Source organism: Bacillus sp. PK3-067 (genome assembly GCF_056738645.1).
Window position 1 is genome coordinate 2,353,483 of sequence record NZ_CP096490.1, and the last position, 57,671, is coordinate 2,411,153.

The following is a 57,671-nucleotide window of genomic DNA, read 5'->3' on the forward strand; positions in this document are numbered from 1 at the left end:
GAGTGTCATGGAGGATTCTATTGGAAGATTTACAGGTGGTATATAACCAGATGAAACAAGGTCAAGAAGTTCGCTTACCTGCGAAAAGTACATCTTTTAAAGAGTGGTCTGAACGACTCCAGACATACAGTGATTCGGGTATTTCAAAAGAAGTACAAAATTATTGGAATGAACAAGTAGAAAAAGAAACGATGAAAATTCCAATGGACTATCCAATACAAGAAACAACAGAAGAATCGATTGATCAAGTGACGAGGACTCTAGGAATAGAAGAAACACAAACATTGTTATACGAAGTTCTAGTCACTCATAAGACAAGGATTGATGAGGTACTATTAACGGCATTAGGACAAGCTATCGTTGATTGTATAAATCAGCAAACCGTTTCTATTCATCTAGAAGGACACGGAAGAGAAGAGATGATTGAAGGTATTGATTTATCAAGGACAGTGGGCTGGTTCACGAGTATTTATCCCGTTCATCTCAATTTTCAAGGAACTCAGACACCTATTGAAGGGTTAAAGGCTGTCAAAGAACAATTACGTCGAATTCCAAATCGCGGAGTTGACTATGGTATTTTACGTTACTTGAATAAAGGATTACTTCCGTTTTATCAGCAAAAGCCTTCAATAAGCTTTAACTATTTGGGCCAATTTGATCAGGTGTTTTCAAGGGACTCTTTGTTTATGCAAGAGACAGGATTTACATTTTTAGATCATGCTCCAGATTCCAAACCGTCTCATCTAATTGATGTTATCGGAATGGTGAAAGATGAAAAGTTACATTTTATTTGGATGTATAGTAGGGAACAGTTTTCTAAATTGAAAATTCAAGTGATAGCAGATGGTATGTTAAGGCATCTCCGTCAACTTATAAATAAACCAACAACAGAGTCTGCTTTTACGGTATCAGATTTTGCTGATGCAGAGGATCTTACGGAAGAAAGCTTAAGCAAAGTATTACTTAAATTAACAAAGAAGAGGGTGTAAAAATGGGAGACGTTATTGACATATATGGTTTATCACCTTTGCAAAAAGGAATACTGTTTCATACTTTATACGATCAAGATGATGAACATTCTTTTTCCTATATTGTACAAGTAGGTTTCTTGCTCGGGGGGCAATTGGATGTTGCCACTTTTGAAAAAGCTTGGGAATATGTTATTCAACGACATGAGGTTCTGCGCTCAGTATTTGTTTGGGAAGAAGTAGAAAAACCTCTACAAGCAGTTTACGAACGTCTTCCTTTTACTATTCATCAAGAGGATTGGAGTACCTATTCGCATGAGGAGAAGGAGAAGAAATTACAACAGTTTTTGACTGCAGATCGTAGGAAAGGATTTTTATTGGATGAAGCACCATTGATGAGAGTCACTGCGATTAAAGAAGCAAAAGAGGAAACGAGAATTATCTGGACACATCATCATATTTTGCTAGATGGATGGAGTGTGTCATTGGTCTTTAGTGAAGTGATGGAAGTTTATCTCAAGATGATAAAGGGAGAATTGTTGAATCTTCCTAAATCTCTTCCTTATAAAAAATATATTCAATGGATAAATAAACAAGATCAAAGTCAAGCAGAGGAATTTTGGAAAGAAGAATTAAAAGGGTTCTATGCACCTACTCCATTAGCAATGGAAAGAAAGGATCAAGGACAAGAGAAGGGTTATGGAGAGTTTGCTTATCAAGTATCTGAGGAACTTACTGAGAGTTTACAAAAGTGGGTACGAAATAGTCGATTAACGTTGAATACGTTAGTACAAGGTGCATGGGCTTATTTGCTGAGTAGGTATAGCGGTGACAGTGACGTCGTATTTGGCGTAACTAGTGCTGGACGTCCTACTGATTTAATAGGAGCAGAGAATATGGTGGGGCTATTTATTAACACATTACCTACCAGAATTCGATTAACGGATAATGCATCAGTAGTAGATTGGCTTCGTAAAATACAAATGAAAGAAATGGAACGAAGACAGTATGAGTATAATTCGTTGATAGATATTCAAGGCTGGAGTGAGGTTCCGCGAAATTGCTCCTTATTTCATACCTTGTATGTGTTTGAAAATTATCCAATTCAAGGTGAGAGAAATGATGATTTAAGATTACTAGATGTTAAAAGCACGGAACAAACAAATTATCCTTTAACACTCATTGTAATGCCCGGTAAGAAAATTACTTTAAAGTTGATGTATGATCGAAGCTATTTTAATGAAGAAACAATAAATCTGATTCAGAATCACTTATTGCAAATATTAATTCAGATGACGAAGAGCCTAGACTCAAAACTATTTGAAATTACCCATTTAACAGAAGAAGAACAGATACAGTTACTAGAGGAATGGAATCATACTCAAGTTAATTATTCGGCTGAAGGCATGATTCATACGATGTTTGAGGAGCAAGTTAAAAAAACACCGGAAGCAATCGCGGCTAGTTACGAAAATGAACAAATTACCTATAAAGGGTTGGAGAAGCGTGCAAATCAGCTAGCTCATTATTTACAAAAGCATGGTGTAGGCCCAGAGTCTCTAGTTGGGGTATATATGGAACGTTCATTACAAATGATGATAGCGTTATTAGGTATTCTAAAATCAGGAGCAGCGTATGTTCCACTTGACCCTACTTATCCAGAGAGTCGACTTCGATATATATTAGAGGATGCTGGAATCGAAGTACTAGTGACGGAAGAGAATTCTAAAAATTTGTTTGTATCTGAAAATATAGAAACGATTTGTATGAATAAAGATTACACTGCAATTGAAAAAGAAGAAACAACCCCATGTATAAGTGGTGTAACAGGAGAAAATTTAGCGTATGTTATGTATACTTCAGGATCTACAGGGAATCCAAAGGGAGTAATGATTGAGCATCATTCAGTAATTAATTATCTAGAATGGATGCAACATAAATATCCGCTTTCTGAAAAGGATGTGGTCTTGCAGAAAACGCCATTCTCATTTGATGTCTCTGTTTGGGAATTGTTTTGGGGCATTCACGTTGGTGCAAGTGTATCTTTCCTACCTTCAGGTGGAGAAAAAGATCCTTCTATTATAGCTGAAGTGATTAAACAACATCAGGTTACTATAGTTCAATTTGTACCTTCGATGTTATCTGTTTTCTTAGATTACTTCAATCATATTGAATTGAACATGAATTGTTCGTCCGTACGCCATGTATTTTCTGGTGGAGAAGAACTAAGTTCAGGGTTAGTTAGACGTTTTCAACAGAAATGGGATTATAGTGGACAAGTGAAATTAACCAACTTTTATGGGCCAACTGAAGCCACTATTTATGTGAATGCATTTGATATTCAGCCTAATCAAGAATTTGTTTCTATTGGGCAACCAATACAGAACACGCAATTATATGTATTAGACCAAAATCAACGCTTGCAATCAATAGGAATTGAGGGTGAGTTATATATTGGTGGTGCTGGTTTGGCACGTGGATACTTAAATCGTCCGAATCTTACTGCTGAAAAATTCGTTTCGCATCCATATCGATTTGGGGAACGACTATATCGAACAGGAGATTCAGTAAGATATCTAACTGATGGAAATTTAGAATTTATAGGTAGAATGGACCACCAAGTCAAAATGCGTGGTTTTAGGATTGAATTAGGAGAAATTGAAGCGACTTTAGAAAAATGTTCGTTTATTAAAGAGGCTGTCGTATTAGTTAGAGAAGATCGTCCAGGTGATCAACGATTGGTTGCATATGTAATAAGCGATGGAAATACCCAAGAGTGGAGAGAGTATTTACAAAAACAATTACCGACTCATATGATTCCAGCGCACTTTATAGAGTTAGAACACTTCCCGCTTACTCCAAATGGGAAAATTGACCGAAAGGCCTTGCCAGCACCTGATGAGCAAGTTATTGAAGATTTAAATGTGCTACCCCGGACGCCATCGGAAGAGCTTATTGCCTCGGTTTGGGGTCAAGTGTTAGGGATAGAAAATATTAGTATTCAGGATTCCTTCTTTGAACGTGGTGGGCACTCACTACTTGCTACTCAAATCGTCTCTAGATTGCAAGAACTGTTCCAAATTAAAATTCCATTACGTGAACTTTTCAAGCACGATACAGTGGAAGCATTGGCGAAACGAGTGGATCAGTTACGAAAAGAAGATAAAAAACGAGAGGTTGCTCCTCTTGTACCTATGAAACGAGAAGAAATTATCCCACTTTCCTATGCGCAGAAACGTCTATGGTTTATTGATCAATTAATGCCAAATAGTGCTATGTACAATATTCATGCAGCGTGTCGCTTAACAGGTAAATGGTCAATTGAAGCATTGGAGGTCGGATGGAATCAATTGTTGGAGCGTCATGAATCATTAAGGACGACAATTCTAGAACAAGAGGGTGAACCTTTTCAACAGGTTCAATCTCATGTGTTCAGACATATTCCTCAAACGAATCTAACAGATCTTTCTTTGGAAGATAGGGAAAAAGAAATGCAACGCCTTATTCAAAACGAGGCGGAGGAACCATTTCATTTTGGACAAGATCCTCTGATTCGAACACGAATATTGAAAGTGGACAGGGAAGAATGGGTTCTCATTTGTACGATGCATCATATTATTTCAGATGGATGGTCAATGGGAATCTTACTTGAAGAATGGATGGCTTTTTATGAAGGAGCACTAACCGGAAAACCAGTGGAATTGAAGGAGTTATCTATCCAATATGCAGATTTTGTCATGTGGCAGAAGGAATGGCAAAAAGAGGAGAATTTGAATCAGCATCTTCAATATTGGAAGGAAGAATTATCTGGGGAACTACCGGTTTTACAATTACCGATGGATCGTCCTCGACCTGCAGTTCAAACCCATCGTGGTGCAAGTCAGTCCTTAATAGTGGCGAATTCCCTACAGGAAAAGCTCAAAGATTTAAGTCTGCAAGAAGGATGCACTTTATTTATGACATTGATGGCAGCGTATCAAAGCTTCCTTTCTCGTTATACAGGACAGGACGACATTATAGTTGGAAGCCCAATCGCTAATCGAAATGTGAAAGAGATTGAGGGATTAATTGGATTCTTTGCAAATACGTTGGTTTATCGAGCTGATTTCAGTGAAAATCCGACGTTCCAAGAACTTTTGTCGCAGGTAAGAAAAAAAGCGCTAAAAGCATACGAGTATCAGGACATCCCATTTGAGAAAGTGGTAGAATCCGTAAAACCTGAACGGAATACAAGTCATTCACCAATATTCCAAACTATGTTTACTTTACAGAATACGAAACAAGAGTTTCTTCAGCTATCTGAAAGACAAATGGAACTCATGGAAAGCCATGCTTCTGTTGCCAAATTTGATTTGAGTTTATTTGCTTCTGAGACGGAAGAAGGATTATCACTAACCTTTGAATATAATACTGATTTGTTTAATGATACAACCATTGAGCGTATGGCAAGTCATTTTAAACATTGGTTAAATCAAATTGTCTCTCATCCAAAATGTGTACTATCAGAACTGAATATGTTATCGAAAGTAGAATATAAGCAACTACTAGAGGAATGGAATAAATCGCGTGTTATAGATATGGAAGAAAGTACGATTCATACAATGTTTGAAGAACAGGTGAAAAAAACACCAGAAGCAATTGCAGTAGTGTGCGAAGATGAAGAACTAACATATCGAGAGTTGGACGAACGCTCGAATCAGTTGGCACATTATTTACAGAAAAATGGTGTAGGTTGCGAATCATTGGTTGGGATTTGTGTTACACGTTCATCTGAGATGATTGTAGGCCTCTTAGGAATTATGAAGGCAGGAGGAGCATATGTCCCAATTGATCCAGCGTATCCGGAAAGTCGACTGCAATACATTTTAGAGGATACTCAAATAAAGGTACTGGTGACACAGGAAAAGTTACAACAAAAAATGGTTATACCTAAATTCGTTGACGTGATTTGTATTGATCGTAATCGAGCGGAAATAGAACAAGAAGTAACTACGGTATGTATGAGTGAAGTGACGGGCGATAACTTAGCCTATATTATCTATACTTCAGGTTCCACTGGAAATCCAAAGGGAGTAATGATTGAGCACAGGAATACAGTAACAATGATTCATTGGGCGCATCGTACGTATTCCCGAAAGGAATTAGCGGGAGTGTTAGCTTCAACTTCGCTATCTTTTGATTTATCCGTTTTTGAATTATTTGTTCCCTTAACGATGGGTGGTAAGGTGATTGTCACTGAAAATGCTCTACATCTAGAGAAGTTGTCTACCAAAGGTGTAACTTTGGTTAATACTGTGCCATCGGTAGCGAAGGAACTGGTTCGAGTAAAAACAATCCCTTCTTCGGTAAAGGTGATGAATTTGGCTGGAGAACCATTGCCATATTCGCTTGTTCAAGATTTATACGAGAGAAGTACAATCGAAAAGGTGTACAACCTATATGGACCGTCCGAAGATACTACGTATTCCACGTATATGGAATTAGAAAAGGGTGTCATGTATAGGGTACCACCAATTGGTAAACCAATATTCAATACAGAAGTATATGTACTAAGTGCCGAACAAAAAATGGTTCCAATTGGTGTAGTTGGTGAGCTATACATTGGTGGATCAGGGTTAGCACGTGGATATTTAAACCGCCCTGACTTAACGCAAAATCTTTTTATATCGCATCCGTTTAAAGAAGGAGAGCGAGTATACCGGACTGGAGATCTAGTAAGGTATTTACCAGATGGAAATTTGGAGTATGTTGGACGAATTGATCATCAAGTAAAAATTCGTGGGTTCCGGATTGAACTAGGAGAAATTGAAGCGGCATTACAAAGGCATATATTAGTTAACGAAGCTATTGTAATGGTGCGGGAAGATTATCCTGGCGATCCACGTTTGATCGCCTATGTTGTAGGAGACGGGGATGCTCAAAAGTGGCGTGATTATCTCAAGGATCAACTACCAAATTATATGATTCCATCCTATTTTGTTGGATTAAATGCATTTCCACTCACTCCTAATGGGAAAATTGATAGGAAGGCTTTACCAGCACCAGAGAAGCAGGAGATAGCGAGTTGTTATATTGCTCCTCGTACGTCTACGGAAAAAACAATTGTTTCGATATGGCATGAAGTTTTAGGTATGGAAAACATCGGAATTCAGGATTCGTTTTTTGAAATTGGTGGACATTCATTACTTGCTACGCAAGCTGTTTCCAATCTTAAAGAGGCTTTTGGAATCGAGATACCATTGCATGATTTATTTATGTTTCATACGGTGCAGCAATTGGCAGAACAGATTGATCAATTGCTCGATAACAAAAATCAAGAAATGCAGAATGATAGTAAGGAGAATGTAAGTCTTCAAGACTATGTTCAAAAAGAAGCAGAAGTGAGTAATGATGAAGAATTATTGGAACTACTTAAGCAATTAGAGGAGCTATCAGAGGAAGAAGCACAAGGGATATTCGAGAGTAATTTGATTGAGGAAGGGGTAAAAAAATGAGAAGTGATTTACTTGCAAAGCTGAGTTCACTTTCTCCTGAGAAGAGAGCATGGCTTCAGAAGCAAATGCAAAAAAAGGAGAATAAAGAAGCACTCCCGTTGTCTTATGCACAACAACGTTTGTGGTTTATGGACAGATTTAACCCAAACAGTTCTTTATATAATATTCCAACAGTATGGCATCTAAAAGGAAATTGGATACCTGAAGCATTAGAGAAGGGATTCAATCGACTCATTGAACGTCATGAATCATTACGAACTGTTTTTAAAGAAATAGGAGAACAGCCTGTGCAACAAATTGTCGAATTCCTTCCTAGCGCATTACCTGTAAGGGATTACTCTCAACTTCCTCTAGAAGTAAAAGAAAAAGAGGTAGATAGTTTAATTGCGAGAGAAGCGCAAGAACCATTTGATTTAATGAATGGTCCTTTAATTCGTAATCAGCTTGTTCAATTAGAGAAGGATGAATGGTTATTACTGTGTACGATGCATCATATTATTTCTGATGCTTGGTCCATTGGTATATTCATGAATGAATGCCTTGCTTTCTATGAAGAAGAAACAGGCGGAAATCCTGCTAAATTAAGTTCATTATCTATTCAATATGCAGACTTTGCGAAGTGGCAAAAGGAGTGGTTGCAAGGTGATGTGCTAAATCGTCAGCTTACGTATTGGCAGGAAGAATTGTCTGGTGAGCTTCCTATCTTACAACTGCCAGTGGATCGACCTCGACCGGTTAAGCAGACTTACTCTGGGGCTGCGCATCACGTGATTTTTCCTTATAAATTGCTCAGTCAATTGAAGGATATAAGTCGACAAGAAGGATCCACTTTATTTATGACTTTAATGGCCGCATACCAGAGCTTTCTCGCTCGTTATACGGGACAAAAAGATATTCTAGTTGGTAGCCCGATTGCAAATCGGAACCATAAGGGAGTAGAAGGATTAATTGGTTTCTTTGTTAATACATTGGTTTATCGATCAGATTTGAGTGGCACCCCTACTTTTCGGGAGATTTTGAACCAAACAAAGAAAAAGGCGTTAAAAGCTTACGAATATCAAGATATACCATTTGAAAAAATGGTAGAAGCTGTGCAACCTGAACGAAGCATGAGTCATTCCCCTATATTTCAGACCATGTTTACGCTACAGAATATAAAACAAGAACGACTAGATTTGCCTGATAGAAGTATTGAAATGGTAGAAAGTAATATGTCTATTGCTAAATTTGATTTGAGCTTAACTGCCTATGAAGTGGAAGAAGGTCTATTCGTCTCATTTGAATACAACACGGATTTATTTGATAGTAGTACCATTGCACGTATGGCAGGACATTTTGAGAACTGGCTAAATGAAATCACGTATCATCCAGATGAATCATATACAAAGCTGTCAATGTTATCGGATACTGAGCAAAAACAACTCTTAGAAGAATGGAATGATACGGACGTAGTTTATGGTCATGATTGTATGATTCATGAGCTATTTGAGCAACAAGTTGCACGGACACCTGATGCAGTGGCGGTAGTTTATGAGGGTGGAAAGCTAACGTATCAAGAACTAAATGAAAAATCGAATCAATTGGCACATTTTCTACAAAAACGAGGTATCGGACCTGAATCATTGGTTGGTATATGTATTGAACGTTCTCCTGATATGATTATCGGTCTCTTTGGGATTTTGAAGGCAGGTGGGGCTTATGTCCCACTGGACCCAAGTTATCCTGAAAACCGCCTGAGATATATTTTGGAGAATTCACAAATTCAAGTGCTGTTAACAAAAGAGGCACTACAGGACTGGTTACCTAAAGATATTCAAGCAATTTGTTTAGATCGGGATCAAGTGATGATTTCTAAAGAGAGTAATTTAGCTCCGGTAAGTGGAGTAACAGCAAATAACTTAGCCTATATTATATACACTTCGGGTTCGACGGGAAATCCAAAGGGGGTAATGATTGAACATCATTCCGTTATCAACCGCCTACAGTGGATGCAGAAAAAATACCCATTGTCCGGGGAGGATACAATCCTACAAAAGACACCGTTTTCATTTGATGTTTCTGTATGGGAATTATTTTGGTGGTCATTTGTAGGAGCACGTGTTTGTTTACTTCCACCAGGAGGAGAGAAAGATCCTGCGGTGATTGAAGAGTATATTGAACGATATCGCGTGTCCACCATGCACTTTGTTCCGTCGATGTTATCTACTTTCTTAGATTATATGGAACTATATAATTCGAAAAGGGATGTATCGTCTTTAATTCAAGTTTTTACTAGTGGAGAAGCGTTAAACACTGAGCAGGTTCGCCGGTTTAAGGGGATCTTTTACAATGTTCAGCAAACAAAGTTAATTAACTTGTATGGTCCTACTGAAGCAACTGTGGATGTGACTTATTACGATTGTGATTTAGAAAAAGAACCAATGCTTATTCCGATTGGTCGTCCGATTGATAATACAGAGTTGTATGTGTTAGATCAATATCAACAAGTCGTCCCGATTGGTGTGGCAGGGGAACTTTACCTTGGAGGAGTAGGATTAGCACGTGGCTACTTCAATCGACCGGATTTAACTACTGAACGTTTTATTCCGCATCCCTTTAAGGATGGGGAACGATTATATCGAACGGGTGACTTGGTGAGATATATGAATGATCGTAACTTAGAATATATTGGAAGAATAGATAACCAAGTTAAAATTAGAGGATTCCGAATTGAATTGGGAGAAATTGAAGCAGCTTTACATGATCACTCATCTGTAAAAGAGGCAGTCGTGTTGGTGAAGGAAGATCGACCAGGAGATAAGCAGTTAATAGCTTATGTAGTGGGTGAAGGCGATACTGGGGAGTGGCGTGAATATCTCAAGAAGCAACTGCCACATTATATGGTTCCGGCATACTTTTTCAAAATTGAAGGTATGCCACTCACTCCAAATGGTAAGGTGAATCGGAAAGCCTTACTGGAATTAGAAGAACAGTTCATAAGTGAAGATATTACTTCATCACGAACACCAGTGGAGGAGCTTATCGTTTCCGTTTGGAGCCAAGTGTTAGGAATAAAAAATATTAATGTTCAGGATTCCTTTTTTGAAATCGGTGGTCATTCACTACTAGCTACTCAAGTAGTTTCACGTTTACAGGGAATTTTTCAAATTGAATTACCAGTACGTGAACTATTTGAATATACAACGGTGGAGTCACTGGCAAAGCGATTAGATCAGTTACGTAAAGGAGATAAAAAACGAGAGATTCCGCCGCTGATACCAATGAAACGAGGAGAAGCTATCCCACTATCTTATGCCCAACAACGCTTATGGTTCATTGATCAATTTACACCTAATAGTGCCCTTTACAATATACCAATGGTATGCCGCCTTACAGGGAATTGGCTACTTGAAGCATTGGAAACGGGATGGAATCAACTAATAGAACGTCATGAATCACTGCGGACGGTCTTTCATGAAGTGAACGGTCAACCCGTACAGCAAATTGAACCGTATGCTTTTCAATCAATTCCGAAAACGGATTTAACTATGCTTTCTTCTGAAGATCAAGAAGAAGAAGTTAAACGTTTAATTCAACAAGAAACAGAAGTGCCATTTGATTTAACAGAGGGTCCATTAATCAGGGCAAGTATTTTGCACGTGGGAGAGGAAGAATGGATACTCCTTTGTACTCTACATCATATCATTTCAGATGGATGGTCAATGGGAATCCTACTTGAAGAATGGATGGCATTTTATGAGAAAGCAACGGATGGAAAGGTAGCGGAACTTGAACCATTGCCGGTTCAATATGCCGACTTTGCTCAGTGGCAAAAAGGATGGCTAAAGGAGGATGTGCTTGATCAACAACTCCAATATTGGAGGGAAGAATTGTCTGGGGAGCTTCCTGTACTCCAACTTCCTATGGATCGCCCGCGTCCCGCGATACAAACTCATCACGGGTCGATATACACTCTGGTTCTGCCAAGCACGCTACATGATAAATTGAATGAACTTAGTCGAAAAGAAGGGGCTACACTCTTCATGACGCTTTTAGCTGCATATCAAAGTTTTCTATCTCGTTATACGGGACAAGAAGATATTCTGGTCGGAAGCCCAATTGCGAATCGGAATTATAGAGAAATTGAAGGACTAATTGGTTTCTTCGTTAACACGCTGGTTTATCGAGCTAATTTGAGTGGTAGACCGACATTTCAAGATGTACTGTATCAGGTTCGTCAAAAGGCATTGAAGGCGTATGAATATCAAGATATTCCATTTGAAAAAATTGTAGAAGTTGTGCAACCGGAGCGAAGTACAAGTCATTCGCCAATCTTCCAGACTATGTTCATTTTGCAAAATATGAAACAAGAGTTTCCGGTGTTATCTAGTAGAAGTATTGAAATGATAGAAAGCCATAGTCCAATTGCAAAGTTTGATTTAAGTGTAATGGCAGCTGAGACGGAAGAGGGGTTACTTTTTACTTTTGAGTATAATAAGGATTTATTCAATGCTACTACTATTGAACGGATGGCAGGACACTTTGAGAAATGGCTACATGAAGTTTCTCATCGTCCACAAAATCCGTTGCATGACCTGAGTATGCTATCAGAACCGGAGCGTACTTTGTTATTAGAAACATGGAATGACACTGTAATGGAAATGTCTCATCAGGGTCTTGTTTGCGACAGATTTGAGGAGCAAGTAGCAAGGCGTCCTGATGCGATTGCGGTAGTTGACCAAACAAAACAGTGGACTTATGGTGAACTGGATACACAAGCAAATCAGTTGGCAAATGTTTTACAACGAAAGGGAGTAGCCCCAGAGTCAGTGGTAGGAGTTTATCTTCCGAGGTCAGCTGAGCTGATGGCAAGTTTACTGGGCATTTTAAAAGCTGGTGGAGCTTATGTCGTTTTAGATCCGTTGTATCCAAAATCAAGGTTAGAATACATGATTGAAGATGCAGGAATTCAATTTGTAGTGACGGCGGAAGGACAAGAAGGACATTTCGCACACGTCGAAATGGTGAGGTTAGAAGAATTAACGGTGGAAAGCGTAATCGCACCTACACGTCAAATAAATCCAGAGAACTTAGCCTATATTGTCTATACCTCTGGTTCTACAGGAAAACCGAAGGGTGTCATGGTTGAATATCGCTCATTAATGAATATGGTTTCTTGGCATCAGGAAGTTTATCATATTTCAGCAGAGGATCGTGCGACTCAGATTGCAGGGGTTGCTTTTGATTCGGCTGTCCAGGAGATTTGGCCGTATCTAACTGCTGGCGCAGCACTCTACTTGTCAACAGAGGAACTGAGAATTAATCCAGAAGCACTAAGGGACTGGCTCATTGATTCACGAATAACAGCTAGCTTTGCACCTACGCCTATTCTGGAAAGGCTCTTGAAATTATCTTGGCCAGATAAAACGGATCTTCGTTTTATCATTACTGGTGGGGATCAATTAACGCAGTATCCATCTAACGATATTCCTTTTGCGGTAATTAATCAGTATGGGCCATCGGAAAATACCGTTGTTACCACAGATTGTTATGTACCTGTAGGAGTGACAACAGGTACGCCATCGATTGGTCGACCGATTGCGAATACAGAAGTTTATGTGTTAGATTCTCATCTTCAGCTAGTACCAATTGGTGTAATTGGAGATCTCTATATTGGAGGGAAGAATCTTGCACGTGGATATGCTAATCGTCCGGATCTTACAAAGGAAAAATTTATTCCACATCCTTTCAAGTCAGGAGAACGTCTCTATTATACAGGAGACAAAGCAAGTTATCTTTCTGATGGTAATCTCCAGTTCCATGGCCGTATAGATGACCAAGTGAAAATTCGTGGTTTCCGGATTGAATTGGGAGAAATAGAAGCTGTTTTGCAGGCACATTCTTCTGTGAAAGAAGCAGTTGTATTGGTACGAGAGGATAATCAAGGTGACAAGAGATTAGTAGCTTATGTAGTTGGTGAAGGAAGTGTACATGAATGGCGAGAACATCTACAAACACATTTACCAAATTACATGGTTCCAACAAACTTTATTGAGATGGAAGTTTTACCACTTACACCGAATGGAAAACTTGATTTGAAGGCATTGCCTATACTTAGTGAACAATCCGCCGAAAATACTGTATACCCACGAACTCCGCTGGAAGAACTTATCGCTTCAGTGTGGAGGCAAGTGCTAGGAATAAAAGAAATTGGTGTTCAGGATTCTTTCTTTGAGCTTGGTGGTCACTCTCTACTTGCTACACAAGTGGTCTCACGTTTACAGGAAGTCTTTCAAATCAAATTGCCAGTACGTGAACTGTTCGAATATTCAACGGTCGAGGCATTATCAAAACGAATAGATCAGTTACGTAAGGGGAGCGAAAAACGAGAAATTCCACCATTGGTGCCGATGGAACGCGGAAATAATATTCCACTATCTTATGCCCAACAGCGCTTATGGTTTATTGATCAATTTGCACCTAATAGTGCACTTTATAATATGCCAATGGCATGCCGCCTTACAGGGAATTGGTTACCTGAGGGATTGGAGTTGGGATGGAATCAGTTAATAGAGCGTCATGAATCTTTGCGGACGGTATTTCATGAAGAAGAAGGTCATCCTGTGCAGCAGATTCAACCTTATATTTTCCGTCCTCTTCCGCAAATGGACCTAACTAAGCTTTCATTAGAGGAGAGAGAAAGAAAGTTGGAGCAATGGATTCAAACTGAAGTCGAATCTCCATTTGATTTAGAACAAGGGCCATTGTTCCGTGGGAAACTCATAAGAATTTCAGAAGAAGAATGGGTTCTTCTGTGTAATATGCATCATATTATCTCAGATGGATGGTCGATGGAAATCTTACTTCAAGAATGGATGGCATTTTATGAGAATGCGATTGGTGAAAAACAAGCAGAGCTGGAACCACTACCAGTTCAATATGCAGATTTTGCTCAGTGGCAAAGAGAATGGTTGAAAGATGAAGTACTAAATCAACAGCTTGCATATTGGAAGGAAGAATTATCTGGTGAGTTACCAGTCTTAATGTTGCCAATGGATCGTCCGCGTCCGCCAGTGCAAACCCACCATGGATTAACTCATAATGTGCTGTTGTCACGCTCATTACTGGATAAATTAAACGAACTAAGTCGTCAAGAAGGGGCAACGCTTTTCATGACCTTATTGGCATCGTATCAAAGTTTCCTTGCTCGTTATACGGGACAAATGGATATTATTGTTGGCAGCCCAATTGCAAATCGAAATTATCGAGAAATTGAAGGGCTGATTGGTTTCTTTGTCAATACATTGGTTTATCGAGCTGATTTAAGTAATGCACCGGCATTTCAAGAGTTGTTGTCTCAAGTGAGGATAAAAGCATTGAAGGCGTATGAGTATCAAGATGTTCCGTTTGAGAAAATTGTAGAGGTTATCCAACCTGAACGAAATACAAGCCATTCTCCGATTTTCCAAACCATGTTTACTTTGCAAAATACGGGACAGAAGCTACCAGAACTACATGGAAGAAATATAGAAGTAATAGAAAGTAATGCTCCTATCGCTAAGTTTGATTTAAGTTTAACTGCTGCAGAAGTGGAAGAGGGTTTATTACTTACTTTTGTTTATAGAACTGATTTATTTGACAGCTTAACTATTGAATCCATGGCTGAACATTTTGGGAACTGGTTGAATGTAATCGTGGAGAATCCTGATAAATCATTAGCTAAGTTGCCTATATTGTCAGGATTACAGCAAAAACAGTTGGAGGAGTGGAATAATGATGCTGTAGCATATCCACAGGAAAGTACGATTCATCAGCTGTTTAAAGAGCAAGTAAATCGTACACCTGATGCGGTAGCAGTGGTAGATGAAAAACAGAAGTTAACGTATCGAGAGCTGAATGAAAAAGCTAATCAATTGGCCCACTATCTTCAGCAATGCGGAATTGGGAATGAATCATTGGTTGGACTTTGCTTTGAGCGTTCAGTTGAGATGATTGTTAGTATTATGGGGATTTGGAAGGCTGGAGCAGCCTATGTTCCATTAGACCCATCATATCCAGAGAGTCGTCTACGATATATTTTGGAGGACACTGGAATTCAAGTATTAGTTACGAACGAGTCATTGGAAGACTGGATACCTAAAGAAATCAAGATAGTTTGTCTAGATAGGGATCAAGCAATGATTTCACAAGAAAGCATTCTTTCACCAAAATGTGAAGTAACAGGAGAAAACTTAGCGTATGTTATCTATACTTCAGGATCAACGGGGAATCCAAAGGGTGTCTTAATACAGCATCATTCTGTACTAAACTTGTCGCATGGTTTACAAAAAGAGGTTTTCGAACATGAGATACCATCTAACATGCATGTCGGTTTAAATGCGTCAATTGCCTTTGATGCATCTATCCAGCAATTACAAATGCTGCTTTATGGTTCAAGTTTGTATATTATTCCGAATGAAGTACGAAGTGATCCAGAGCAGTTTGTAGCTTATATTAGGGAGAACAAGTTAGAAATCTTTGATATAACACCTTCATTGCTTCAATTACTTATAGATGCCGGATTGTTAGAAACGTGCGATGGCGTTCATGCTCCAAGTAAGGTACTGGTTGGTGGTGAAGCAATTATGCCGTCATTATGGGAACAGCTAGTAGAGACTGATAAAATACAGTTTTATAATGTATATGGTCCTACAGAATGTACGGTTGATGCAACATGCTATCATATCAAAAAAGATAGTAAGAGAGTAACAATTGGACGTCCATTGCCTAACGTCCAAACTTATGTATTAGATAGTAATAGGTTGCTAGTTCCAGTTGGTGTGATGGGGGAACTTTATATCGGAGGAGTAGGTCTAGCAAAGGGGTACTTGAATCGTCCAGAGTTAACATCCGAACGATTTATTTCTCATCCATTCAAAGAAGGCGAGAGGTTATATAGAACAGGCGATCTTGTGAGATATCTTCCTGATGGTAATATAGACTACTTAGGAAGAATGGATAATCAAGTGAAGATTAGAGGATTTCGAATCGAACTTGGGGAGATTGAGTCGACTTTACAAGAGCATGACTTGGTAAAAGAGGTAGTTGTAATAGTTAGGGAAAATCAGTCGGGAGATAAGAGGTTAGTAGCTTATGTAGTGGGCGAAGGTAGTGTAGAAGAATGGCGAGAGTATCTTAAAACAAAACTGCCAATCCATATGATACCTTCCTACTTTGTCGAAATGAAAGAATTACCGCTAACCATAAATGGAAAGGTTGATCGGAAATCGTTACCTATACCAGATTATCAAGGAATACAAGAAGGCTACGCAGCCCCAAGAAATGAACGTGAACATAAGCTTTCTATCATTTGGGAACGTGTGCTAGGTTCAAAACGTATTGGTATTTATGATAACTTTTTTGAAATTGGTGGAGATTCAATTCTTAGCATTCAGATTGTCTCTCGCGCAAAGCAAGCTGGTTTACAGTTGACACCAAAACAACTATTTGAACACCAAACGATTGCTGAGTTAGCGCAAGTAGTCAAAGAAGAACAAGGTGTACAAGCTGAACAAGGAATTATAACTGGAGAGACGATACTTACACCTATTCAGCAAAGGTTTTTTGCACAAAATCATCCTAATCCACATCATTGGAATCAATCCATGTTCTTTAGAACGAAAGAAAAATTGGACATAGGATCACTGGAAAAGGCAGCGCGTAACCTTCTACTTCATCATGATGCCCTGCGTTTAAGATATGAACGTTTACCTAATGGGACTTGGGAACAGTGGAATGAAGGAATTGAAGAACAATTGATGCTGACTGTCATTTCATTAGACGAAGTGCCGGAAGCGGATTGGCATGAAGTTATTCAAAAAGAGATTAATGTTGCACAAGAAAGATTGAATTTACATGATGGTCCTTTAATGAGAATGGTGTATTTTGATGAAGGTGAGGAGAATGGCCGATTATTTTGGACAATTCATCACTTAGCCGTGGATGGTGTTTCTTGGCGGATTTTATTGGAAGATTTGCAAACAGCATATACGCAAGCGGTCCAAGGGCAAAAAATTCAATTACCTATGAAGAGTACATCTTTTAAAGAATGGTCGGAGAAATTACAACATTACGCTCAAACTGGAATATCAAAAGAAGTGCTACATTACTGGGAGGAGCAGGCTGAACAAGACGTAGTTAAATTGCCGGTAGATGGTACTATAAGTAATCCAGTAAGCGCAGTAACTGAGGAAATTACTGTGGTGTTAAATGAGAATGAGACCCGTATGTTATTGCAAGAGACTTTAAGCATTCACCGTGTCCAAATCAATGAAGTATTATTAGCAGCATTAGTACAAGCTACGGCAGCATGTACGGGGCAGCCGATATTGAGCGTAGATTTAGAGGGACATGGTCGAGAAGAGATTATTGAAGATGTTGATTTATCGAGAACTGTGGGATGGTTTACAAGTATTTACCCAGTTCATTTAAATATTACTAGTGCTAATACCCCAATTGCAGCATTAAAAGCAGTTAAAGAACAAGTTCGCAAAATTCCTAATAAGGGTGTTGATTATGGGGTGTTGCGTTACATGAACACAACAATGTGTGAGCCATTAAGCTCCCAATATACACCGTCTATTAGTTTTAACTATCTTGGACAATTTGACCAAATGTTTTCTAGCGATGCAATGTTTATTCCGGAGAACGAATTTAAGCGTTTAGATCATGCTGCCGGTTCCAAGCGATCGCATGTAATTGATGTAATTGGGGTTGTAACGGATGGAAAACTTCAGTTCACTTGGGTATACAATGTTGGACAATTTGCCAAATCAACGATTCAAAGTATTGCACAGAATATGCTATATCAACTGAGTACATTGATTCAATTTTCAGATAGAGAATCTGCACTGACCATTTCGGATTTTGCAATGGCTAATCTTAGCCAAGAAGGTTTGACAAATGTACTAAACAAAATGCATCGCGGAAAGAACAATCAGATTACTGATTTATATCCACTATCACCTTTGCAAGAAGGTATGATTTTCCACACATTGCATGACCAAGGGGATGAACATGTTGCACCGTATATAGTGCAATTGAGTTTTATGATTCGAGGAAAAATGAATATTTCTACATTTGAGCAGGCGTGGAAATCTGTAATTCAGCGGCATGAAATTTTTCGTACAGCATTTGTATGGGACGAAATTGAAGAACCTGTACAAGTGGTGTATGAAAATATCCCATTTAAAGTGAACAAAGAAGACTGGCGTACAATGACAAGTGAAGAGATAGAGGAAAAAAGAAAAGTCTTTTTGGCATTAGATCGAAAACAAGCCTTCCAATTTGATGAAGCACCATTGATGCGGGTAACAGTCATTCAAGAAGGTGAGGAAGAATATCGGATTGTTTGGACCCATCACCATATTTTACTGGATGGATGGAGTTTACCATTAGTATTTAATGAATTACTTACAGTCTATCAGAAGAGAATGAATGGAGAAGCTGTGAAGTTACCTAAGTCCTCACCATATAAGAAATATATCCAATGGCTAAGAGAGCAAGATAAGGAGCAGGCGGAACAATTTTGGAGAGAGAAGCTAAAAGGTTTTACTGCGCCAACTTTGCTGGGCTTAGAAAGTAAAGAGGAAGAAAAAGGTTACACAGAGAAGGTTACGTATTTATCAGAAGAGCAGACTCAAGCGTTACAAGGATGGGCGAAACGCAATAAACTTACTTTGAGTACAGTAATTCAAGGTGCATGGGCATATCTCATGAGCCGATATAGTGGAGAAAATGACATTGTTTTTGGTGTAACAAGCTCAGGGCGTTCTACGGAGATTATTGATGTTGAAAACATCGTAGGTCCTTTCATTACAACGTCACCGACGCGAATTCAATTGATGGATGATATAAAATTAATAGATTGGTTGCAGAAGATACAAGAGGAAGAGATAGAAAGAAGACAATATGAGTATGCTTCTTTGACAGAGATTCAGGGGTGGAGTGAAGTTCCTAGAGGAATACCGCTGTTCAATAGTTTATATGTGTTTGAAAATTATCCAGTGAAAGAGGAGTCTTCAGAAAATCTGGAAATTGGTGAATTGGAAGGGGTAGAACAAACCCACTACCCATTAGGGTTAGCTGTAGTTCCAGGAATCCAGTTATCGTTAAAGTTAATGTATGACCGTAGTAAGTTTAATAGAGTAACCATTGAACGAATGCTGGGTCATTTACACCAAGTGTTAATGCAAATGCTCAAAAACATTGATCAAAATCTATCGGAGCTAGTATATATTACGGAAGCTGAACAAAGAAAGCTATTGGAAGAATGGAATAATAATACTATATCCTATCCACGTGAGAATGCAATCCATCAACTATTCGAAGAGCAAGTACATCGTACGCCTGACGCGTTGGCAGTGGTAGATGAAAAACAGCAACTAACATATCGAGAGCTGAATGAAAGAGCTAATCAATTAGCTCATCATTTACAGAAATGTGGAATTGGGACAGAGTCATTAGTTGGCCTTTGCTTTGAGCGTTCAGTTGAGATGGTTGTTGGTCTCATGGGAATTTGGAAGGCTGGAGCAGCCTATGTTCCATTAGATCCATCGAATCCGGAAAGCCGCCTGCAATATATTTTAGAAGACACGGGAATTAGAGTGTTAGTTACAAATGAGGTATTACTAGGATGGATACCTAAAGACATCAAGACAGTTTGCCTAGATAGGGACCAAGCAATGCTTTCTCAAGAAAGCAAACTTTCACCAATATGTGAGGTAACAGGGGAAAACTTAGCGTATGTTATCTATACTTCTGGTTCGACAGGGAATCCAAAGGGGGCTTTAGTACAGCACCATTCTGTAATAAACCTATCCTATGGTTTACAAAAAGAAGTTTTCTCACATGAGATACCTAGTAATATGCGCGTCGGTTTGAATGCGTCAATTGCCTTTGATGTATCTATTCAGCAATTACAAATGCTGCTGTATGGTTCAAGTTTATATATTATCCCAAGTGAAGTTCGCACTAATCCGGAACGATTTGTGTCTTATATTAGGGAGAATAAATTGGAAATGTTTGATATGACACCTTCATTACTTCAATTACTTATAGATGGAGGATTACTAGAAACAAGTGCTGATGTTCATGTGCCAAGCAAGATATTGGTCGGTGGTGAAGCAATCATGCCGTCATTATGGAAACAGCTAGTAGAGACTGAAAAAATTGATTTTTATAACGTATACGGTCCTACAGAATGTACGGTTGATGCAACGTGTTATCATATCGAAACAGATAGTAAGAGAGTTACAATTGGACGTCCGTTGCCGAACGTTCAAACTTATGTATTAGATAAAAATTTGTTACCTGTTCCAGTTGGTGTAACAGGTGAGCTATATATTGGTGGTGCAGGTATAGCGCGAGGATACTTGAATCGTCCAGAATTAACAACAGAGCGATTCATCCGTCATCCATTTAATGAAGAAGAGCGTTTATATCGTACGGGAGATTTGGTTCGTTATTTACCTGATGGTAATTTAGATTACTTGAGAAGAATTGATAATCAAGTGAAAATTAGGGGCTTTCGTATTGAACTTGAAGAGATTGAAGCGAGTATAGAGAGGCATCCATTGGTAAAAGAAGCAGTAGTTTTGGTGACAGAGGATAAGCTAGGAGAGCAGAGATTGGTTGCTTATGTAGTTGGAGATGGAAGTATGCATGACTGGCGTGAATATCTCAAGACACAAGTACCGAATTATATGGTTCCCGCACACTTTATAAAGGTAGACAAGATTCCTCTTACACCGAATGGAAAAGTTGATCGAAAGGCATTGAACAGTTTAACAATTCAAAGAGAAAATAATTTGTCTACACCAATCATTCCAAGGGATGAAATTGAATATCAGTTGATTAAAATCTGGCAGGATGTGTTACAGATAGAAGATGTCTATGTAAATGATGATTTCTTTAATAGAGGGGGACATTCTCTCCTTGTAATTAAATTGATTTCAAAAATTAAGGAGAAGTTTGGAAAAGAGATTAAGGTGTCTACATTGATTAAGAATCCAACATTGGAAGGAATCGCATGCCTTATTCGTGATAAGCATGATATGACAAAATCTGTATCAGCGCTGGTTCCACTACAAGAATCAGAGAAAAGACCTTTCTTCTGTGTTCATCCGTTTATGGGGAATGTATTCTGTTACATTCAACTAGCAAGATTACTTAAGAACCATTGTTCATTTTATGGTTTACAGAATCCTCTTATAGAAAAGGGAGAAATTGATGAATTGACCTTGCCGGAAGTAATTCAACTTTACATTGAAGAAATCAAACGTGTTCAGCCAGAAGGTCCATATCGTCTTGGAGGATGGTCTTTAGGCGGTGCGATTGCTTATGAAATCGCAACTGTACTAAAGAATCAAGGTGAGGAAGTTGAGTTGTTGATACTAATGGATACTAAAGTACCTTCAGAGCAGGACTATAAAACAACGGAGGATATGCTCTCATATATATATGAGCATTTCATTTCTAGAGATTTTACTGAGCGGGGGGAAGGCCTCTTCCATGAACAAGATATGCTTGTAGAGCGATTACTTATGGAAGGAGTACTCCCGCCTGATGCAGATCTTATGAATTTGAAGCAAGTTATCAATGCTCATAGGAAATGCCTGAACATAATGGCAGATCATGATTTAATACCATACTCTGGAGAAGTTCTCTATTTTAGTGCTGAGGAAGGAAAAGAGTTGTTTACAGATTGGGGACCTTTATTAAAAGGAAGAGTAAATAAGTATTCTGTCCCTGGATCACATGAGGAAATAGTAGACTTCCCCGCAGTTGAAAAGATAGCTAAGTACCTATTAAATGAATTTGAAGAGATAAAAGAAACATCCCTTTCATTAACTGAAAAGTAGAGAGTGCAAAAGATGCAACGCTATGAACGAAAAGGGCAGCCCAATAACTGCAAATAAAGTGTAGGCAATAATGAATATATCAAGAGTATTACTTTTTAAGAGGATAATGTAAAAAGTAATTGGTAGAGACATAGAAATCTTTGTAATAGAAGCGAATGCCTGATGATATTACTGAGGAAAGGTGCATATTTTCATTGATATGTAAATGTGCACCTTTTCTATTGTATTTGCAATTTAATAAAGTTAATTTGAATTTATGTAACGCACATATATGAAGCCATCTTTTAAAAAAGGAAGTGATTTATCATACACATTCAAGCTGTGAAAATACCAAAGAATATTGAAAGTCATTTGTTTAAGCAACTTAGTAACTTGGTTTCAAATGAGAAGAAAGAACGAATAAAGCGTTTATTAAACTCATGCGACGTTAATAGGACCCTGATAGGGGATTTACTAATCCGATCTCTAATCTGCCAAAAGTATAAAATTAATAATGAAGAAATTAGATTTAAATATAATGAGTATGGAAAACCTTTTGTTGAAAATTTTTCTGACTTTCATTTTAATCTGTCACATTCAGGAGAATGGGTGGTTTGTACTACTGCTAATTTTAATGTGGGTATTGATATAGAAAAGATTTCAGAGATAGAGGCTCTTAAATTAGCAAAAGAATTTTTTTCAGCGGATGAATTTTATGATATATCTAATATGAATTCTGATGAACAAATTAATTGTTTTTTTGATTTATGGACATTAAAAGAAAGCTATATAAAAACGATTGGAAAAGGGCTTTATACCCCATTAAATTCATTCTCTATAAAAAAAGAATCACGAACTTTAATTTCATACAAGAATATACCTAAAAACTTTTACTTTAAACAATATAACATTGATCCAAATTATAAGTTATCTGCTTGTGCAACAAGGGATGAATTTCCGCAAGAGATAATAATTAAAGACATTTATGCAATTTTCCAAAATATATACAAATTTGAAAGTAAGGAGAAAATCAATGCAGAAGACTAAACTTTTTTGCTTTCCACATGCTGGGGGATCTGCTTTTAGTTACGCAAAATGGAAAAATCACTTTAATCCATATATTGAGGTAGTCCCGGTAGAGTTAGCTGGTAGAGGATATAGAATTGAAGAAAACTTGTACCAAAGTATGGAAGAGGCAGTAAATGATGTCTACAATAAAATAGTTATGCAGATAGATGATTCGCCCTACATTCTATTCGGGCATAGCATGGGAAGTTTGATCGCCTATGAAGTAGCCAGAAAAATAAAAGATTCTAAAAACGTATCGCCTGAATTTCTTGTTTTGTCCGGTAGAAATCATCCAAATAGTAAAATAAAAAATATCCGACATAATCTTTCTAATGAGCAATTTAAAAGAGAAGTTATTGCAATGGGAGGTACACCATCTGGGGTACTGCAATCAGAAGAATTAATGCAGATCTTTCTCCCTATTCTAAGAGCAGATTTTAAAATCGTTGAGACGTATATTCATGACAAAAATACACAACCATGTGATATTGATTTTCTTATATTTAATGGGGAAAATGATGAATTTACTACATATGATCAAGTAATAAAATGGGAACGATACACAAGTAAAACGTGTACTTTTCATTCTTTTGAAGGTAATCATTTCTTTCTAAATGAAAATATTGAAGAAATAGCAAATAGTATTAAAAGAAAGTTAGATTCTAAAAGATTATCAAATAGTTTTTAGAGTTTTATAAGTATGCTCATAGCTAAAAATATTAAAGGGTTTGAAGTATACACTTCTTGTGCAGATATGCATGGCAAAAAGACAATCGAGTACATTCGGTGGTCTTTTTCTATTTTTATGGAGTTTGTGGCGAAATACTAGACTTGCTAGATTGTGGATCTAGTAGCCGTTGAATGTGCGGGTTCAAGTCCTGTCATTCCGACCACGAGGGGGTATAATTTAAGGGTAAAACAGGGGCCTCCAGAACCTCTGATGTGGGTTCAATTCCCGCCATCCACTTATACTTGTTCATTAAAAGGTTTCACAAACAATATGTAATACGTTATGGGTGCTTACATAAATTTATTGATTTTTAGTTAAAAAGTATTGTGCGATTATACACGTTATGTTACATTAATGTTGCTAAGTTGTTACAATATATCATAAATGTTTCGGTATTATTTCTTGTTATTTCCGTAATGTTACAAAAAACTATAAATATTGTTATGTGTATAGGAGTGTGTGTAGTAAAAAGTCTGAGTTGAAAGTACATGCACACTTTAAATTTCCTTTTTGTCTGAATGAAGAAGACTACCAACTAATTAAGGGCTTTAAAGTAACCACTTTAAATAAAATGTGCTTCCTTTCCCACACACAATTGAGTACATATTTAAAGTACAGTCTAATTGCTACACAGACTCTTGTACATATAAACATTAAGGTGAAATAGAGATAAGAATTCATTACATAAAAAGCATTACCAAGCTAAACGTACAAAATATCATCTGTGCATTTTGATGAAATGTTAAAATGCCTAGATGATATTTTTTTGAAGAATTCTTGGATATGTTTATGAATAACAATTCCTAATACTTAATGATTCTCTACTACTAAAACATCCGATAATTTATGTAATTAGATTTATAGGGTGTATGTACATTCACTTATATAGGGAAAATGAGGTTTTTCATATGAAGTATAGTTATAAAGTGTTTATATTTATTTGGACAATTATTTTATTGTTTTTTCTACTTTATTTTGGTTACAGTGAAATTTCCGAAAACGAGCAAATGCCAGTCATAACAATCAAACAATAAAAATAAGAAATACTACAAAAGCAAAACATAATAAAAATAGATACCCGAAAATGTTTAAGAACAGGAACAATTACATGCATAAACAACCTTACGATTTCCATGCATACCCCACGTCATTTGGGCAATAGGGGAAAAGTATTATTATTTGGCGTGCGCAATCTTCCATCACTAGTAGAAACGGAAAGTTCCGTATACCTGCTGAAGGAGGAAGATGTCTACCTGCCAGGGGGCGGATCTATTCAGCATCTAGAAATATTGGAATTAAAAGTGTAGAAAACAAATAGTGAAAAGGGAACATATCTTGTCATTCCTTTTTTATTCTTGTAGATAAGTCTGGGGAGAAAACGGGGATTTCTGCACGTAACATAGATCTCATCGGTATACTAATTGTGTTTTACGTATAGCTGGGAGTTGGTGTGATGGTATTTGCAATGGATGTGAGATTCCGTCATTCTTTTCATGAAATTGAATCATTAGACATTCCAAATATATTGTTTCCGAGTCAGTGCAGGAAATTGTATCAAGTGATTGGAATCGGCATTCAAGAAGAATTCCGCAATCCCTATGTCATTATAAAAGAGCAACATGGTTCCGTTACATTCCGATTACCAGAAGAATTATCAACATGGGTGCAGAACAAATTATTACTTGTTAAAGGGGGCCAGTTTGTTTCCATACTGCATTTCAGTTAGCCATGCGAAGTTTTGTGCCATTTTTTGATCTCGGATATAAAAAGAATAGTCTGTCAGGTTAGGTGAGGAGATGCCACCTATGACTTTCACATCATACGTAGGATGTGGTGTAACTTGAATCAATTCAGATTTATGATTCTGAATAAACATTCTAACCTTTTCAAACTTGTTAATTACGGGCTGTATCTCCATTTTAAACCGATCATAGGGATATGTTTTATTTTTATTGTAATACCTATCCAGTTCAATCAACTCTGACACTGCTGTATCAAATTCACTCTTTACTTCAGGATTTACTTTTTGCAACCATTCTTTTGCATAAGAGCGGAATGAAGATTTATAAAACAAATTCATATCAAAACCAGCTAATGTGAGTGGCTTTCCTTTTTCTTTTTGTTCTTTCATATAGGTAAATAATTGTTCAAGTTCCTCAGTTTTCCATACAGAGTATAAGGATTGTTTCATCGCTTCTGTAGCGGTTGAGTTATCAAAATTTTGCTGAACAGCTGCTGCTTCCCAAAGCCCTGTTTCAAATGCAATCACATCATATTCCAGGTGTAACAGCTTGAGAGGAAGTGCTGGAAGACGGGATCCCTAAGAAAGCAAAAAAACTAGGTGTGAAATAATCAATTATTTGTGATGGTGGATTCTCCTAGATGGAGGGTTCGCCGTTTTTTATTATATGTTATGTTGTGGTTTTTATATAAAGCATATTGAAAAGATGGATTAAATCTTCTGGAATGATGTCTCCATAATTAATAACTTGTACAATAACCTTTCAATTATCACTAAATCCATTCATATCAACAAGTTGTCCCATATATCCCTTTGTAGCAATATCTTTTAAAGTACGCTAAAAAATACCCTTTATTTTATCTTTATCTTATCTTTACCTTATCTTTAAATTTTTATATTAAACTTAAAACCTTAAAGTATTGATGTTTGAGTCTAAAAAGGGCGGGAGATAGATGTTCATTACATAGTTTGTAAATAACCAATTACCTTTGAAAAATTAAATTTTTTATACGAGGAGGAATATATGAAGGATACAAGTAAAAAACAAATTATAAAAGTGTTCCTTATTAGTATTTTAGGCTTAGTAATAATACTTGGAATGCTATATTTTAATCATAAAACCAATATTCAACAAAATAAAGCGCAAGCCACCGAAAAACGTGTATTGCAATATGAGTCTACCTTAAAAAAAGAATTAGAAAAATATAATTTAGGAGAGAAAACACCAATTTTATTAGGAATTATGTATCAAGAGAGTAGAGGTGAGGGAAACGATCCTATGCAGTCATCTGAATCACTTGGATTAAAGCCAAATGAAATTCAAGAGACAAGCTTGAGCATTGAACAAGGGGTAAAACACTTTGCTAAAATGTACAAATATGGAACGGACAAGGATGTTAGCATGGATACAATTATTCAAAGCTATAATATGGGGCCAGGTTATATTGATTTTGTTGCTAGTCAAGAAGTTAAACAACACTCGGAGGATTCAGCCAAAAAGTTTTCTAAGATGAAAGTTGATCAAAATCCAGCGATGTATACTTGTGGTGGAAATAAAAATAATTTTAGGTATCCATATTGTTATGGTGATTTCACATATGCCACAAAGGTAAATGAAAAAACAAAACTTATTGAAGAACTTCTTCGAAATGTACATAGCTCTTCTAAATAAGTTGCAGAATAAAATATAATGATACCGTCAGTTAATAATAATAATAGCTAAGAAAAAACTACTTCCTTTCTTAATTCACATAATTTTCAAAAATAAATCCTGTGGATGTTAATATTTGTTATATAATATATTTGTCAAAGCATTACCCCTAAAGTTTCTACAGTCAATCTGTAAGATAGTTTGTTTGGCTCGTATATTCACCTTAAAACAAAAAGAACTTGTAGAGAGTCCTACAAGTTCTTTTTGTTTTAAGGGTTAAATGTGGATTTAAAATATAGTTGCAATTTTTTGAGGGGGAAAAGTAAATGTTTATAAAAACAGAAAGATTATTAATACGGAAATTTGAGTTCAAAGATTGGCAAGCTGTTCATGAGTATACATCAGATATCAATGTTATGAAATACATACCTGAAGGGGTTTTTACTGAAGAAAATACAAGAAACTTTGTGAATGAAAACATTGGTGAAAACGCTAAGAACTTTCCTGTAGTATTAATTCATAAAGATATTCTGATTGGTCATATAGTTTTTCATAAATATTTTGGTAAGCATACATATGAGATTGGTTGGGTGTTCAATCCTAAATATTTCAATAAAGGATATGCTTCTGAAGCAGCACAAGCTACATTGGAATATGGCTTTAAGGAAATGAAATTACATAGGATTATAGCTACATGTCAGCCACAAAATACCCCATCATATCGAGTAATGGAGAAGATTGGAATGAGAAGAGAAGGCTATTTCAGGAAGTGTATACCACATGGGAATGAATGGTGGGATGAATATTATTACGCTATTTTAGAAGAAGAGTAGTGTTTCAGAATGCATTATTTAAATTGACACTCTTATTCCTAAATAGGCAAGTTGACTATCTTTATTGGGGATTCTTGCTACTAAAGGCGAAGTTTATTTCCGGTATCGCTGACGTGCAAAACTTTGTATAATCTGATCTTATCTCTAAATCACAACTGTTACCCCATCACCATCAAGTTAAAGTTTCATTTTATTTTGCTAACTTGATGGTGATGTGACGTAACCTTAATTATTTAAAAATTTTAAAAAGGCCCATTAGTCATGTTAAAGGGACCTTGATCACGCAAATGATCTGTAAACCAATTCATTTTTGATATACAGATCATTTGTATAATAATTTTTATAAATAATTGCTAAATAGTGAATTTACATAAATGCTTTTAGTAGTTCTTGAATTAATGGGATTGCTCCACCTATAAATTTTAAAACTGCCATTGCGATTTCCATATTATTCTCTCCTCTTTTTCGTATTAAGATGTAATAAATCTTTATAACTTTATTATAGTAAGCGCTTACAATAATAACAATACATTTCCGTATGCAATATTGCATATTTATACATTAGATCTCTATTATTTATTTTTTAATGGTACTATAGCGAGGTGAGAGTCTTTAAGGGTTCTCCTTAATAGGAGGAAATATGGAAAGAGTGCAAGCGATTTACAGTAATCAAAAATTTAAGAGTTGGGTTAAACAGGTATTAGCTGTAGGAGGAGTAATAGGGTGCTGTTATTTGGTGTTATATGTTTTCTGTTTCTTAGTTATCATGTAAATAGTATACAACTAAACTAGTAGAGTCTTGCCTAGAGAGGTAAGGCTCTTTTATTGTAGTACCTGGAGATGAGCAAACTACATACAATATCTCTCAGGTTTTTCAGATCACTTTGTAGGATTCCTTGTTTAGAACACTAATTCATATCATTGAAAACAGAATTCTATGGATAAAAAATATGTTTTTACTAGATACATACTAAAAAGATAAGCATAAATTATATTAGATTTTGGCAAAATCTTTTTGAATTGGAAAAGGATTTAAATCTTACTTATAGACTTGATTCCTTTTTATATAATATAATCCTTATATTGATACGTAAATATAATACAGTAATAATAAATTAAAAGCAAGAATTTTAGTAGCGGTACGTTCACACATCCATCAACTTAAGATTTTCAAACAAAAAATTCTTTTTTTAATTGATTAATAGTAAACGAGAAAGATTGGCAAATTAACAACTAAAGAGATTTCTTCAGGTAAAATCTATCAAAAGGTCCTTTACAAAATTTATACATAAGTCAATTATAAAATCATGTAAATATTATGTATTTTTGTAAAAGAAATTCATTGACACTTGTGTATATAAGTAACTATACTCGTTACATCAAATTGAATGCGTGATAATACGATTTTATTATTATTACAAACATGTAAATATAAAAATAGAAAATCTCAATTTGATAAATACAATGGTAGAGGTGTTTATTTTAATGAAGCACAAATTAATTGCAACAGGTATCCTTGCAGGAGCTATATTATCCTATTCTTCTAATATTTTAGCAGATACTCATAAATTCCCTGATGTTCCTACATGGGCTGATAAATCCGTTAACTATTTAGTTGATAAACAGGTATTAAATGGTTATCCAGATGGAACTTTTGGTTCAAATGACTCCTTAGACAGAGCTTCGGCTACAAAAATTATGACAAAAGTTTTAGGTATAAAAATTGAGCCTAATGCAAAACCATCTTTTACAGATTCACAAAACCACTGGGCTACTCCTTATATTGCTGCTGCTGAAAAAGCTGGTATTGTTAAAGGTGAAGGTAATGGAATCTTTAATCCATCCGGAAAAGTAACTCGTGCTGCTATGGCTACCATGCTAGTAAATGCATATAAACTACAAAGCACAGCAAATCATAACGAGCAGGTTAGATTTGAAGATTTAAAAGGGCATTGGGGAGAAAAACATGCCAATATTTTAATAGATTTAAAAATTTCTAATGGTACCGAGAACGGTTGGCAACCAAATAGATTTATAACACGTGCTGAAGCTGCTCAACTTACTGCAAAAACAGATATGTTACAACAAAATTTAAACGATGAAAAAGAGGTTATTACTGCTACCTCATATGAAGATTTAAATTTAACAGTGGCTTCGAAAATTACAGCTCAAGAGATTGATAGTTTTATTGCAAAATATCATTCAGATAGTCCCTTAGTTGGACATGGACAAGATTTTATCAATGCGCAAAATCAATATGGCGTGAGTGCTCATTATTTAGCGGCGCATGCGATTTTAGAATCTGGATACGGAAAATCAGAAATCGCATATCAAAAACATAATTTATTCGGTCTACGTGCATATGATGGAGATCCGTTTAAATATGCGAAATATTTACCAAGCTACGGCGATAGTATTGCTTATAACGCTAATTATGTACGAGAAAGATATTTAGAAGAAAGTGGTATGTATTATAACGGGTCAACATTAACTGGCATGAACGTGAAATATGCATCAGATAAAGGCTGGGCTAAGAAAATTGCGGGTATTATGGAACGTATTAAACCGTTTCGTGTAGAAGACTATACATATGCAAAAAAATTACCAAAGAATCCTGAAACATTAGATGTCGACGCGTTATCTAATGAAATTCCATATAAAATGTATGCAGACGGTTCAAGCTCAAATGTTGTATCATCAGCTACTTACTATCAGGTACCTTATCCATTTAATTTAAAAATTAAAAGTAGACCAGATGTAGCTGTCGAGGAGAATAAAGTTGGTACAGTAACTCCTGGAACAACCATCTTTATTTATCGTGAAGATCCGAATGGATGGGTAGAATTCTCTTTTGAAGCTAATGGAGAAAAATATTGGACATTAAAAAATAAATTAAGTATGTAATTAAAAAGATCTATTTCACTAGTTTTAAAAGTATGGGATTGGACAATTGATTCTCTAGATTGGAAATATAATAAATTACCCGTTGATGTAGCAGTTGCAAAGATTATTCAAAATGTCTTAGCAGGTGCTACATCCGCATACTTTTTCGGGAAAATGTTGCGCAAAGTAGGTTCATTTTTAACACTATCTCCTGGTTCACCGTAATCTTCAATGATGTAATATTCCTTATCTTTAATGTATATATTGAATATACAAATATATTGTGTTATGATGTGAATTAGAAACTCGCGTGTTTCAAATACAACATTTTTATCTTTTTGATGACCTCTTATCTTTCCGTAAGAGGTCCTTTTTTATCCCTCCGTATTGCATAGCCGCTAAAATACTATGAAAAGATACTAGAGACTACTACAATGTGATATTCTCTAGTATTTTTTCTTTATCCATATTATCTATTGTTGGGTAATTGATGAATTATTAATTTTTGTATAATTTTCACAAAATAACTTTGAACCATTATTTATTTCAATATAAAATAATAAAGGTATATATATGAATAGGTATGTCCTTTTTATGTGATGATAATGCGAATTGAAGCGTAATACTGAAACGGTAAACGAGAAGAATCAGGGCCGAAACAGATAGTAAGGAGCAGACAATACTTATAATGAAAACGTTCATAATGGACTGTCTATGGATGGAGAAAAAATACGAAAAGATAAAAGGGGCAAATGAATATGAACAGAGCCTTTAAAGGTACCGTATTAGCAGGGATAAGTGTGGGTTTCTTGCTAGCTGGTTGTACAATAGAAACATATGTCCTAACGCAGTCCAGAATATAAGCAAGTAGATTAAGTATTCTAAGCAGATAAATGAAGACTATAGCGATGAAGAAATTGAAAGACAACTAAGAGGTATAGCATCCTGACTTTCTAAATAACATGAGTGTTTCTATAGAATGAATCCTTAGGAGGGCTATTGTGGAACCTTTAATCAATGCTATTTTATACTTTGTATTTTTATTTGGAGCACTGTTTCTTATACTGGGTACTGCATTGGTTTTATTAATCGTGGCTGCATTACCAGTAATCTGGAAGAAAAATCTATCATTCCTAATGATTAGCTTAGGTATAAATATACTTGTCATTCCATTGTCTTTTTTTATTGGCGGGATGGCAACAGATTCCCCTGGTAGTACGATGCACGATTTTTGGGAAGTATTTTTGTTTATTCAGATATTTCCGTTTCCCCTAGTACTGTTATCTTTAGTTTGGTGGCTTGTGCGTCGAAAGAAAGAAAAAGTTCATGTGTAGCGTTTTTAATGCAAATAAGCTGTCCGTTTGGGCAGCTTATTATATTTATTACTAAGCGTGATTATTTCCAAAATGAATGCAATACCACTATACAGTTAAATTGAAGGTGAACCATATTGAAATCTTATCAAACTTTAGCCCACTTGTATGCATTAGGACTAGGCTGCGGACTTTGGAATAGAGAGGAGGTTATTTCATGGTGCGATAGGTTGATTGAAGCAAATGATCACCCGCCATATGAAATTATGGAGATATCTTTAATGTCTAAAGCAAAGCTGATATATATAGAATCGGCTTTACTGTCATATAGCCGCATAGTTGATGAAAACCCCTCGGTAAACATCCTTCTTTCAGTCTTAAATGAAAAGTTAGTAGCTCAGAAATGGAATATTAAACAAGCTATTACTTGCTCTACTCGATTACTAGTAAATAGAGGCCTGTATTGGGAAGAAGAATATTTTGATTTATACAGCCTTAATGATAGCTATGACTTAGCACAGGAAGGTATCCATTTTAATGAAAAAGATGTGATTTCTGCTTATATCGATACATTAGGTGTTTTTCGCGTCCATTTTAACGAGTTTGAAGATCTCTATTTACAAGTCATGAAACAGAAGTGGCAAGGGTAGAAGGCAGGAAAAAGAATCATTGAATCGTAAGAGTTACTTCCTGTATTTATCACCAAATTTATCTAGCCAAGACAAATCTGTCTTCGTGTTGATGAATTTTTGTCTCTTAATAACTTAATGCTATCGTTTTTATTTTTTCCGACAGCAAGCTAAGTTAGCATGTTTAATGCATAATGAGACGCCTGTAAATGAGCATTACTATTTAAATTTTTACCAGAGAGTAATTTAGTTAATTAGTAGAAAAAGGAAGGGGCCTATTTGGCTCCTTCCTTTTTCTCATACATACATAACGCTTGTTGACAACTTATGAAATAATAGCATTCATCGCTATTAAAATATAACATTAAAAGCAATTAATTAGATATGTAATTTTGCATATATTGTACTATTTCATGAATAGGAACAAAACTATTTATCTCTTTCTGTATGGAGACAAATAGATTTAGGTTTACTTAAGTTAAGAAGATCTGATCATTGATTACTGGTTAAACCATATTTCTACGTATTTGAAAAAATTATATTTGATGACGGATCTATTGTCTTTAAGACGGGAGATAAAGTAACAGAAGAAAAAATTAAGAGATTATATTGGGCAGCCAAGGAAGTAAAAGCACAATATCACCGTGTAATTGGAAATGATAAAGCACTAGAACCGGGTAATGCTGATGATGTACTAACAATAGTAATTTATAATAATCCAGATGAATATCAATTAAATAGACAATTATATGGATATGAAACAAACAACGGTGGAATTTATATTGAAGAGAAGGGGACTTTCTTTACATATGAGCGTACGCCAAAGCAGAGTATTTATAGTTTAGAAGAGTTGTTCCGTCATGAATTCACTCACTATTTACAAGGAAGATATGAGGTTCCTGGTTTATTTGGAAGCGGAGAAATGTATCAAAATGAACGATTAACTTGGTTCCAAGAAGGGAATGCAGAATTTTTTGCAGGATCTACACGTACAAATAATGTTGTTCCGCGTAAAAGTATGATAAGTGGCTTATCATCTGATCCAGCAAGCCGTTATACAGTAAAGCAAACTTTGTTCTCAAAATATGGATCATGGGACTTTTATAAGTATTCCTTTGCACTACAGTCTTATTTGTATAATCATCAATTTGAAACATTTGATAAGCTTCAAGATTTAATTCGTGCAAATGATGTGAAAAAGTATGACTCGTATCGTGAATCATTGAGCAACAATACACAATTGAATGCAGAATATCAAGCGTATATGCAGCAGTTGATTGATAATCAAGATAAATATAATATACCGCAAGTAACAAATGATTATTTAATTCAACACGCACCGAAGCCGTTAGCTGAAGTGAAAAATGAAATTGTGGATGTAGCAAATATAAAAGATGCACAAATTACAAAATATGAGTCGCAATTCTTTAATACATTTATTGTGGAAGGCAAGTACACAGGTGGTACATCAAAAGGTGAGTCTGAAGATTGGAAAGCGATGAGTAAACAAGTAAACCAAACTTTAGAGCAGTTATCCCAAAAAGGGTGGAGCGGCTATAAAACAGTTACAGCTTATTTTGTAAACTATCGTGTAAATGCAGCTAACCAGTTTGAATATGATATTGTTTTTCATGGTGTTGCGACAGAGGAAAAAGAAAAAACGACTACTATAGTAAATATGAATGGACCATACAGCGGGATAGTAAATGAAGAGATTCAATTTCATAGCGATGGTACAAAAAGTGAAAATGGAAAAGTTATTTCTTACCTATGGAACTTTGGAGATGGTACAACAAGTACAGAAGCTAATCCTACCCATGTATATGGAGAAAAAGGAACTTATACTGTGGAACTAACAGTAAAAGATAGTAGAGGTAAAGAAAGTAAAGAACAAACAAAAATTACTGTAAAACAAGATCCGCAAATAGGTGAATCCCTTGAAGAGGAGAAGGTACTCCCGTTTAATAAACTTGTAAAAGGAAATCTGATTACTCCTGATCAAACAGATGTTTATACGTTTAATGTTACAGATCCAAAAGAAGTAGAGATTTCTGTGGTAAATGAACAAAATATTGGGATGACATGGGTACTTTATCATGAATCAGATATGCAAAATTATGTAGCTTGTGGTGAAGATGAAGGAAATACTATAAAGGGGAAATTCGTAGCGAAACCAGGGAAATATTATCTGAATGTGTATAAATTTGATGATAAAAATGGTGAATATTCACTATTAGTAAAATAAATTTATTTCCAATATGTATATAATCATTGTTTTTTTAGAAGGGGTCTGTCACGATAGACTCCTTCTGTTTTTTTATTCATACGGTCTTGGAATCTATGAAACTAAGCTTCCAAGCAGTGTCCCAATATGGGAACATACAGGTGACATTCCAGGATTCATTACTTTTACTGAAGGTACACTTGGCGGTAAACATACGTTGGCTGTCAGTTTAAACAGTATGTGTAGTGCTAACAGTCCAAATCCTTTTAAAAATATTTTCATTGCTGAATCTAGCAGGTAGACAAAGAAAAGAGCGTGTTTTGAAAAAAATAACCAAAACACGTTCTTAATATTTTCAGTTGATTATTTTTTATAAAAAGTTTAATCATTTCTACTTATATTGCTCAACTATTTGACCCATTACTTTAAGTTTAAAAGTCATTGTGGAAAATTCAAGTGCTTATAGGGAATACTCAGCTAACTGTTCACCCCAAGATGATAATTCGGTTTCAATAAATCCTGCTTTTTTATATACAAATTTTGCAGTAAGGTTTTCAGGATTATATCCAATCATGATTAACGGAATATTGGTGTAATTATTTCGTCTTATCTCATCAATAATTAGATATATAGCTTGTTTGCCTATACCTTTCCCTTGAAATTCTTCATCAATCATAAGTCTATAAATCCAATAATTTTTATCATCAGGGTCTATCCCAAACATAGTAAATCCTATCATTTTCTCATCAAAATAAATACCTTTTGCATAGAAGTTATCTAGAAATTGAACTTCTGCAATAGAATAAAGGTTGGATGCAATAAATGTTTGTTGTTCTTTTTTAACAGAAAGTCTAATTGCTTCTTTCCAATTACTTTTGTCAATAGCCTTTAAATAAATTTTCTTCAATCTGATACTCTCCTTCCAATGTTGAGGAGGAACCACGTAGTTTATGGGTTAGTGATACGTTATCCACTTGTTTTTTCGCTCAATGAAATAGAAATATTTTCTCATTGACAACGTCTCCTTAAAGGTACAATTCAAAACACATTAATATAATTATATTCTTCCTACTATAAATTATTTTCCTGTTAAAAAAATTCTATTTCTCTACCTAATTTAGCTAAGGTATATGATACCAAATATCGGAAGAATCTCTTTGCAAACAATTTTATTTCACCTTGAATAATGAAAGATTGGTCAGATTTATATTATGGTGAAAACTTCAAACGATTGACTCAAGTGAAAGCTAAATACGATCCAGAAGATATTTTCAATTTCCCATAAAGTATTCCACCTGTTTATAAAAAATAGAATTCCTTGCCTGTTTTAAATTTTGCAATTTATAAAGAATAATAGATAAAAAAGATTGCACGGATAATGAATAAACATGAATCAATTAAAAAAGGAGCACATCACATCGACTTCAAGCTAAGATTTTACACTATCCATAAAGTAAAAAATACGTTATTCCTTTCTCTAATTATGCAGAAGGAATAACGTATTTTTTCATTTTAAGAGGAATTTTATTTTCTTAGCTTGATAGAGATATGTTGTTACTCCATTGGTAAAATAAAGAATTTAATTAGCTTACTAAAAAATTGATTTTAAGTAAGAGGTATATATACAGAATACCACCAGCATTTCTCTCATTTTCCACTTTAATATATGGACTTCAGTATTTGACGCAAATAATTTCTTCTAATAATAAGGTAGTAAATTATTTGTACACTAATAAAGCTCGTGAAGATGAAAATAGAATTTCCTGCAATAGGTAAGTCTATGTGCCTGCTCTGTGCTAAAAACCTTATTGCCAAGAAAGCCACGCTACTGTGAAGAACAGAAATCACAATAGGTATAAAAAATAATATACTAATTTGTTGGGTTACAATTTTTTTTATCTCTCTTTTAGTTAACCCTAATTTAGAAAGCATTTGAAATTGGCTTTTATCTCGATCTAAATCTGTAAATAAACGGAAGTAAAGAAAACTAATTGTAAACACGAAAAATACAACTCCTACTAGTACACTAAGAATAGATAGTATCGCATTCACTTGTTTACCTTCTAACCATTTTAATACCGGGGAATCAAATATAAATGGTGGGCGTCCGTTTCTATAATCATTTGGAATTATCTCTGTAAGTTTTTTAGCCACATCTGCTGTTTCATACATGTTTTTAATTAAGAAACGATAGTCTATATACTGATCGACCTTTGCTTCTTCTAACGGTGTATTTAGAATTGTTTCGTACATTGAATCCGAAACAACGACAGAAAAATTATTAGATGGGCTGATAATATTATCCATTAATATTTTATTACCAGAAAAATTATAATTCATATTACCGTGTTCCAGTGTAAGGGATGAAGACATTTTCTTTAATTCCTCTTGAGAAGCTGCTCTCAAATATATTTTTGATGGTAGGATTAGACTGTCTGTTTCCTTATTTAACGTTTCTGCTGGGTATCCTAGTGTTTTGGCAGTTGCGTTGTAATCAGTCAGTTTCATAATTGGTGTTGCGTGACTTGTTGTATTAAAACCAGTAGAAGTTACTAATTTATATGAGAATCCATCATTATGTAATTGTTTCTCTATTTGAGCAATATGAAATGCCTCCTCCTTGTTGTGTTTATATGATTTATATTCAAATGCATAAGGACTGTTAACTTCCGCTAATGCGCCATTTCCAATAGAAAGGCAAGCACCAATAGAGGTAAAGGCAACTGCGGAAAGTATACTTACTAGAAAGAGTGTTCGTGCGTTATCTGTCATTCGATATGTTAACTCTGAAATCATTAACATATTGGTTTTTTTAAAGAAAGTGTATTGACGATTTTTCAATATTGTAATGACATAAAAGCTGAGCTGAGTAAATAAAAAGTATGTTCCTAATACAGTTAAGAAAACACATAGTAATAGAACATATATCTCAATTCCTTTTTTTAATGCTATATCCAAATAAAACGCTGAGGCATATCCAATGCAAATACAAAGAATTGAGAAGAAAGCTAGCCATTTAGATGACTTTGGTTCCGCTTTTGGTTTTTCTTCAGATTTCATGAGTTCAATTAGCTGTGATACCTTCATTACTCGTACAGTGAAAAAAGAGACAAGTATAAATAAAATAAAAAACATAAGAGATGTCACTAAAATTGCATTAGTAGGAAAATGAAATGGAAGCCCACCTTTTAACAGGAAAAGGGAACCACTTATCAGTAAGATTAATTTTCCAAAAACTAATCCAAGTCCAATCCCAACAATAATTGCAGAACATCCAATTAACATATTTTCCATGAAAATTAGCTTTTTTAATTGTGCATTAGACATGCCATGGAGTAATAAAATCCCAAATTCCTTTTTCCTTGTTTTTAAAAACATAGTAATAGAATAGAGAATGAAAAAGAAGGAGAAAAATATAATTAGATATTGAGCAATTTTAAATCCTTTTGTACTTAAAGAACTCATGGTCTCACTGGTCGATACAAGATTTCCAGTGAAATTAGGATGAAATGCAAGCAATTCAAAAGTAAATAGAATCATCACGGCAAATGTACTACTCAAAAAATGTCCAAGGTATAATCGTTTATTACGAGTGACATTATTATATACAAGTTGACGAAAATTCATGTTACTTACCTCCTAGTAAAGATAGTACATCTGTAATATCTTTGTGAAATTTTGAACGATTGTCATCGCAATAAATTTCATTATAAAAAGATCCATCTGTAATGAAGATTACTCGATCACAGTAACTCGCAGCTACGGGATCATGTGTCACTAGCATCATAGTTACTTGTTGATCTTGATTTAATTTCTTTAGGAGTTCCATCACATCATTTGCCGCTTTTGAATCTAAATTTCCTGTTGGTTCATCTGCTAATATTAATTGAGGAGAATGAATAAGGGCACGAGCAATGGCGGTTCGTTGAGCTTGTCCTCCTGAAATTTCATAGGTTCTTTTATTTAAAATCTGTTCAATCCCTAGTTTTTTGGAAATGACTTCTACTTTGTTGTTCATTTCATTCAAACTTACATTATCTAATGTAAGTGGTAAAACAATATTCTCTTTTACAGTTAGAGTATTCATAAGGTTAAAGGATTGAAAGACAAAGCCTAGTTCACGGCGTCTAAATAATGCTAAATCATTAGAAGATAAACAATGGGGATTTTTTTCGTTAATAAATACTTCTCCTGATGTTGGTGCATCAATAGTAGAAATCATATTCAGTAAAGTTGATTTGCCACTGCCTGATGCTCCCATAATTCCTACAAATTCTCCTTTTTGTATTGTCAAATCAATATTGGAAAGAGCTTTATAAGATACTTTTCCTGTATTATAAATTTTACTTAAGTTACGGACTGTTAATATACTCATAGTTGTTATCTCCTATTCTTTTATTGGCTATATATAATTTAATCTAAAGCATTATAGTCCTCATATTGAATTGTCTTACATTTACCTTACAAGCATGTAAGAATTCTATCTTTTAAGAAAATTATTTTAGAGGAGGTTAAAGATTTAACTCAACATATTTACAGTGTATAACGCCTATTAAATTAAAGGAAGGAACCTATTAAATTTCCTAATAGGCTCCTTTTTTTAAGGCGAAAATTTCAAATATAGAGTTATACTTCAAATCGTTTGCGTTTTCATACAAATTTTATAAAGTTAAAAATTTCTTGTTTTATTTTAGCTTTATATTGATAAGATACTAGCATCCAATTTTTTTATGATTCAATCCAGGATAAAATATCTACTACCGTTTGATAGGCAGTGCATAATGACCAAAAGATAAATCCAGCAAGGCACTTGATTCTTGACGCAGTAACAGATCTTTCGGACGGAACATAAAGGACCCATCAGCATTGATGGAAGTATCAGGGTCTAGAATTCCTTGGGAGGCAAGTGCCTGAATCGATTGGACTGCCCAGTCGTCTGCGGCATCAAGTAATTTAACTTTAATAGCTTTATCAGGTTGAATCGGTTTCAAGTCTTGAATTTGCTTAACGTTTTGAATCATGGTTGCTGCGACCTGTCGGGTAATCGGAGTAGCACGAATATACTCTGGAATTCCATTCATCATTTTTTCCCTTGCCTCCTTGGATTCGTCTGGAAAACCATTCCATCCGTGAGCAAGTAACAGCGTATCCGCAAATTCTCCTTGTGTCATGGTGTCCATCGGATTAAATAGATTATCTGTTTTAGCACCCATAATGTTTAGAGCATGAAGGTTATCAATGTGACTTCTATATTTACTCTTTGCTGGCACGTCATCAAACGGTGATTTGTTGTTAATTTTCTGAGCATCTGCTACAAAATCAAGGCTTTTAGGAGAGGTGTAGTGAAAATATGTGATTTCTCCTGCTGAATTCTTTTTGAAAGCGACTTTATTGCCTTCTGAATCCTCAAATAACAATGGATGAATCATTTTGAGAACTTGTTTTCCCGTTGTTCCACCCTCCATGATCAAATTCCCATTTTCATAAGTAAAATGAGTGCGAATGGCAGCGAAACGCGTATTCTGGAATAAACCCAAGTATTTATGAGCCTCTTTTTCCTCTAACGGGAGATAACTTGTTTTTACTTCATTCTTCTTAGCGGGGAAATAGTGATCCATGAGAGCTTCATATATGTCTATACTCATCATTGAATCATTATTGTAAGACATGAAGAATGCTGTTTTTTGTTCAGGCACTAAAATCAGCAGTGATTGATGCCCAGGCATACTTCCACCTTTCATTACAACATGTTGACCGTTAGCAAATTTATTAAAAGGCGTTTCAAATCCAATTGTCGCAACAGGGACTGTCTTATCATCAAAAACTTGATAGGCATGCATCATATCTATGCCTTTTTTACTTACAATTTCTTTGTCTTTAAACGTTCCTTTCTGTAGTTGCATAATCATGTATTTTGACATGTCTTCCGCAGTAGATAAAATGCCTCCTTGTGGTGTATCCCTTAAACCGCTCCCACTTGTTGGAATCGGATCACCTGTGGGACCATAATGTGTAGCCATTCTTTTGAGAAGGTCAGGCGTAAAACTCATACTCGTAGATTCCATATCTAATGGTTTGAAAATATTTTTTTCCATATATTTCGAGAAAGGGGTGTTAGTAGCATTTTCTACTGCAAACCCTGCGAGCGCAAATGAGACGTTGTCATACGTATAAGCTTCCCCTGGTGGCCGTATCACCGTTGGCATATGCTTAGAGAAAAATTCTTTCATGGGTATACTATTATGAATGTATTCGGGTCCAGTTATATTTGTGAGATCCGGAAAATCTACCCCGCTAGTATAAGTAAGCATATCAAACAGGGTGAGAGGTTTCCCTGTTTGATTAGGAATTTGTAATCCACCAAGGTATTTTTGTACATCTTGATCTAGTTTAAGCTTTCCTTTATCGACTTGCTGCATCACAGCCAAAGCAGTAAAGGTTTTTGAGACTGAAGCGATTTGAAAGACCGTGTCCTTAGTGACAGGGATTTTCTTTTCTTTATTGGCATATCCATATCCTTTATTGACAACGACCTTTCCATCATGAACGACGACAAAACTAGAACCGTTCACATTATACTTCTTCATTTTTTCTTCAAATAACGGGTCTGCAAAAGATTCTATTTCTTTTTTATTATTAGGTCCTTCCATCATTTGAATATTAGTTGAGGATGCTAATGGTTTTGATTTTTCAGCTTCTAATAATTGTTGGGAACACGCAGAAATCATTGTTGAAGAAGAAAGAAGAACTGCAACGATCCCCAGTTTGTTAATTGCTTGTTTCATTTTTGTAAGCTCCTTTAATTGATTTTTTTGTTAGCGAAACGAGTTAGCACCCGTTAGCGTATGAACAGAGTGTAGCAAGAGGCCAGTCATAGTAGGTAGTGAGTTTTTGTCATATTTATAAAGGAGAACAAAATTGAGTGGATAAGGCTGTATTAATAGTTATGTCATAAAAGTCATGACATTTTGACACTACCGTGTGTGACAGAAAAACATTTAGAATCAAGGAGCAGTTTTTAACGCATTAACAATAAATGGGGAGGGGAGATCTACATTGTGTATGTTAAAAAATATAATGAGGCGTGAAAGGGGAAATAGGCATGATTTATTTATGAAAAACAAACCAGTAATAAGAGTGGTTCTTCTAGGGTTAACATACATGCGGAAAAAGAGGGATTTATCGTTTGTTAGAATACAATTGCATTTATGAAAAAATAATTAGCAAGATAATTACAAATGTAATATTGAACTTTTAATAGAGGTGATAGCTGTGTGCTTAGTATGAAACAACTAATAACCATCTACACAATATGAATAGAGGAGAGGGAGAATCTTATGAAAACAAGTAGGCAAATTACGAGTGCAAGTCTGACCCTTTTAATGGCTGGAAGTTCTTTGTTATATACAACACCAAGCTCAATTGTAAAAGCAGAGCCCAATCAAAATGTATCTAATTCGTTACAAACAAATACTCAAAGAGATCGTACTTCCGTCAAGAAAGCAATGCGGGATACACTACAACTTGGATACCCAGGGATACTCGCCAAAATTTCAAAGGATAGAAAAACGTGGAGTTATGCTGCTGGGGTAGCGGATCTGAGAACCAAAAAAACAATGAAAGCAGATTATCGCTTTCGTATTGGCAGTGTTACGAAGACATTCATTGCAACAGTGCTACTTCAATTGGCTGGAGAGAACCGCTTGAATTTAGATGACTCCATCGAAAAATGGTTGCCTGGCGTCATTCAAGGAAACGGATATGATGGTAACCAGATTACGATTCGGCAGTTATTGAATCATATAAGTGGGATTGCTGAATACTTAAAGTCAAAAGACTATGATATTATGGATACAAAAAAATTGTATACGGCTGAAGAATTAGTAAAGATGGGAATTTCTCTTCCACCAGACTTTGCTCCAGGTAAGGGCTGGTCTTATTCAAACACAGGATACGTAATACTAGGTATGCTTATTGAAAAAGTAACTGGAAACAGCTATGCGGAAGAGGTTGAAAATCGGATTGTTGAACCGCTCGAATTGTCGAATACATTCCTACCTGGTAATTCAACTGTTATTCCAGGTACCAATCATGCCCGTGGATATTTCCAACTAGACGAAGCAAGTGAGCCAAAAGACGTTACATATTCTTACCCAGGTAACTCGGATGGAGATATGATTTCTACTGCTGACGACTTGAACAAATTTTTCTCTTACTTACTTAGTGGCAAATTACTGAAGAAACAGCAACTAAAACAAATGCTTACTACAGTTCCTACAGGAATAGTAGGAATGGATGGTTATGGTCTTGGAATCTATGAAAATAAACTTCCAAACGGTGTCTCGATTTGGGGACACACAGGTGGATCTCCAGGTTTTTCTACCCTTGCTGGAGGCACAATTGGAGGCAAGCATACATTAGCCGTCAATTTGAACAGCATTAAAGTTAATAGTCCTGATCCTTTTAAAAATATTTTACTTGCTGAATTTAGCAAGTAGACAAAAAGGAAAAATAGATAAATTTTGTCATAGTTTTTATAGTTGAAAATATCCTTTTCTGGTTCAAAAAACACCTTAATTTTAAAGTTTTTTAAAATTAAGGCAGTAAATGCTGTTAAGCTAATAAAACAAAATCCTCTGTAACATGAAAAACGTTATTCTTTCTCTAGAATCATAGGAAAGGATAACGTTTTTTTACATTTGGGGTAAAGCAGGTTCCTAATTTGATGGACATATGGCAGTACCCTATGCCTATCAAGTTAATAGAACTGAGTTTTCTTAAAATAAAAACCACCGAATTATAGAAGTGGTTTTGAGCGTAAGGAATTTGTAAGAAAGGAGTAAGAAAAAAGAGATTTTCATTGTGTATGATCAAAATGTAGAGAAGAACGAGAGGGGAAATAGATACTATATATTTATATAAAAACAAATTCATTAACAAAACTCTATGGAAGAAAAGAAGAAATTACAGAGGTTAACATACATCTGAAAAAGAGGGATTAATCATTTATTAGGTCAGAAAGTTGTTTGTAGAAATAATTGGTGCATAGATGATTGCAAATTCAGTGTTGACTTTTATCATTGGGAGAGTTGATAGCTGTGTGGTTAGCATATGACATAGCTATCAACCATCAATACAATTTAAATAGAGGAGAGGAATGCTTTATGAAAACAAGCAGTAAAATTACATGTGCAAGTCTAGCACTTTTAATAGCTGGAAGTTCCCTGTTATACATAACACCAACATCAATTGTAAAAGCAGAACCTACGCAAAGTGTATCTAGTTCGCTACAAACAAGCACTCAAAGAGAACGTAATTCCGTCAAAGAGGCAATGCGGGATACATTGCAACTTGGATATCCTGGAATACTTGCTAAAACTTCTGAGGGTGGAAAAACATGGAGTTATGCCGCTGGGTTAGCGGACCTGAGCACCAAGAAACCAATGAAAACAGATTTTCGCTTTCGCATTGGTAGTGTAACGAAGACGTTCATTGCAACAGTTCTACTTCAATTATCTGGAGAGAACCGTTTGAATCTAGACGACTCCATTGAAAAATGGTTGCCTGGTGTTATTCAAGGAAACGGATATGATGGTAACCAGATTACGATCCGGCAAATATTGAATCATACAAGTGGTATTGCTGACTATACAAATTCAAAAGACTTTGATATTACGGATACAAAAAAATCGTATACGGCTGAAGAATTCGTCAAAATGGGGATTTCACTTCCCCCAGACTTTGCCCCAGGAAAGGGTTGGTCTTATTCAAATACAGGATACGTATTACTGGGGATTCTTATTGAAAAAGTAACTGGCAACAGTTATGCCGAAGAGGTTGAAAATCGGATTATTGAACCGCTTGATTTGTCAAATACATTCCTACCTGGCAATTCAAGCGTGATTCCAGGCACCAAGCATGCCCGTGGCTATTTCCAACTAGACGGAGCAAGTGAGCTAAAAGACGTTACTTATATTAACCCAGGTAGCTCGGATGGAGATATCATTTCTACTGCTGATGACTTAAACAAATTCTTCTCTTACTTACTAGGTGGCAAATTACTGAAGGAACAGCAATTAAAACAAATGCTTACTTCAGTTCCTACAAATAGAGAGGGAACCGGATATGGTCTTGGAATCTATGAAACTAAGCTTCCGAACGGTGACTCGGTATGGGGACACAGGGGGGGCGTTCCAGGGTTTACCACTTTTGCTGGTGGCACACTTGGAGGTAAGCATACATTGGCCGTCAATTTGAACAGTTTTAAAGCTGATAGTCCTGATCCATTTAAAAGTATTTTACTTGCTGAATTTAGCAAGTAGGTAAAAAGGAAAACCAGATAAAAAGTGAGTTTTAGGAATTAGAATAAATGTATCTTAACAGTAATAGGGGGGTTAATAGTTTAAACTGGGATCCTTAGAGCATGTCAAAAAACTAATAAGTAAGTATTTCAGGAGGGTTTTATGAAAAAGAAAATGATTATTGCAATTGTTGTTTCTGCTATAACAATGACTCATTTTGTAGGAAATACTTATGCAGATTCGAAAACAGAGGTTTCTGTTACAGCTCCCTACAATACAAATCAAATAGCGAAATGGTTAGAAGCACATGCAAAGCCTTTAAAAACAACTAATCCAACTGCATCTCTTAATGATTTGAAACCACTCAAGGATATGGTAGGTTCAGCTTCAATTGTAGGTTTAGGTGAAGCTACGCATGGGGCTCATGAAGTTTTTACGATGAAACACCGTATTGTTAATTATTTAGTATCTGAAAAGGGCTTTACCAATCTAGTTTTAGAAGAGGGATGGGATAGGGCCTTGGAACTTGATCGATATGTTCTTACTGGTAAGGGAAACCCAAGCCAACATCTATCACCTACATTTAAGACGAAAGAAATGCTAGCTTTACTTGATTGGATTCGGCAATATAATGCTAATCCAAAACATAAATCGAAAGTACGTATCATCGGGATGGACATTCAATCAGTAAACGAGAATGTTTATAATAATATAATAGAATATATTAAAGCGAACAATTCAAAACTGTTGCCTAGAGTAGAAGAGAAGATAAAAGGTCTTATTCCTGTAACAAAGGATATGAATACTTTTGAAAGCCTTACGAAAGAAGAAAAAGAAAAGTATGTTTTAGATGCTAAACAAATTAGTGCTTTATTAGAGGAAAATAAAAGCTATTTAAATGGAAAATCTAAAGAGTTTGCATGGATAAAGCAAAATGCTCGTATTATTGAACAGTTTACTACAATGTTAGCGACACCTCCTGATAAACCATCGGATTTTTATTTGAAACATGATATTGCAATGTATGAAAATGCGAAGTGGACTGAAGAACATTTAGGAAAAACGATTGTATGGGGACATAATGGACACGTTTCGAAAACAAATATGCTGCCTTTTATATATCCTAAAGTAGCTGGGCAGCATTTAGCAGAATATTATGGAAAACGGTACGTATCTATTGGAACGTCAGTTTATGAAGGGCAATATAATGTCAAGAATAGCGATGGTGAATTTGGCCCCTATGGAACATTAAAATCGGATGATTCAAGCAGTTATAACTACATCTTTGGACAAGTTAAAAAAGATCAATTTTTTATTGATTTACGTAAGGCAAACGGCGTGACAAAAACTTGGTTAAACGAACAACATCCAATTTTCGCTGGAATAACTACCGAAGGGCCTGATATACCAAAAACTGTTGATATATCATTAGGTAAAGCGTTTGATATACTTGTTCAAATTCAAAAAGTGAGTCCATCTCAACTACATCAATAAATTTGTAATAATGTGGCTCAACGAAGTGTAGTATTGATGATAGTGTTAAGTGTCAATAGTGTAGTTTAGAAATGTCAGTTAGGTTATTTTATTAAAGGATTATTAGATGAAATAAATGTTTTCAAATTAGAGACGATGTGGGATAGAAGCACATTAACATTAAGTTAACAAAATAAAATTCTCCCTAATTAGATAAAATGAGGAACTAAGGAATTTATCCCACATTAACGGACAATAAGAGCTCAACCTCAAAATGCAGCGAAAACAAAGAAGTTAGGCTAGGTGGGTTGCCCGTAAAAAACTGATTGGTGAGGGCTGATTAAAGTTTACTTTATACGTGTGATGAACTAAATTAAGAAATTGATTAGGGTACGTCGTTTCTTTTAGGAATCCTTATTATAAGGATTCCTTTTTTGTACCAAAAAATTTGCAAAGAAAAAAGATAAGATTGGGAACACAATCTTATCTTTAACATAAAGAATTAGCGTATGAACAGAGTATAACAAGCGGCGAGTCATAGTCGATAGTAAACTTCTGTCATGTTTATAAAGAACAACAAAAATTGAGTAAATAAGGCTGTATTGATGGTTATGTCATACAAACCGTGACATTTTGACACTAACGTATGTGACAGAAAAATACTTAGGATTAAAAAAGTAGTTTTTAACACATTAGCAATGAATGAGGAGGAGAGATTTTAATGATAAAAGCATCAGCTCAAAAAACTTTGCAAGATTTTTATTTCTTGTTATTTACCTTTGTATCCGGTTTTTTTTACTTTTGTTTCTATCTGGTCAGCATTACATTTGCATTAGTAATGACGATTATTTTTTGGGGTATTCCCTTATTAGCGTGGGTACTACAAACAACTCACACGTTTGTTCAGTATGAACGCATTCAAACGAAGGTTTATACAGATATATCGATAGATTTATTCGAACCAAGAAAAAAAGAGGAAGGAGATAAATGGATTAAAGCGATAGATACAATCCTCAATAATAGCAACTGGAGGGCTATTTTTTGGCTCATGCAGAAAATTTTTGTTGGAATAATGAGTCTTATATGTGCTGTTTTACTGTATGTAATACCACTAGGATGTATCGTTACCCCCTTACTTTTTCAATATTTTAATATATACTTATTGGGCATTGCAGTGAATTCATGGGAGACAGCAATTTTTGTCATGATTGCTGGTTTCATTCTCATCTGGATACATAATCTTATTGGAAACAGCTTAGTTCGAACTATTGGAATGTACACGCGTTTCATGTTTAAAGCTATAAAGGAGTGATAATTTGTTTAAGACTTTAAAACTATGGTTTTGGTATGATTGGGCCTTACTTTGTATGCGCTTTATTGTTTGGCTATCATTGATATCAACGACTATCCAACAACAAGATCATTTGACAGTACCACTTTGGATCATAATCCTTTGGGAAGTCGTTTCATTTTCAGTACCTTGGATTTGTTTAATGTTCAGCTATCGCTATTATTTATTTACTGAAATAATATTATTTGGCGGAGTTTGTTTCTATTTAACTTTATTATTTCCGTTAGCGTATCTTGCTTTTTTAATGCCAACTTTTATGATTGCGGCAAATAGCGTTCATAAATCTTACCGCTGGTCGGGTCCTATTACAATTATTTTGTTCCCGTTGCTCATTGCGATATTTTCCAAAGTAACAGATTTATGGGTAATCATCCTACAACTCAGTTTAGCTTTTGCTATGGGCTCTTTCTTTCGTTTACTGGCTATTAATTACCGTCAAAGTGAAATTATTCGGAACCAGAAACATGTATTGGAACAGTACGTATCCCAAGTTGAGCGGATTACATTACTGGAGGAACGTGATAGGCTCTCAAAAGACTTACACGATACGATGGGACATTCCTATACTTCAATTATTATGGGGATGGAAACATTGCGTATGGAATTAAAGTCTAAAGAAGGAGAGCAGCAGCTAGATTCATTATTACAATTGGCCCGTAACAGTATGGAAGAAGTAAGACTGTATTTACACCAATTAGATTTATCACAAGAGTCGCTTCCCTTAGCTACCACACTACAACAATTGACAGAGGAATTTAAGAAACATGCAAAAGTAAATGTACGTACTCGAATAATAGGGGAAGAGTATATAGTCTCCAAACAATCAAAAATGACACTATATCGGAGCTTGCAGGAATCACTAACAAATGCTGTTCGACATGGGCATTCCACAGAAATCATTGTGTCACTTCATTTTGAACCACAACAGATAAGATTGGATGTACAGGATAATGGCTGTGGGGTAGAAGAGTGGAAGGATGGCTTTGGATTAACTGCAATGAAAGAGCGTGTAAGTCAGTCACAAGGAAGAGTCATTGTTTATTCCAAAAAAGGGGAAGGGACATTAATTTCATGTGTTTTACCGAAACAAGTACAATTGGCTAACGAACAAATTCGTCTGTGTATTGTCGATGATCATTCTTTTATTCGAGAAAGTCTTCATACAATTTTGGGTGGACTGGAGGATTTACAAGTAGTGGGAATGGCTGAAGATGGAGAACGGGCTTTGGAATTGTGCGAGAGATTAAAACCAGATGTAGTATTAATGGATTTAGAGATGCCAAATCTGGATGGGATTCATGCAACTAAAATGATTAAGAAAAAATGGCCGGACATTCGTGTACTCATTCTGTCAACCTTCCAGAATACAGAAAGGGCCAAAGAAATCATACGAAATGGTGCGGATGGATATGTACTGAAATCCATAGATTCGCGTGAACTAGCTGAATCAATTCGTCTAGTCTATCGAGGAGGCACGATGATTACTCATGACTTGTTCCATAGGATGTGGGAAGAAAATGAAGAAACAGGATTATTTGAATCACGATCAGCTGGAATAGAGTATGGATTGACGAAACGAGAATTAGAGATTTTGAAACTATTATCACAAGGAAGCCGTTATAAAACAATAGCTTCGACACTTTACTTGTCAAACGGAACAGTAAGAAATTACGCCTCCAATCTCTATGAGAAGCTAGGAGTTAAAAATCGAGAAGAAGCAGTACAAAAGGCAAAAGATATAGGATTACTTTCATGACTCTCCCACTTGAACTAGTTAGCTGAAGTTAATGGGGAACTTACAGATGATGCAGGACATCACTACCCAATCCCACATTTGAAACTACAATGAAAAATAAAGATTTGGAACGCCTCTGCTTTTTTGTGAAAAAAGTTGTTTAAAAAGGTTATTTGAATTCTCATATCGAAAAAGTAAAACACTATAGACGAAGACTATAAAATTTGTAGACTATAACTAAATTTGAAACAAGGTTTAAGGTAGATGAATGTCTTATTGAAACCTATCTTTACAAAGGACTGGTAAATAGTTTTCATATTTGTTAGTACATCGGTTCTAAATCTAAAAATAAAATAGGTATTTGGGTCAATAACATCTTTGATTTAAATGTTATTGACCCAATTTAGAAAATATCTATTAAGTTGCCATGAGTAATTTTAGAATTGAAAGAGGGAATTTCGTAAATTCGGGGATAATAGTACTCACTAAATTAAAGCTCTCTATAAAGAGAAGAATTTAGAAACTAAAGAAATCAGTGTGAAGGTGCTTGATTGTAGTCAAATATAAAATATGTTGTTTTGAGTTGAAGTAAGATGTGTAATTGAAAAAGATAACAGGATAATATATTTCTAATTATTTAAAGGGAAAGGGATGTGATTGAGGTGAATAATACATATAATGAAAAGACGCATACATTGATTAAACAATTATTAAAAAAGTTTTCACCAAAAGTTCCTGGCTTTGTATATATGGCCAGTTTTGATAGCGGAGTAACGTATAAAGGTGCAGTTGGCTTAGCTTCTATAGAGGAAAATCTACCGATAACCACAAAGAGCGTTTTTAATATCGCCTCAGTTTCTAAACAATTTACAGCGTTTTCTATATTACTCTTAGAACAAGAGGGAAGATTGAGTTTAGATGATTCAATTGTAAAGTTTGTCCCTTCTATAGGAACATATGCTGAACCAGTAACATTGAGGCATCTAATTCATCATACTGGCGGACTAGTTGATTATATGGAATTGGCTCAAGCAGAAAATATTAAATTTACTGATATATTAACTGTGGAACAATCGCTAAAACACCTTAATGGTCATCAAATTGCAAGGTTCCCTGTTGGCACAAAATTTGAGTATAGCAATACAGGATATTTTTTATTGTCATTGGTGGTAGAGAAGGTAAGCGGGAAGTCTTTACGTCAGTTTGCAAAAGAACGTATTTTTGATTCTTTAAATATGAAAGACACAACAATTGTAGATTGCTACCCAACTACTATATCAATTGCTAGGGGGTATTCAAAGAATGAACAAGGAGCATATATGGTCTATGAAAGCCCTTGGGAACATACAGGTGATGGGGCAGTTCATGCAACAGTCGAAGACCTGGTAAAGTGGGGAGAAAATTTAACTACAGGTACCGTTGGCGGAAAAGAACTTGTTAAAAGAATGAGCGAAATAGGTCCGGAAATTTCTCCAACTGGGGAAACGATTATTGACAATGAAGATTATGCTTTTGGGCTAAGGCTTGCAGAAGGTTTTAACTGTCGATACTTGGAACATTCAGGTAGCTGGGCAGGTTATCGTTCATACTTCATGCGGTTTCCAAAAGAATATTTGACTGTTGTAGTACTAAGTAACTATGATGGATTTGACTCTAAAAAATATGCTAATGAAATAGCAGGAATTATTTTAGAAAAGTAAAAAATAGGGTGTAGAAGAGTATCTGGATTTGGTTAACCACACGTTGTTTTAGGGTGTAATTGATTTTGGGAACGGAAGGCAGGCATATATTTATGCCTGCCTTTTTTGTATTAAAATGAACATAGATATTAATTTTTTTGTAAATATGGAACAATGTCATTACTTACACTGTCTATTAAGCGTTAAAACATTTTTTATTAAATAAATTACGAAAGGAATCATCATTTTTAACTAAGGGAGAAGATTGAATTGAAAAAATTATGGATGCTGCTTTTCGTTTGTTTCGCAGTTTTGTTGGTAGGATGTAATAAAAACGAACCACCAAAACAAGCATTTGAAGAATATATCAATTTATGGAATGATAGAAAATTTGCAAATATGTATGATCATTTATCAGACCATGCCAAAAAATCGATTTCTAAAAAAGAATTCACAGAAAAATATCAAAAAATCTATGAGGGGATTGGAGCTAATAATTTAAAAGTTAAAATGAAAGGAGAGAATACGAAAGATAAAGAGCTTTTTCTTTTTGAAGTTAAGATGGATACGGATGTAGGACCAGTTTCATTCATCCATGAAGCAAAACTTGTGAAAGATAAAGAGTCTTGGGAAATAGATTGGACACCAGACTTCATCTTCCCAGGTATGAAAAAAGATTACAAAGTACGTATGCAAATAGAGCAAGGAAAACGCGGAGAAATATATGATCGAAATGGAAAAGGGCTTGCAACGAATGGTAAAGCGACTGAGGTTGGAATTATTCCAGAGAAACTAGGCGAAACAGCAGCGCAAACGAAAGAAATAGTAGCACAATTACTTGATATGTCTATAGAAGAGGTCGAACAAAAGCTCACAGCGAAATGGATAAAACCAGACTCCTTTGTACCAATTGGCATTTTAAAAGAGGGAACCAGACAGAATGATTATATTGAATTAGAAGGAGTTTCATCTCACCCAGTAAATATTCGTACGTATCCATTAGGTGAAGCAGCGGCACACTTAACTGGATATATAGGAAAGGTGAATGCGGAGGAGTTAAAATCACTTCAAAAACAAGGTTATCAAGCAGATGATTTAGTAGGTAAGACTGGTTTAGAGAAAGTGTTAGAAAATAAATTGCGTGGTGAAAAGGGTGGACGCGTATTTATAGAAGATGAGAAGGGGAAAGAGATTAAAAACGTAGCAAAAAAAGAAGCAAAAGAAGGAGAAAATGTTACGTTAACAATTGATGCTGCAATTCAAGAAAAAATCTTTAATGAGATGAAAACTGAAGCAGGGTCTAGTGCAGCGGTCAATCCTAAAACAGGTGAAACAATCGCACTTGTAAGTAGCCCTGCTTATAATCCAAATATAATAGTTAGAGGAGCATCGAAAGCCCAACGAGAAGCATGGAGTAACGACTCGAAACTACCAATGACGAATCGCTTTACACAAGCATTTGTACCAGGTTCCGTATTTAAAACGATCACAGGTGCAATTGGTTTGGAAACAAACACAATAAATCCGAAGGAAGAATTTAAAATTCAAGGATTGAAGTGGACAAAAGATTCATCTTGGGGAAATTACTATGTAACGCGTGTAAAGGATGCAAGTCCAATTGATTTTGATAAGGCAATGAAGTACTCTGATAATATTTATTTTGCTCAACAAGCTTTGAAAATAGGAAAAGATCAGTATGTAAATGAACTGAAGAAATACGGTTTTCATGAAAAATTACCAATCGAATACGAATTTCCTATTTCAATCATTGCAAGAGATGGGATAAGAAACGATATCCAACTAGCAGACACAGGCTATGGACAAGGACAAGTATTAATGACACCACTTCATTTAGCATTAACATATGCACCGATTGTGAATGAAGGGAATATTCCGCCGCCACATCTTTTAAAAGAAGCAAAAGTAGCGGGGAATTGGAAAGAAAATGTGGTTTCTAAAAAGAATCAAGAAATATTAAAGAGTGCATTAATCAAAGTCATTAATGACCCTGATGGTGCAGGGAGAATTGCAAAGGTTGATGGTGTAACGCTTGCTGGTAAAACTGGTACAGCAGAACTGAAAGAGTCGAAAGAAGCAGAAGGAAAAGAACTGGGATGGTTCGCAGCTTTCGATGCAAATGCGCCAGACATGATTGTTACCATGATGATTGAAGATGTAAAAGGAAGAGGAGGAAGTAATGTTCCAGGTGAAAAAGTAAAACATGTATTTCAGAAATAACACTTAATTATAAGGTGAATTTTTTCACTACATTTATTATATGTTTACTTAACTCAAAGGTATAAATTGGGGGGAATATAGAGCAATTAAATTTCAAAAAAGCATTCTTTCTAATCGAGAATGCTTTTTTGCTGCGACTCTAGAAAGTTAATACCTTATCTTAATTTTCATTTCTGAAAAGTTGGCATTGCTAATGGTAAATAGAAGAGTATAGCAAGTTGAAATGGACAAGTGGAGTGTTACGTTAAATTCAAAAAACAGATTTTCATGAGTAGAATTTTATCATTGTATGCTTTACTTGTTTTTTAGTAGTATTATTCTGCTTGAAAAAAGATAAACAATGGAACAAATGAAACTTGTATCTTGTCTATATATTGAAACCATAATAAAAGTGAGGGCAGTTTTTATGTTTATTCAAATAAGTTTGAGGTGTGGAAATGGAACAGACGTTTATTGAAAAGTGTAATCATGATGAGCTGGACTATGTTATAAAAGACTATTGGCAAGATGTATGGAATTATTCATTTATTATTACGAAAGATCCACACTTATCAGATGATATCACGCAAGATGTATTTATAAAGGTGTTTAAAAATTGGAATTCATTTCGAAAGGAGTCATCTATTAAAACGTGGATTTTAAAAATCACAAGAAATACGGCAATAAACTATTTGAAATCCTCCTATTTTAAAAGGATATCTTTAATAGGATTTTTTAGTGACGATAAGCAATCCCTGTCAGCAGAACAAGAATTTTTTAACCAAGAAGAGATGAATGAGGTGTGGAAGGTTGTATTAAAACTACCTAAAAAGCACCGTGAAATAATTATATTGGACGCAAAATATGAATTATCATATGAAGAAATGGCTGAAACATTAGGAGTATCCATTGGAACTGTAAAATCGAGATTAAGTAGAGCGAGAAGTAAGGTTTCAAAATTAATAGGGGAGGGTAGTAGTGATGAACAATAAACAAAATCCTGACTGGTATAGAAAAATAAAAAAAGGCCCAATGGAGAATCGTAAAGATGAAGAAGAATTTATTTCTAAAATAAAGCAGTCTATATACGAAAATAATGAAGTGGATTTTGTAAAACATAAAAGACCATTTCGTAAAAAAGCATTACCTATTGTAGTTGTTTTAGTTTGTACAATGTTATTTTTCATTGTTCAACAACCTTGGCTTGATGATAATAAATCACCAGTACAAAGTAGTACTCAAATTAAGCCTAAAACAAAAGATGAGTCTGCTCAAGATCCATCATTAAAACAATTTATGAATGAACTATATCAAAGTACGAACTCAAAAAATGAAAATGACCTGTACAAAGCGTTAAATGATGAAGTTCTATTTAAAGGGAAGAGTTATAAGAAGGATGAACTGAAGTTTGATGAAGATATTTTTCATGAGTTGCAAGTCGCCCTTACAATGGGGGGAGAGTTTGGAAATGATACAAAGCAAGTATATAAAGTACCAAGTGGATTGACGGAAAGTAACCAACCAAAGCAAGCACATTTTATATATGCAACTGTTACTGGAAATAAAACAAAAATTTTAGCAGAACCAAAGCGAGAATCACAAGTTTTATATGAAGTATCTAATGAAATGGTAAAAGCTTGGATTCCAGAAAAAGTGCAGAATGATGGATATATAAAAATATCGACAATTAACGGTAATACTGGATATGTACAGAAAGAGTACATTTTAACTGATATTAAATATTCATTTATGTTCGAAAAGAATAATGAAGGTATATGGAAAATAATAAATATAGATTCTATATGGTAAAAGAGGAAGGTTCACTTTAATGAACCTTCCTCTTTGTTTTTATTCTCTTTTTGAAGAGTATTCCAGTACTCTAAAATTTCTGATGTAACGAGAGCGGCAATGTTTTTTTCGGAATTACTGCCAGGAATAACGACAGAAATAGCAATTTGTGGATCTTCAGTAGGAGCATATGCAATGAAAAGAGAATGATTTATCATTCTTTCTTGCTCATTTGGAAAACCTGTAATACCTGTTTTACCTGCGACGTCAAAGGGCAACTTTTTAATTTCCTCTATATTTTGACTCATTCCACCTTGCACGACACGCCAAAAGTTCATCGGGTAACGATTTGAACTTTCTAAAATGGTTTTAAACTTTTTGGTTTCCTTACCATCTTGACCAATAATCGCACTTACGATTTGAGGTTTATATTTATCACCTTTACTTGCCAATGTTGCTGCATATTGAGCGAGTTGAAGAGGAGTATGCACTTCATTTCCTCCCCAAGAGGCATTTAATAAAGCAGAAATCCCATTTTCAAATTTATTAGATGGATGGAATTCATATTGTCCGTCTTCTTCAAAGGGCAAATCAATCCCGGTTTTAGAACGTAGGCCGAATTGCATTAAATAATCTGTCCATATATGTGCCACTTTTTCTATATTTCCATTATTTTGGTTGAATAAGGGCAGAGCTACTTTTGCTGTCATAAATGTGTTAGATGAATTAATGATAGCCTGCCTCGGTGTAATCTCACCTGTTGGTGTTCCAGGTGCATTCGTAATGTTATTTTGATTATCATACTGAAAAGTACCTTTATCTAAATAAGTATCTTCGGGTTGAAAAAGTTTTTCGTTTAATCCAATTAAAATAGTAAGTGGTTTTATAGTAGAAGCCATATTTACATAAGATTCACCATACTTTAATTTTTGAATCGCTTTATTTTGCGAAAGAGATTTAATATTTTCTTTTCTAGAAGATACATGTGTATTTAATATATTTGGATCAAAAACTGTCGAGTTGACCATAGTTAAAATCGCGCCAGTTTTTGCATCGCTCACTACAGCATAACCAGCTTTAGCATCAGGTGTTTTCTTAATTTGCGATCTTAATGCTTCTTCTGCCTTTTGCTGCAACTCAGAGTCTAAAGCTAGCCGTACATCTTTTCCTTTTTGTACTTTTTGAATGTTCCATAAGAACTTTTTATTATTCAATTTAAAAATAAGAGTTTTACCTGGTTTTCCTTTTAAATCATTTTCATATTGCAGCTCAATCCCGCTTTTTCCAACAGCCATATGCTTTGAATTAAGGTCATTTTCTACATACCCAATTACTTGTGAACCAATTTCGTGTTTAGGATAATATCGAATCCATTCATCTTTAATTATTACATTATTGGGTTTGTTTTTGTTTATGAATGCAAGTTCATTCTCAGTTATATCAGAGTATAACGGTATATCATTCATAGTCTGCTTTTTACAAGATTGTTGTAATTGAGATTTTATGTTCTCTGTAGAAATATCATGTTGAAACTCGCTTGAAAATTGATTAAAAAAAGCTAATGTGCTTGATGTATCTTGTTTCGATAGCTTTTCATCATTAGAAGTGCAATATAGAGACTTAACTTTCTTATTTGTAGCTAGTATTGCACCATTTTGATCAAAAATCTTTCCTCTTTCAGCTGAAGAAGTTGCGATAGTAATTGAAATGAAGTTGATTTTTAATAAAATTAGTA

General features: G+C 35.2%; 27 protein-coding genes and 6 pseudogenes (2 of these 33 only partly in view). 24 read left to right on the forward strand and 9 right to left on the reverse strand.

The window, feature by feature from the left end; all coding sequences use genetic code 11:
• From M1D73_RS12230 to M1D73_RS12255, 6 genes are all read left to right on the forward strand, one after another.
• Positions 1 to 989, forward strand: the 3' portion of a protein-coding gene (locus M1D73_RS12230) for a non-ribosomal peptide synthetase (protein ID WP_121868691.1). It extends 3,568 nt beyond the left edge of the window; the window shows 989 of its 4,557 coding nt (coding positions 3,569-4,557); the start codon falls outside the window, past its left edge; the stop codon is at positions 987 to 989.
• A 2-nt stretch (positions 990 to 991) separates the two neighbouring features.
• Positions 992 to 7,462 carry a non-ribosomal peptide synthetase gene (locus M1D73_RS12235; protein WP_000503028.1) on the forward strand — a complete coding sequence of 2,157 codons (6,471 nt, stop codon included), beginning with the start codon at positions 992 to 994 and terminating at the stop codon, positions 7,460 to 7,462.
• Positions 7,459 to 22,341: a non-ribosomal peptide synthetase gene (locus M1D73_RS12240; protein WP_208755810.1), complete on the forward strand. Its 14,883-nt coding sequence runs from the start codon at positions 7,459 to 7,461 to the stop codon at positions 22,339 to 22,341. The genes M1D73_RS12235 and M1D73_RS12240 overlap by 4 nt, the downstream gene beginning before the upstream one ends.
• Before the next feature lie 321 nt (positions 22,342 to 22,662).
• On the forward strand, positions 22,663 to 23,367 hold the full coding sequence (locus M1D73_RS12245) for a 4'-phosphopantetheinyl transferase family protein (protein WP_000701202.1): 705 nt from the start codon (positions 22,663 to 22,665) through the stop codon (positions 23,365 to 23,367).
• A complete protein-coding gene (locus tag M1D73_RS12250) occupies positions 23,354 to 24,076 on the forward strand; it encodes a thioesterase II family protein (protein ID WP_100655378.1) in 723 nt (240 codons plus the stop codon). Before M1D73_RS12245 ends, M1D73_RS12250 begins: the two co-directional genes overlap by 14 nt.
• Before the next feature lie 1,495 nt (positions 24,077 to 25,571).
• Positions 25,572 to 25,844: a hypothetical protein gene (locus tag M1D73_RS12255; RefSeq protein ID WP_002164541.1), complete on the forward strand. Its 273-nt coding sequence runs from the start codon at positions 25,572 to 25,574 to the stop codon at positions 25,842 to 25,844.
• Here M1D73_RS12255 and M1D73_RS12260 read toward each other — a convergent pair.
• Both M1D73_RS12260 and M1D73_RS12265 read right to left on the reverse strand, forming a co-directional pair.
• Entirely contained in the window at positions 25,797 to 26,387 is a 591-nt protein-coding gene (locus tag M1D73_RS12260; RefSeq protein WP_100655377.1) for an erythromycin esterase family protein, read from the reverse strand. The genes M1D73_RS12255 and M1D73_RS12260 overlap by 48 nt on opposite strands.
• Positions 26,388 to 26,547: 160 nt before the next feature.
• Positions 26,548 to 26,670: pseudogene (locus M1D73_RS12265) on the reverse strand (vancomycin resistance histidine kinase VanS); the annotation flags it as partial.
• Positions 26,671 to 26,883: 213 nt separating this feature from the next.
• On the opposite strand from M1D73_RS12265, the gene M1D73_RS12270 reads away from it, so the two are divergent.
• Both M1D73_RS12270 and M1D73_RS12275 read left to right on the forward strand, forming a co-directional pair.
• On the forward strand, positions 26,884 to 27,531 hold the full coding sequence (locus tag M1D73_RS12270; protein WP_000655735.1) for a lysozyme family protein: 648 nt from the start codon (positions 26,884 to 26,886) through the stop codon (positions 27,529 to 27,531).
• 305 nt (positions 27,532 to 27,836) lie between these two features.
• Positions 27,837 to 28,343 (forward strand): GNAT family N-acetyltransferase, encoded by a 507-nt coding sequence (locus tag M1D73_RS12275; protein WP_100655376.1) that lies wholly within the window; start codon positions 27,837 to 27,839, stop codon positions 28,341 to 28,343.
• A 366-nt stretch (positions 28,344 to 28,709) separates the two neighbouring features.
• Here the strand turns inward: M1D73_RS12275 and M1D73_RS12280 are convergent, their stop codons facing one another.
• Positions 28,710 to 28,895 (reverse strand): hypothetical protein, encoded by a 186-nt coding sequence (locus M1D73_RS12280; protein WP_001987408.1) that lies wholly within the window; start codon positions 28,893 to 28,895, stop codon positions 28,710 to 28,712.
• A 933-nt stretch (positions 28,896 to 29,828) separates the two neighbouring features.
• Between M1D73_RS12280 and M1D73_RS12285 the strand changes: the two genes are divergently transcribed.
• A complete protein-coding gene (locus tag M1D73_RS12285; RefSeq protein ID WP_000680977.1) occupies positions 29,829 to 31,247 on the forward strand; it encodes an S-layer homology domain-containing protein in 1,419 nt (472 codons plus the stop codon).
• Between the two features lie 24 nt (positions 31,248 to 31,271).
• Positions 31,272 to 31,385 (forward strand): annotated as a pseudogene (locus M1D73_RS12290) (polysaccharide deacetylase); the annotation flags it as partial.
• On the opposite strand, the pseudogene M1D73_RS12295 reads toward M1D73_RS12290, so the two are convergent.
• Positions 31,373 to 31,480 (reverse strand): annotated as a pseudogene (locus tag M1D73_RS12295) (peptidase M56); the annotation flags it as partial. The pseudogenes M1D73_RS12290 and M1D73_RS12295 overlap by 13 nt on opposite strands.
• Positions 31,481 to 32,227: 747 nt before the next feature.
• On the opposite strand from M1D73_RS12295, the gene M1D73_RS12300 reads away from it, so the two are divergent.
• The 4 genes and pseudogenes from M1D73_RS12300 to M1D73_RS12315 all read left to right on the forward strand — a co-directional run.
• The gene (locus M1D73_RS12300; protein ID WP_000433525.1) at positions 32,228 to 32,560 is read left to right on the forward strand and encodes a hypothetical protein; all 333 of its coding nucleotides are present in this window, start codon (positions 32,228 to 32,230) and stop codon (positions 32,558 to 32,560) included.
• A 116-nt stretch (positions 32,561 to 32,676) separates the two neighbouring features.
• Entirely contained in the window at positions 32,677 to 33,189 is a 513-nt protein-coding gene (locus tag M1D73_RS12305) for a hypothetical protein (RefSeq protein WP_000844534.1), read from the forward strand.
• Positions 33,190 to 33,706: 517 nt separating this feature from the next.
• A pseudogene (gene colA / locus M1D73_RS12310) lies at positions 33,707 to 35,413 on the forward strand (collagenase ColA); the annotation flags it as partial.
• Positions 35,414 to 35,492: 79 nt separating this feature from the next.
• Positions 35,493 to 35,693: pseudogene (locus M1D73_RS12315) on the forward strand (peptide hydrolase); the annotation flags it as partial.
• Positions 35,694 to 35,852: 159 nt separating this feature from the next.
• Here the strand turns inward: M1D73_RS12315 and M1D73_RS12320 are convergent.
• Positions 35,853 to 36,299 (reverse strand): GNAT family N-acetyltransferase, encoded by a 447-nt coding sequence (locus M1D73_RS12320; RefSeq protein WP_000725627.1) that lies wholly within the window; start codon positions 36,297 to 36,299, stop codon positions 35,853 to 35,855.
• A 279-nt stretch (positions 36,300 to 36,578) separates the two neighbouring features.
• Between M1D73_RS12320 and M1D73_RS12325 the strand changes: the two are divergent.
• Positions 36,579 to 36,677: pseudogene (locus tag M1D73_RS12325) on the forward strand (BBE domain-containing protein); the annotation flags it as partial.
• A 374-nt stretch (positions 36,678 to 37,051) separates the two neighbouring features.
• Here M1D73_RS12325 and M1D73_RS12330 read toward each other — a convergent pair.
• The 3 genes from M1D73_RS12330 to M1D73_RS12340 all read right to left on the reverse strand — a co-directional run bounded on the left by M1D73_RS12330 (position 37,052) and on the right by M1D73_RS12340 (position 42,177).
• Positions 37,052 to 39,019: an ABC transporter permease gene (locus M1D73_RS12330; protein ID WP_100655373.1), complete on the reverse strand. Its 1,968-nt coding sequence runs from the start codon at positions 39,017 to 39,019 to the stop codon at positions 37,052 to 37,054.
• 1 nt (position 39,020) lies between these two features.
• Positions 39,021 to 39,767 carry an ABC transporter ATP-binding protein gene (locus tag M1D73_RS12335; protein ID WP_100655372.1) on the reverse strand — a complete coding sequence of 249 codons (747 nt, stop codon included), beginning with the start codon at positions 39,765 to 39,767 and terminating at the stop codon, positions 39,021 to 39,023.
• Positions 39,768 to 40,149: 382 nt separating this feature from the next.
• Positions 40,150 to 42,177, reverse strand: coding sequence for a serine hydrolase domain-containing protein (locus M1D73_RS12340; RefSeq protein WP_121868767.1), 2,028 nt, complete (start codon positions 42,175 to 42,177; stop codon positions 40,150 to 40,152).
• Positions 42,178 to 42,729: 552 nt separating this feature from the next.
• Between M1D73_RS12340 and M1D73_RS12345 the strand changes: the two genes are divergently transcribed.
• From M1D73_RS12345 to M1D73_RS12385, 9 genes are all read left to right on the forward strand, one after another.
• Positions 42,730 to 43,890, forward strand: a complete 1,161-nt coding sequence (locus M1D73_RS12345) for a serine hydrolase domain-containing protein (RefSeq protein WP_481158025.1) — start codon at positions 42,730 to 42,732, stop codon at positions 43,888 to 43,890.
• Positions 43,891 to 44,556: 666 nt separating this feature from the next.
• Positions 44,557 to 45,714: a serine hydrolase domain-containing protein gene (locus M1D73_RS12350; RefSeq protein WP_121868766.1), complete on the forward strand. Its 1,158-nt coding sequence runs from the start codon at positions 44,557 to 44,559 to the stop codon at positions 45,712 to 45,714.
• Between the two features lie 141 nt (positions 45,715 to 45,855).
• Positions 45,856 to 47,187 carry an erythromycin esterase family protein gene (locus tag M1D73_RS12355; RefSeq protein ID WP_242260049.1) on the forward strand — a complete coding sequence of 444 codons (1,332 nt, stop codon included), beginning with the start codon at positions 45,856 to 45,858 and terminating at the stop codon, positions 47,185 to 47,187.
• Positions 47,188 to 47,887: 700 nt separating this feature from the next.
• The gene (locus M1D73_RS12360; protein WP_086389143.1) at positions 47,888 to 48,478 is read left to right on the forward strand and encodes a sensor domain-containing protein; all 591 of its coding nucleotides are present in this window, start codon (positions 47,888 to 47,890) and stop codon (positions 48,476 to 48,478) included.
• 4 nt (positions 48,479 to 48,482) lie between these two features.
• Entirely contained in the window at positions 48,483 to 50,273 is a 1,791-nt protein-coding gene (locus M1D73_RS12365) for a helix-turn-helix transcriptional regulator (protein WP_088363247.1), read from the forward strand.
• A gap of 641 nt (positions 50,274 to 50,914) precedes the next feature.
• A complete protein-coding gene (locus tag M1D73_RS12370) occupies positions 50,915 to 51,952 on the forward strand; it encodes a serine hydrolase domain-containing protein (protein WP_059303783.1) in 1,038 nt (345 codons plus the stop codon).
• A gap of 249 nt (positions 51,953 to 52,201) precedes the next feature.
• On the forward strand, positions 52,202 to 54,169 hold the full coding sequence (locus M1D73_RS12375; protein WP_121868527.1) for a penicillin-binding transpeptidase domain-containing protein: 1,968 nt from the start codon (positions 52,202 to 52,204) through the stop codon (positions 54,167 to 54,169).
• 437 nt (positions 54,170 to 54,606) lie between these two features.
• A complete protein-coding gene (locus tag M1D73_RS12380; protein ID WP_000438330.1) occupies positions 54,607 to 55,140 on the forward strand; it encodes an RNA polymerase sigma factor in 534 nt (177 codons plus the stop codon).
• Complete coding sequence (locus M1D73_RS12385; protein ID WP_001060762.1) at positions 55,130 to 55,957, forward strand: SH3 domain-containing protein; 828 nt, start codon at positions 55,130 to 55,132, stop codon at positions 55,955 to 55,957. The genes M1D73_RS12380 and M1D73_RS12385 overlap by 11 nt, the downstream gene beginning before the upstream one ends.
• An 11-nt stretch (positions 55,958 to 55,968) precedes the next feature.
• Here the strand turns inward: M1D73_RS12385 and M1D73_RS12390 are convergent, their stop codons facing one another.
• Positions 55,969 to 57,671 carry the 3' portion of a peptidoglycan D,D-transpeptidase FtsI family protein gene (locus M1D73_RS12390; protein WP_000903357.1) on the reverse strand. 58 nt of this gene lie beyond the right edge of the window, so only the last 1,703 of its 1,761 coding nucleotides appear in the window; its start codon lies beyond the right edge, outside the window — the gene reads right to left on this strand; its stop codon occupies positions 55,969 to 55,971.

Coding starts and splice junctions, on each gene's coding strand:
- M1D73_RS12235 (WP_000503028.1), top strand. CDS start 992: ATGGGAGACGTTATTGACATATATGGTTTATCACCTTTGCAAAAAGGA.
- M1D73_RS12240 (WP_208755810.1), top strand. CDS start 7,459: ATGAGAAGTGATTTACTTGCAAAGCTGAGTTCACTTTCTCCTGAGAAG.
- M1D73_RS12250 (WP_100655378.1), top strand. CDS start 23,354: ATGCAGAAGACTAAACTTTTTTGCTTTCCACATGCTGGGGGATCTGCT.
- M1D73_RS12255 (WP_002164541.1), top strand. CDS start 25,572: ATGGTATTTGCAATGGATGTGAGATTCCGTCATTCTTTTCATGAAATT.
- M1D73_RS12270 (WP_000655735.1), top strand. CDS start 26,884: ATGAAGGATACAAGTAAAAAACAAATTATAAAAGTGTTCCTTATTAGT.
- M1D73_RS12275 (WP_100655376.1), top strand. CDS start 27,837: ATGTTTATAAAAACAGAAAGATTATTAATACGGAAATTTGAGTTCAAA.
- M1D73_RS12280 (WP_001987408.1), bottom strand. CDS start 28,895: ATGCAATATTGCATACGGAAATGTATTGTTATTATTGTAAGCGCTTAC.
- M1D73_RS12285 (WP_000680977.1), top strand. CDS start 29,829: ATGAAGCACAAATTAATTGCAACAGGTATCCTTGCAGGAGCTATATTA.
- M1D73_RS12330 (WP_100655373.1), bottom strand. CDS start 39,019: ATGAATTTTCGTCAACTTGTATATAATAATGTCACTCGTAATAAACGA.
- M1D73_RS12335 (WP_100655372.1), bottom strand. CDS start 39,767: ATGAGTATATTAACAGTCCGTAACTTAAGTAAAATTTATAATACAGGA.
- M1D73_RS12340 (WP_121868767.1), bottom strand. CDS start 42,177: ATGAAACAAGCAATTAACAAACTGGGGATCGTTGCAGTTCTTCTTTCT.
- M1D73_RS12345 (WP_481158025.1), top strand. CDS start 42,730: ATGAAAACAAGTAGGCAAATTACGAGTGCAAGTCTGACCCTTTTAATG.
- M1D73_RS12350 (WP_121868766.1), top strand. CDS start 44,557: ATGAAAACAAGCAGTAAAATTACATGTGCAAGTCTAGCACTTTTAATA.
- M1D73_RS12355 (WP_242260049.1), top strand. CDS start 45,856: ATGAAAAAGAAAATGATTATTGCAATTGTTGTTTCTGCTATAACAATG.
- M1D73_RS12360 (WP_086389143.1), top strand. CDS start 47,888: ATGATAAAAGCATCAGCTCAAAAAACTTTGCAAGATTTTTATTTCTTG.
- M1D73_RS12380 (WP_000438330.1), top strand. CDS start 54,607: ATGGAACAGACGTTTATTGAAAAGTGTAATCATGATGAGCTGGACTAT.
- M1D73_RS12385 (WP_001060762.1), top strand. CDS start 55,130: ATGAACAATAAACAAAATCCTGACTGGTATAGAAAAATAAAAAAAGGC.